Source organism: Weizmannia acidilactici (assembly GCF_008974225.1).
GTDB lineage: Bacteria > Bacillota > Bacilli > Bacillales > Bacillaceae_C > Weizmannia > Weizmannia acidilactici.
In genome coordinates, this window is the sequence record NZ_BKZR01000025.1 from 1 (window position 1) to 48,817 (window position 48,817).

At 47.2% G+C, this 48,817-nt stretch carries 49 protein-coding genes, 2 pseudogenes and 2 riboswitches; of the genes and pseudogenes, 36 read left to right on the forward strand and 15 right to left on the reverse strand.

What is annotated here, in order from left to right; genetic code table 11:
- Positions 1-33: 33 nt before the first annotated feature.
- From pepT to GBH70_RS10210, 3 genes are all read right to left on the reverse strand, one after another.
- Entirely contained in the window at positions 34-1,266 is a 1,233-nt protein-coding gene (gene pepT, locus GBH70_RS10200) for a peptidase T (RefSeq protein WP_151680945.1), read from the reverse strand.
- A 62-nt stretch (positions 1,267-1,328) separates the two neighbouring features.
- Positions 1,329-2,126 (reverse strand): glycosyltransferase family 8 protein, encoded by a 798-nt coding sequence (locus GBH70_RS10205; protein ID WP_151680946.1) that lies wholly within the window; start codon positions 2,124-2,126, stop codon positions 1,329-1,331.
- A 154-nt stretch (positions 2,127-2,280) separates the two neighbouring features.
- Positions 2,281-3,627 carry an MATE family efflux transporter gene (locus tag GBH70_RS10210; protein ID WP_151680947.1) on the reverse strand — a complete coding sequence of 449 codons (1,347 nt, stop codon included), beginning with the start codon at positions 3,625-3,627 and terminating at the stop codon, positions 2,281-2,283.
- Between the two features lie 412 nt (positions 3,628-4,039).
- On the opposite strand from GBH70_RS10210, the gene GBH70_RS10215 reads away from it, so the two are divergent.
- From GBH70_RS10215 to GBH70_RS10285, 15 genes are all read left to right on the forward strand, one after another.
- Positions 4,040-5,218 (forward strand): ParM/StbA family protein, encoded by a 1,179-nt coding sequence (locus GBH70_RS10215; protein ID WP_151680948.1) that lies wholly within the window; start codon positions 4,040-4,042, stop codon positions 5,216-5,218.
- Positions 5,219-5,229: 11 nt separating this feature from the next.
- Entirely contained in the window at positions 5,230-5,793 is a 564-nt protein-coding gene (locus GBH70_RS10220; RefSeq protein WP_151680949.1) for a hypothetical protein, read from the forward strand.
- Positions 5,794-5,920: 127 nt separating this feature from the next.
- Complete coding sequence (locus tag GBH70_RS10225) at positions 5,921-6,700, forward strand: ABC transporter ATP-binding protein (RefSeq protein WP_151680950.1); 780 nt, start codon at positions 5,921-5,923, stop codon at positions 6,698-6,700.
- A gap of 90 nt (positions 6,701-6,790) precedes the next feature.
- Positions 6,791-6,898: riboswitch (SAM riboswitch) on the forward strand.
- A 72-nt stretch (positions 6,899-6,970) separates the two neighbouring features.
- Positions 6,971-8,011 carry a methionine ABC transporter ATP-binding protein gene (locus tag GBH70_RS10230; RefSeq protein ID WP_151680951.1) on the forward strand — a complete coding sequence of 347 codons (1,041 nt, stop codon included), beginning with the start codon at positions 6,971-6,973 and terminating at the stop codon, positions 8,009-8,011.
- Positions 8,001-8,663: a methionine ABC transporter permease gene (locus GBH70_RS10235; RefSeq protein WP_151680952.1), complete on the forward strand. Its 663-nt coding sequence runs from the start codon at positions 8,001-8,003 to the stop codon at positions 8,661-8,663. Before GBH70_RS10230 ends, GBH70_RS10235 begins: the two co-directional genes overlap by 11 nt.
- 74 nt (positions 8,664-8,737) lie before the next feature.
- Positions 8,738-9,580 (forward strand): MetQ/NlpA family ABC transporter substrate-binding protein, encoded by an 843-nt coding sequence (locus GBH70_RS10240; protein ID WP_151680953.1) that lies wholly within the window; start codon positions 8,738-8,740, stop codon positions 9,578-9,580.
- Between the two features lie 185 nt (positions 9,581-9,765).
- Complete coding sequence (locus GBH70_RS10245; RefSeq protein ID WP_151680990.1) at positions 9,766-11,544, forward strand: sensor histidine kinase; 1,779 nt, start codon at positions 9,766-9,768, stop codon at positions 11,542-11,544.
- Positions 11,522-12,238 carry a LytR/AlgR family response regulator transcription factor gene (locus GBH70_RS10250; protein ID WP_151680954.1) on the forward strand — a complete coding sequence of 239 codons (717 nt, stop codon included), beginning with the start codon at positions 11,522-11,524 and terminating at the stop codon, positions 12,236-12,238. Before GBH70_RS10245 ends, GBH70_RS10250 begins: the two co-directional genes overlap by 23 nt.
- 130 nt (positions 12,239-12,368) lie before the next feature.
- The gene (gene cstA / locus GBH70_RS10255; RefSeq protein ID WP_151680955.1) at positions 12,369-14,171 is read left to right on the forward strand and encodes a carbon starvation protein CstA; all 1,803 of its coding nucleotides are present in this window, start codon (positions 12,369-12,371) and stop codon (positions 14,169-14,171) included.
- 222 nt (positions 14,172-14,393) lie between these two features.
- Positions 14,394-15,467, forward strand: a complete 1,074-nt coding sequence (locus GBH70_RS10260) for a branched-chain amino acid aminotransferase (protein ID WP_151680956.1) — start codon at positions 14,394-14,396, stop codon at positions 15,465-15,467.
- A 128-nt stretch (positions 15,468-15,595) separates the two neighbouring features.
- Positions 15,596-16,351 (forward strand): threonine/serine exporter family protein, encoded by a 756-nt coding sequence (locus tag GBH70_RS10265; protein ID WP_151680957.1) that lies wholly within the window; start codon positions 15,596-15,598, stop codon positions 16,349-16,351.
- A gap of 14 nt (positions 16,352-16,365) precedes the next feature.
- Positions 16,366-16,812, forward strand: a complete 447-nt coding sequence (locus GBH70_RS10270) for a threonine/serine exporter family protein (RefSeq protein ID WP_151680958.1) — start codon at positions 16,366-16,368, stop codon at positions 16,810-16,812.
- A gap of 260 nt (positions 16,813-17,072) precedes the next feature.
- Positions 17,073-17,516, forward strand: a complete 444-nt coding sequence (locus GBH70_RS10275) for a MarR family winged helix-turn-helix transcriptional regulator (RefSeq protein ID WP_151680959.1) — start codon at positions 17,073-17,075, stop codon at positions 17,514-17,516.
- Between the two features lie 19 nt (positions 17,517-17,535).
- Positions 17,536-19,266, forward strand: coding sequence for an ABC transporter ATP-binding protein (locus tag GBH70_RS10280; protein WP_151680960.1), 1,731 nt, complete (start codon positions 17,536-17,538; stop codon positions 19,264-19,266).
- Positions 19,263-21,128: an ABC transporter ATP-binding protein gene (locus GBH70_RS10285; protein ID WP_151680961.1), complete on the forward strand. Its 1,866-nt coding sequence runs from the start codon at positions 19,263-19,265 to the stop codon at positions 21,126-21,128. The genes GBH70_RS10280 and GBH70_RS10285 overlap by 4 nt, the downstream gene beginning before the upstream one ends.
- A gap of 332 nt (positions 21,129-21,460) precedes the next feature.
- Here GBH70_RS10285 and GBH70_RS17205 read toward each other — a convergent pair.
- Positions 21,461-21,569, reverse strand: a pseudogene (locus GBH70_RS17205) (universal stress protein); the annotation flags it as partial.
- A gap of 21 nt (positions 21,570-21,590) precedes the next feature.
- Between GBH70_RS17205 and GBH70_RS10295 the strand changes: the two are divergent.
- The 3 genes and pseudogenes from GBH70_RS10295 to GBH70_RS10305 form a co-directional block, all read left to right on the forward strand.
- Positions 21,591-21,965 (forward strand): annotated as a pseudogene (locus GBH70_RS10295) (LysR substrate-binding domain-containing protein); the annotation flags it as partial.
- 83 nt (positions 21,966-22,048) lie between these two features.
- Positions 22,049-22,154: riboswitch (SAM riboswitch) on the forward strand.
- 71 nt (positions 22,155-22,225) lie between these two features.
- Positions 22,226-23,251, forward strand: a complete 1,026-nt coding sequence (locus GBH70_RS10300; protein ID WP_151680963.1) for an LLM class flavin-dependent oxidoreductase — start codon at positions 22,226-22,228, stop codon at positions 23,249-23,251.
- A gap of 29 nt (positions 23,252-23,280) precedes the next feature.
- Positions 23,281-24,228 carry an ATP-grasp domain-containing protein gene (locus GBH70_RS10305; protein WP_151680964.1) on the forward strand — a complete coding sequence of 316 codons (948 nt, stop codon included), beginning with the start codon at positions 23,281-23,283 and terminating at the stop codon, positions 24,226-24,228.
- Between the two features lie 154 nt (positions 24,229-24,382).
- Here the strand turns inward: GBH70_RS10305 and GBH70_RS10310 are convergent, their stop codons facing one another.
- Positions 24,383-25,396 (reverse strand): DUF1646 family protein, encoded by a 1,014-nt coding sequence (locus GBH70_RS10310; protein ID WP_151680965.1) that lies wholly within the window; start codon positions 25,394-25,396, stop codon positions 24,383-24,385.
- Positions 25,397-25,613: 217 nt separating this feature from the next.
- On the opposite strand from GBH70_RS10310, the gene asnB reads away from it, so the two are divergent.
- Positions 25,614-27,461 (forward strand): asparagine synthase (glutamine-hydrolyzing), encoded by a 1,848-nt coding sequence (gene asnB / locus GBH70_RS10315; protein WP_151680966.1) that lies wholly within the window; start codon positions 25,614-25,616, stop codon positions 27,459-27,461.
- A 30-nt stretch (positions 27,462-27,491) separates the two neighbouring features.
- Here asnB and GBH70_RS10320 read toward each other — a convergent pair whose 3' ends face one another.
- Positions 27,492-28,373: a LysR family transcriptional regulator gene (locus GBH70_RS10320; protein WP_151680967.1), complete on the reverse strand. Its 882-nt coding sequence runs from the start codon at positions 28,371-28,373 to the stop codon at positions 27,492-27,494.
- A 103-nt stretch (positions 28,374-28,476) separates the two neighbouring features.
- On the opposite strand from GBH70_RS10320, the gene GBH70_RS10325 reads away from it, so the two are divergent.
- The 4 genes from GBH70_RS10325 (at position 28,477) to ybaK (ending at position 30,328) form a co-directional block, all read left to right on the forward strand.
- A complete protein-coding gene (locus tag GBH70_RS10325) occupies positions 28,477-28,854 on the forward strand; it encodes a CidA/LrgA family holin-like protein (protein WP_151680968.1) in 378 nt (125 codons plus the stop codon).
- Positions 28,844-29,527 carry an LrgB family protein gene (locus GBH70_RS10330; protein WP_151680969.1) on the forward strand — a complete coding sequence of 228 codons (684 nt, stop codon included), beginning with the start codon at positions 28,844-28,846 and terminating at the stop codon, positions 29,525-29,527. The genes GBH70_RS10325 and GBH70_RS10330 overlap by 11 nt, the downstream gene beginning before the upstream one ends.
- Before the next feature lie 66 nt (positions 29,528-29,593).
- Positions 29,594-29,740 (forward strand): hypothetical protein, encoded by a 147-nt coding sequence (locus GBH70_RS16775; RefSeq protein ID WP_172967449.1) that lies wholly within the window; start codon positions 29,594-29,596, stop codon positions 29,738-29,740.
- A gap of 108 nt (positions 29,741-29,848) precedes the next feature.
- Positions 29,849-30,328: a Cys-tRNA(Pro) deacylase gene (gene ybaK, locus GBH70_RS10335; RefSeq protein WP_151680970.1), complete on the forward strand. Its 480-nt coding sequence runs from the start codon at positions 29,849-29,851 to the stop codon at positions 30,326-30,328.
- A 38-nt stretch (positions 30,329-30,366) separates the two neighbouring features.
- On the opposite strand, the gene GBH70_RS10340 is transcribed toward ybaK, so the two are convergent.
- The gene (locus GBH70_RS10340; protein ID WP_151680971.1) at positions 30,367-30,810 is read right to left on the reverse strand and encodes a DUF2231 domain-containing protein; all 444 of its coding nucleotides are present in this window, start codon (positions 30,808-30,810) and stop codon (positions 30,367-30,369) included.
- Between the two features lie 173 nt (positions 30,811-30,983).
- Here GBH70_RS10340 and GBH70_RS10345 point away from each other — a divergent pair, with 173 nt between their 5' ends.
- The 3 genes from GBH70_RS10345 to GBH70_RS10355 are packed head-to-tail and all read left to right on the forward strand — an operon-like array spanning position 30,984 to position 33,095.
- Positions 30,984-31,664: a response regulator transcription factor gene (locus GBH70_RS10345; RefSeq protein ID WP_151680972.1), complete on the forward strand. Its 681-nt coding sequence runs from the start codon at positions 30,984-30,986 to the stop codon at positions 31,662-31,664.
- Positions 31,657-32,916, forward strand: coding sequence for a sensor histidine kinase (locus GBH70_RS10350; protein ID WP_172968304.1), 1,260 nt, complete (start codon positions 31,657-31,659; stop codon positions 32,914-32,916). The genes GBH70_RS10345 and GBH70_RS10350 overlap by 8 nt, the downstream gene beginning before the upstream one ends.
- Positions 32,913-33,095, forward strand: a complete 183-nt coding sequence (locus GBH70_RS10355) for an SE1832 family protein (protein WP_151680973.1) — start codon at positions 32,913-32,915, stop codon at positions 33,093-33,095. Before GBH70_RS10350 ends, GBH70_RS10355 begins: the two co-directional genes overlap by 4 nt.
- Before the next feature lie 56 nt (positions 33,096-33,151).
- Here the strand turns inward: GBH70_RS10355 and GBH70_RS10360 are convergent, their stop codons facing one another.
- Positions 33,152-34,021, reverse strand: a complete 870-nt coding sequence (locus GBH70_RS10360) for an alpha/beta fold hydrolase (RefSeq protein WP_151680974.1) — start codon at positions 34,019-34,021, stop codon at positions 33,152-33,154.
- A 252-nt stretch (positions 34,022-34,273) separates the two neighbouring features.
- Between GBH70_RS10360 and GBH70_RS10365 the strand changes: the two genes are divergently transcribed.
- The 3 genes from GBH70_RS10365 (at position 34,274) to GBH70_RS10375 (ending at position 37,530) form a co-directional block, all read left to right on the forward strand.
- A complete protein-coding gene (locus GBH70_RS10365) occupies positions 34,274-35,122 on the forward strand; it encodes a MurR/RpiR family transcriptional regulator (RefSeq protein ID WP_151680975.1) in 849 nt (282 codons plus the stop codon).
- A 156-nt stretch (positions 35,123-35,278) separates the two neighbouring features.
- Positions 35,279-36,517 (forward strand): alkaline phosphatase, encoded by a 1,239-nt coding sequence (locus GBH70_RS10370; protein WP_151680992.1) that lies wholly within the window; start codon positions 35,279-35,281, stop codon positions 36,515-36,517.
- Between the two features lie 146 nt (positions 36,518-36,663).
- Entirely contained in the window at positions 36,664-37,530 is an 867-nt protein-coding gene (locus GBH70_RS10375; protein ID WP_151680976.1) for a Cof-type HAD-IIB family hydrolase, read from the forward strand.
- Between the two features lie 73 nt (positions 37,531-37,603).
- Here GBH70_RS10375 and bshB2 read toward each other — a convergent pair whose 3' ends face one another.
- From bshB2 to pdxK, 3 genes are all read right to left on the reverse strand, one after another.
- Positions 37,604-38,287 (reverse strand): bacillithiol biosynthesis deacetylase BshB2, encoded by a 684-nt coding sequence (bshB2, locus tag GBH70_RS10380; RefSeq protein WP_151680977.1) that lies wholly within the window; start codon positions 38,285-38,287, stop codon positions 37,604-37,606.
- 13 nt (positions 38,288-38,300) lie between these two features.
- Positions 38,301-38,648, reverse strand: coding sequence for a YojF family protein (locus GBH70_RS10385; RefSeq protein ID WP_151680978.1), 348 nt, complete (start codon positions 38,646-38,648; stop codon positions 38,301-38,303).
- A gap of 128 nt (positions 38,649-38,776) precedes the next feature.
- Positions 38,777-39,595, reverse strand: coding sequence for a pyridoxine/pyridoxal/pyridoxamine kinase (gene pdxK, locus GBH70_RS10390; RefSeq protein WP_151680979.1), 819 nt, complete (start codon positions 39,593-39,595; stop codon positions 38,777-38,779).
- Positions 39,596-40,223: 628 nt separating this feature from the next.
- Between pdxK and GBH70_RS10400 the strand changes: the two genes are divergently transcribed.
- From GBH70_RS10400 to GBH70_RS10410, 3 genes are all read left to right on the forward strand, one after another.
- Complete coding sequence (locus GBH70_RS10400; protein WP_151680980.1) at positions 40,224-40,910, forward strand: uracil-DNA glycosylase; 687 nt, start codon at positions 40,224-40,226, stop codon at positions 40,908-40,910.
- Positions 40,911-41,066: 156 nt separating this feature from the next.
- Positions 41,067-41,315, forward strand: a complete 249-nt coding sequence (locus tag GBH70_RS10405) for a YwdI family protein (protein WP_151680981.1) — start codon at positions 41,067-41,069, stop codon at positions 41,313-41,315.
- 57 nt (positions 41,316-41,372) lie between these two features.
- On the forward strand, positions 41,373-41,744 hold the full coding sequence (locus GBH70_RS10410; protein ID WP_151680982.1) for a DUF423 domain-containing protein: 372 nt from the start codon (positions 41,373-41,375) through the stop codon (positions 41,742-41,744).
- A gap of 88 nt (positions 41,745-41,832) precedes the next feature.
- Here GBH70_RS10410 and gerQ read toward each other — a convergent pair whose 3' ends face one another.
- Together gerQ and hemQ are read right to left on the reverse strand one after the other, a co-directional pair.
- Positions 41,833-42,288: a spore coat protein GerQ gene (gene gerQ, locus GBH70_RS10415; RefSeq protein WP_151680983.1), complete on the reverse strand. Its 456-nt coding sequence runs from the start codon at positions 42,286-42,288 to the stop codon at positions 41,833-41,835.
- 159 nt (positions 42,289-42,447) lie between these two features.
- Entirely contained in the window at positions 42,448-43,203 is a 756-nt protein-coding gene (hemQ, locus tag GBH70_RS10420) for a hydrogen peroxide-dependent heme synthase (protein WP_151680984.1), read from the reverse strand.
- Between the two features lie 169 nt (positions 43,204-43,372).
- Between hemQ and pta the strand changes: the two genes are divergently transcribed.
- On the forward strand, positions 43,373-44,344 hold the full coding sequence (gene pta / locus GBH70_RS10425) for a phosphate acetyltransferase (RefSeq protein ID WP_151680985.1): 972 nt from the start codon (positions 43,373-43,375) through the stop codon (positions 44,342-44,344).
- A gap of 126 nt (positions 44,345-44,470) precedes the next feature.
- Positions 44,471-45,304, forward strand: coding sequence for an octanoyl-[GcvH]:protein N-octanoyltransferase (gene lipL / locus GBH70_RS10430; protein ID WP_151680993.1), 834 nt, complete (start codon positions 44,471-44,473; stop codon positions 45,302-45,304).
- Positions 45,305-45,791: 487 nt separating this feature from the next.
- Here lipL and GBH70_RS10435 read toward each other — a convergent pair whose 3' ends face one another.
- Positions 45,792-46,478, reverse strand: coding sequence for an RsfA family transcriptional regulator (locus GBH70_RS10435; protein ID WP_151680986.1), 687 nt, complete (start codon positions 46,476-46,478; stop codon positions 45,792-45,794).
- Between the two features lie 204 nt (positions 46,479-46,682).
- Between GBH70_RS10435 and GBH70_RS10440 the strand changes: the two genes are divergently transcribed.
- Positions 46,683-47,999, forward strand: coding sequence for an HD domain-containing protein (locus tag GBH70_RS10440; protein ID WP_151680987.1), 1,317 nt, complete (start codon positions 46,683-46,685; stop codon positions 47,997-47,999).
- 18 nt (positions 48,000-48,017) lie between these two features.
- Entirely contained in the window at positions 48,018-48,536 is a 519-nt protein-coding gene (locus tag GBH70_RS10445) for a YwgA family protein (RefSeq protein WP_151680988.1), read from the forward strand.
- 12 nt (positions 48,537-48,548) lie between these two features.
- Here the strand turns inward: GBH70_RS10445 and thmT are convergent, their stop codons facing one another.
- Complete coding sequence (gene thmT, locus GBH70_RS10450) at positions 48,549-48,734, reverse strand: 2-hydroxymuconate tautomerase (protein ID WP_151680989.1); 186 nt, start codon at positions 48,732-48,734, stop codon at positions 48,549-48,551.
- Positions 48,735-48,817: the final 83 nt, after the last annotated feature.

Consider the following 48,817-nt stretch of genomic DNA (forward strand, 5'->3'; position numbering starts at 1 on the left):
TTAAGAAGGGGCTTTTGGGACAGCCCCTTTTCGTTAGGCCCTTTCTTCAAACCGTTTGGCAATTTCAACAATTACCTGAACGGCTTTTCCCATCGTTTCAACTGAAACATATTCATATTTGCCGTGCATGTTTTCCCCGCCGGCAAAAATATTCGGTGTCGGCAGCCCCATGAAAGACAGCTGTGAGCCGTCCGTTCCGCCGCGTACAGGGGAAATTTTCGGCTCGATGCCGAGGCTCTTCATGGCGTCATATGCAATATCGACAATTTCCTTCACCGGTTCGATTTTTTCTTTCATGTTATAATATTGGTCGGCAAGTTCAATGGTAATTTTATCCTGTCCGTATTTTTCTTTTAAGCTGTTCACGATCGACTGGAGATTGGCTTTCTTTGCTTCAAACTTTTCCCGGTCATGGTCGCGGATAATGTAATACATTTTCGTTTCTTCGACATCGCCATGAATGGAGATGAGATGATAAAACCCTTCGTATCCTTCCGTCCGTTCCGGCACTTCATCTTCTGGGAGCAAGCTGTGCAGTTCCATGGCGATTTTTGCCGAATGGACCATTTTTCCTTTTGCGCTGCCCGGGTGGATATTGTTGCCGCGGATCGTAATTTTGGCGGAAGCGGCATTAAACGTTTCGTATTCCAGTTCACCGAGCGGGCCACCGTCCATTGTGTATGCAAAATCGGCCCCGAAAGCGCCGACATTAAATTTATGCGGACCCCTGCCGATTTCTTCATCCGGCGTAAAAGCAACCCTGATTTTTCCGTGTTTGATTTCCGGATGGTGCAGCAAATAATCCATAGCCGTCATGATCTCGGCCACGCCGGCTTTATCGTCGGCCCCGAGCAGTGTTGTACCGTCCGTCGTAATCAAAGTTTGCCCGATATAATTTTTTAAGTTCGGATATTCTTCAGGGGACAGGACAACACGCAGACTTTTGTTGAGGACAATTTCTTTTCCGTCATAATTTTCAATAATTTGTGGGTTGACATTTTTGCCGGTAAAATCTGTCGTGGTGTCGACATGGGCCAAAAATCCGATCGTTGGGACTTTTTTGTCAGTGTTGCTTGGCAATGTCGCAAAAAGATAACCGTTTTCATCAAGGGTGACTTCATCCATGCCGATGGCTTTACATTCATCAGCAAGCATGTGGAGGAGCGTCCATTGCCCCGGCGTGGAAGGGCAGGTTTCACTGTCTTCGTTGGACTGGGTATCAACTTTTACATATGTAGTAAATCTTTTAATCAGATCTTCTTTCACGGCAATCCCTCCTAAGGATAAATTATGTGTATATTTTACCAGAACAGGAAAGGCCGGGCAGCTTATTCGCAGTATTTTTGGTAAAAGGTTCCGAGCGTATATTTGTAATTCGGGTGCCACGGCTTGTCTTTTCCGCAGTAATGGATAAAAATCGTATAGTTTTTGATCCAGTTTAAGTCGTGCTTCTTGCTGAAATACTTGGAGAGTTCAAAAAAACGCGCATCATAGTTATATCGGCAGCTTTCGACAGGTTTTATTTTGTTCCAGAATAATGCGTTGAATACGTCCTGGTCGGGGAGGATCAGTTTCAGCTTGTTCTCCTCGATAAACTCGTAGATCTCTTCCATTTTCACATGCTGCCGGATTAAGGCCATATTCATCAGCAGCACACCGGTGTTAAAGTATCCTTTTGCATTCGGTGTTCGCAGGCGGAGCTTGTTGATCAGCCGGGCTTTTTTCGCCGAATGTTCATGTTCGGATGCGATAAAGAAATGGCCTTCAAAGTCTGTATAGTAAAAAGGAGCAATCGGATTAATACAGACGATATCCGGATCGAGATAGAGGATTCTTTCGACATGTTCTGGCAAAAATAAATGGGCGGCCAGCCGGTAATACATTTCTGAAGTGTAATGCCTGAGGACCGGGGCATCTTTGAACATATTGGGGTCAACCCGGATCGGAAAAAAATGGTGTCCTTTGTCTTGGATGTAGGTATCCAGCGGCGAAAGTTTCTCTTCCGGAATGGAGGAATGGAGCAAATAGATCGAAAATGCTTCTTTTTCGTTGTTTTGGAAAAGAGAATTTAATAACACTTTCAGGGGAGAAAGATAGTTTTCATTTAACGTGACGAGGATATTCATTGTATTTCCACCTTTAGACTGACAAGTTTCTGCTTACTTTTATGATACAAGTTTCGGTTTACATAAACAAATTTTTTCCGTATGCGGGTTTATATTCGCCGCTGGAATTTGAAATCAGGCATTTTTTAACAAAATAGCCCGGCCTATTAAAAGGTCAAGCTCTGAGAAGGGATAATCTTTCCCACGGTTTTGAAAGCCAGCGGCGGGTGGCAAATGTGCCGCGGAACCATTCATCGATTCCTTGGGCAATCCAAATGCCGAGTAGCCCAAGGCCGAAATGCACCCCGAGGAAATAACTTAGGCCGACAGCGAACAGCCACATCGAAAAAATCCCGATCAGAACGGGGAACCGTACATCGCCAGCCGATTTTAACGAGCTCATTAATACAATATTCATCGCCCTTCCCGGTTCAGTGAAGACAATCGCCCAAAGGATTGGAAGGCTGACGGCGAGGATGTCTCCGTTTTCCGTAAACAGGCGCATAACAGGCGATCCGGCCAGCGCGATCGCCAGTGATGTGAGGAACGACGCCGCCATGGCGAGCTTTAATGTTTTCATGCCGCGGTGCAGTGCCCGGTCGTAATCTTTCGCACCGATGTATCGGGCAACAAGCAGCTGTGTGCCGGATGCGATCGCCAGCGTAAATAAATAACAGATCATGGAAATGTTTGTTAAATAGACGCGAGCGGCAAGGGATGCATCGCCAAGCACTGCTATGAACCCTGTAATAACGAGCTGGGAAAATTGGTAAGAAAAGTTCTCGCCGGCAGACGGGACGCCGATCTCGAGCAGTGCACGGATATCCCCTTTCTTCAGAGTGACAATATCTTTGATCCCCATTTTGAGCTCCAACCTGTGGTACACAAGAAATAGAAGCGCAGAAACGGCAAATACGCGCGCGACGACGATGGCCCACGATACGCCCGCCACGCCGGTTACCGGAAGGCCGAAAATGCCCGAAATCGCCAAAATGTTGCCGATAATGCTGATGAAATCCATCAAAACCGTCACAAACATGGACTCCTTCGTATAACCGTGGCTTCTCAAGACGGCGCTCAATGCCAAGGAGATGGATTCCAGGAACAGTGATGCCCCGCATATTTTTACAAAAGTAAGGCCGTAATCATAAACCTTCCCGTGGATATCAAAAAACCCGAGAAGGTTCCGGCCAAAGAAAAAGACGATCAGCCCGACGGCAAGCCCGAACCAAAAATTCAACCCGAATGCGGAGTGTGCCACTTGGCGCGCTTCCCGGATTTTTCCGGCCCCTAGGTTTTGGCCAATTAAAATGACGGCGCCGATAGACGTCACATTAAAGATGAGAATGAACATATTTAACAACTGGTTGGCAACGCCCACCCCGGCAGCGGCATTGTCGGAATAGTGGCTGAGCATGAGCGTTGCAATGATCCCGATCCCCATATGCAGGGAAAGTTCAATAAAAAGCGGCCAGGAAATTTGGAACAAGGTTTGGTCCTTGTAGTGCTGTTGTTCTTCCAATGCTTTATCCCCTTTTATCAATGATATTTTTCTATATGTATACGCCGGGTTCCGTTGCCATCCGGCATGTATTTCTCTTCAATACTAGAAACATTGTAATCCTTATTAGAACGCTGTCAATCTACAGGTACTGAAATATCTTGACTTTTTTATAGATAGGATGTTTTTCGGGAAAAAGACTTAAAAAAGCTTTGTTTGCATGTTTACGAAAAGGCAAACAATTGCATGCAAAAATGCAAACATGTTTACAAACATGCAAACACCCCGGTATGATTGGATTTTTGAAAAGTTTACAAAATGCAAACATGTTTACAATTCTATTAAAAAAGTTCAGACTATTGATTATTTTCATAGACTCTTATATTCTATAGAGTAAGTAACAGAAGAAAGCGCTATAAGGGAGGAAAAATGAATGGGAAAGACCCGGATTGCAGCGGTTGATGTGGGCAACGATTCTTTAAAGGCGATTTTTGGAAAACTGGAATATGAACTCAATATTCCGAACGTAATTGCTAGAGATATTGAAGACCGGCCGGTGATCGGCATAGAGGAATTGGACAACAAAAATCCGCTCGAAGGCATCCATGTGAAAGTCCACTCCCCTGCCTTGAAAGAAAATAATGTAATTTACCGTGTCGGGGAGCTTGCGACAAAAAGTGATAATGCAACAGAACTTGACCCGGGCAGCAGCAAATCGGAAGAAGACCAGACGCTCGTCATGCTCTTTACAAGCCTGGCGCTTGATGCTGTAAGGGAAGAAAATGCAAAAGTTTTTACAAAAAACAAAAATGTCATTGATGCCAGTTATACCCTCGGGACAGGCCTGCCGCTCCGCGAAGTGAAAGAAGGGAAAGATGCGGGCTACCGGTCGCAGCTGCTCGGATCTGTCCATCAGGTGGAGTTTCTCGTGACGCCAAAGTACCAGGGATTAAAAGTAAATCTTAAATTTGATGAAGTAAAAGTCTACCCGGAAGGTTTTGCGGCATTCATCAACCTTGTCATGGATAATGATTTAAATATTATCAACCGGGATCTCATTGATAAACGGATCTTAATCCAGGATATCGGCGGATTGTCGACAGATATTGCCGTGATCAAAAACAGGACGGTCGATGATGACCGGGCGCAGGGATTTAACCTCGGCGTTTCGGAAGCGCTTGAGCAAATCCGCGAAGAAATCCGGGTGAAATACGGGGTTGAATTGGACAGCCGGCGTGATGTGGTGGACATTATCACGAAAAAGCATGACCGCAATCATATCATGGTAAAAGGCAGCCGGACAAGCGTCCATGATATTACCGACCGCGTCCTGTTTGACCTTGCCAAAAAACAGTACCGCTTGCTCCGGAATGTCTGGCAGAAAAACTCGCAAACGGAAATTTGCTATTTTGTCGGTGGCGGTTCCGTTGTCCTTAAAGATTATTTAAAAACGTTAAACAACAATTTGGATGGGTACAACATCGATTTCTTTGAAGACGAAAAAGAAAGCATTTGGATGATGGCGAATGCCTACTACAAATTAATTTCGGATTATGTGAGGAAAAACATTAAACCGGAAGACAAAGGAAAGAAACCTGTCGAATCCAAATAAGGTGAAAAGGCATGGAAAAACAAAGTGAGATGAAGAGGGGACAGACGATTGCTTTCCGGATCCCCTCGGACACACCCGACCATATTTTAAGGGAACTCCAAAAGCTGAAAGAAAAAGAAAGAAGGAATTTTTCAAGAAAAATTGCCGAATACGTGGTACAAGGCATCAACCAATCGCTGGTAAAAGAAAAAGAAACGATCACGATCCCGCTTCCCCGGAAGCTGTCGAAAGCCCAGCATGACTGGCTCAAGCATGAACACTCGGAAGCGATGTTGGGCAGCATCGTCTACCAGCTGATCCAGGATCCACTACGGGTGACGTCGCTGTTTGCCGCGTTGGCAAGCAAATCGACAAATATTGACGAAGCCCTGTATTTGCAGGAAGACCTCCCGGAAATAGGGGCGCCGGATAAGACGGAAACAGCGAACGCTGCTGCCCCCGGCACGGTACAGGATGATCTCGATGCTTTCGACTGGAGGACGGCGGTGCAGGAACAGGCTGCCGCGGAAGAACCGGAAAAAGAAGAGGACCTGGAAGATCTGCTTGGAGACTTTCTGGCCAGCATGAATAAATGAAAAGGGTTTTCCACGCTGTCTTGTATGAAAAAGGGCGCCCCAGAGTCAATGATTGACTTTAAGGGTAGCCCCTTTTCATTTTAAGAAATAGTACTATAATGAAAATTAAAAAAAGGGGATGGCAAAGATGGAAAACATCATTGAACTTTCTGGGGTAAGTTTTATGCGGGACGGCAAAAAACTGCTTTCGGATATTAACTGGACCATCCAAAAAGGGGAACACTGGGCTGTCCTTGGTTTAAACGGTTCCGGAAAAACGACTTTGCTCAATATGATCAACGGATATATCTGGCCGACAACCGGCAGCATCCGGGTGCTCGGGCAGACATTCGGAAAAACAAGCCTGCCGGAGCTAAGAAAATCGATCGGCTGGGTGAGTTCGTCGATTCAGGAAAGGATTCCGCGCACCCAGCTTGCCCGCCATGTCGTCATCAGCGGGAAGTATGCCTCAATTGGATTGTATGAGGAATTTACCAAAGAAGACGAAGACAAGGCCATCCACCTGATGGAAAAATTAAATTGCGTTGGTCTTGCGGACAGCCCGTATGAACAATGCTCGCAGGGGGAAAGGCAGAAACTGCTGATTGCACGCGCGTTAATGGCGGAGCCGCGCATCCTGATTTTGGACGAGCCTTGCAACGGGCTGGATCTGTTTGCCCGGGAAATCCTGCTGAAAAGCGTTGAAGAGCTGGCTGGTGATCCAAACGGGCCGGCATTGATTTACGTAACGCACCATCCGGAGGAAATTTCGCCGGTATTCCAAAAGACTTTGCTGCTCAGGCGCGGGGAAGTGTTTCAACAGGGGGACACTTCCGATATGATTGAAAAAACATCGCTCTCCCGCTTCTTTGAACATGAAATCCATGTGGAATGGCGGGGGAACCGGGCTTCATTTCAACTCGTTTGATTTTTGGAAAAATGATGTAAAGAAAAAATATAAAATATGAATTGACAAATCCCTAGTCGTCCACTAATATTTAAAGTATAACAAATGAATAACTTATCAAGAGAGACTGAGGGACAGGCCCAATGACGTCCAGCAACCTTCAAAGCTGCTTTGAAAGGTGCTAATTCCTGCAGAATGTTTCATTCTGAAAGATAAGTCACTTTTACGGCAAACCTCTTTCGAATGAAAGTGGTTTTTTTTTGCCTGAAGCTTACAAAAGGAGATTTTCACATGCTGGTATTAGATGATATTCATAAAGTGTATGGCAAAGGAAAGGAGAAAAAGGTCGAGGCTTTAAAGGGTATCAACCTGCGCGTTGAAAAAGGGGAAATTTTCGGCGTAGTCGGATACAGCGGTGCCGGAAAAAGTACGCTCATCAGATGCGTGAACCTTTTGGAACGGCCGACATCAGGAAAAGTCCTGATTAACGGGGTTGACCTTCTCGCCCTTTCACCGAAAGAACTGCGGAATCAGCGAAAAAAAATCGGGATGATTTTCCAGCAGTTTAACTTGCTCCAATCGAAGACGATTTTCCAAAACGTGGCCATGCCGCTTGTGCTTGAACACCGCCCGAAGGAAGAAATCAAAGCGAAAGTGACCGAGTTATTATCTTTTGTCGGTTTGGAAGACAGAATGAACCATTATCCGGAACAATTATCGGGCGGCCAAAAGCAAAGGGTTGGTATCGCGCGCGCATTGGCAACCGATCCGGACATCCTGCTCTGCGATGAAGCAACGTCGGCCCTTGACCCGAACACAACCGAAGCAGTGCTCGATCTTTTGCGGAAAGTCCGCGACGAGCTCGGCATCACCATTTTAATGATCACGCATGAGATGAATGTCATCCGCGATGTTTGCGATAAAGTAGCGGTGCTGGATGGTGGGAAAATTGTCGAGCAGGGTCCTGTCATCGATATTTTTACAGAACCGAAAACACAGATTGCGAGAAGCTTCGTCAAAACGGTTCTCAATGACTCGATCCCGAAGTCGGTGCAAAAACTGATTGATGAGAGCAGCAAGGAAAACCCGCACGGCATCTATCGGATTCTGTTTAAAGGGGCATCCACCAATGTGCCGCTTTTGTCAAATACCGCGAAACATTTTTCCGTTGATTTGAATGTGCTCCACGGCATGATCACCGAACTCCAGGGCATTCCTTTCGGAAATCTGCTTGTTGAGCTGAAAGGCGATCGTGAAGAGATAGAGCGTGCCATCCAGTACATTCGGGAACATGACGCGATCATCAGGGAGGTGGAACAAAATGGCATTTGATTGGTCATGGTTTTGGCCGGAATTTTTCACGGCAATTAACCAAACACTATACATGGTCATTGTATCCTTAATCATTTCTATTATCATCGGGATTCCAGTCGGCGTCATTCTCGTTATTACCCGGGAAAACGGGATTTTGGAAAATAAATGGATTTTCAATATTTTAAACGTCATTATCAATATTTTCAGATCTATTCCTTTTATCATTTTAGTTGTCGCGATCATCCCGTTTACCCGCCTTATTGTCGGAACGGCGATCGGAACAACGGCAGCAATCGTCCCGCTTGTCCTGTATACGGCTTTTTATATCGGGCGGCTTGTTGAAAGCTCCCTCCTGGAGGTCGATAAAGGCACAATTGAACTCGCCCAGTCCATGGGGGCAACGCCTTGGCAGATCATTTGGAGGTTTTTGCTTCCGGAAGCTTTGGCATCCATTGTCCTGAATTTAACGATTGCGACAATCGGACTGATCGGTGCATCCGCGATGGCAGGGGCTGTCGGGGCTGGCGGGGTCGGCGATTTGGCGATTACGTACGGCTACAACCAGTTCCAAACAGGGGTCATGATTATTACGGTTGTTACACTGATCGTCCTGGTACAGCTTGTTCAGACATTAGGGAATTTCTTATCCAGGAAGATTAGGAGAAAATAAGCTTGCATGGCATTGACCACTGTGAATAAGGTTTACACCTTTCAATAAAAATATTTTCAGGGGGATTTATCACTATGAAAAAATTTGCCATTATTTTATTGGGCCTCATTCTTGTTTTGGCAGGATGCGGAACCAAGAACAATTCAAGTAGCAGCACCACCACCAAGACGATCAAAGTGGGGACAACCACTTCTGAAGTGCCGACTTGGACATTGATCCAAAAACTTGCGAAAAAGAAAAACATCAATATTAAGATTGTCCGTTTTGATGATTACGTACAGCCGAACCTCGCTTTAAACGACGGGGAAATTGACATTAACGCATTCCAAACGGTTGTTTATTTCGATGATTTTATTAAACAGCGCAACTTGAAGCTTTCTGCAATCGGTACAACAAATATTTGGCCGATGGGCATTTACTCGAAAAAATATAAAAAGGTAAGCCAAATCAAAGACGGAGACCAAATCGTCATTCCGAAAGACCCGACAAACCTGGGCAGGGCATTATTGCTGTTGCAAAAAGCCGGTTTGATCACGGTGAAAAAAGGATTTACAGGCAAAGGCGGCCTGGAAAACATTGCTTCAAATCCGAAACATTTGAAAATCACTGCGGTTGACGCTGCCCAAACGCCGCGTGGCATGGATGATGCGGCAGCTGCCGTCATCAACTGCGACATGGCGATCAACGCAGGCTTGAGCCCGGTAAATGACTCTATCTTCCGTGAAGATGCAAGCAATAAAGCATACATTAATATCATTGCTGCCCGTACAAAAGATAAAAACGACAAAACTTTGCAGGAAATCGTAAAAATCTACCATTCCAAAGAAGTGACAGATTTTATTAAAAAACATTATAAAGGTGCAGCCGTACCGGTCGTTAAACCAGTATCATACTTAAAAGACTATAAACAAAACTAATCCGCTGAAAAGCCCGGCATAGAAAAGCCGGGCTTTTCCCATTTTGGTCAATCTACCGACTTTTGGACAGTCCCTTCCCATTTTACTCTGCTATTTGCAACTTTCTAAAAATCAAGGAATCTCTTATAATGGAAGTAAGGGTTTTCGACATGTGCGGAGTAAAAATGAAAAGGGGGAAATCTTTTATGGCGGCGCTTTTGCCGATCATGCTGGAACGTGCCGGCATTCTTGTCATTGCTGCTTTTTTGTTGTCACGCCTAAAAACTTTCCGGCAAATCATCCATCAGGAATACGGGCGGAAAGAAAAGCTCGTGCTTATCCTTATTTTTGGCATCTTCGGCATGATCAGCAATTACACCGGGATTGTGATTGAACACGGAAAAATTTCGGAAGCTTTCGGGCATAGCCATTTGTCGGTCGAAAGCGCCATTGCCAACACGAGGATCATGGGCGTCGGCATCGCCGGGTTAATGGGCGGCCCTGTTGTCGGCATCGGTGCAGGAGTTTTCGCGGGCATCCACCGGTTAACATTGGGCGGCTATACAAATATTGCGTGCAGCCTGTCCACCATCATTGCGGGCATTTTCATGGGTCTGCTCGGCAAACGGTACAATGTGCGGGGAAAATATGCCGCTTTGCAGGCGGTTTGTGCCGGAATGCTGATGGAAATGCTGCAAATGGCAATTATTTTGTCGGTTGCAAAACCGTACGAAGATGCGCTTGAACTCGTCCGGTTGATTGCGGTGCCGATGATTACGATTAACGGGTTCGGGACGTTCGTTTTCATTTTGATTATCCAAACGATTTTGCTTGAAGAAGAGCGGACAAGGGCGTGGCAGACGCACAGGGCGCTGCAGATTGCCCAGGAAACGCTTGCCCATTTCAGGAAGGGGCTGAACACCGAATCGTGCAAAAAGGCGGCGGAGATCATCCTAAAACGTACATCAGCCGATGCGGTGGCGATTACGGACCGCGAGAAGGTGCTGGCACATGTCGGGGCAGCGTCTGACCACCATATTCCGCTGCAGAGCATGTCGACGAAATTGACGGAAAAAGTGCTTGAACAGGGAAAAATCATGGTTGCAACATCGAACCGGGAAATCCAGTGCACGCATGAAGGGTGTCCGCTCCAGGCGGCCATTGTTCTGCCGCTTTTAGTCCGTGAGCAAGTGGTGGGCACATTAAAGCTGTACTTTAAAACAGCTGGACAGTTAAGTTCGGTTGAACAGGAGCTTGCCGAGGGCTTAAGCAAGCTTTTTTCAAACCAGCTTGAACTGGCGGAGGCGGAACTGCAGAGAAAGTTGTTAAAAGATGCGGAAATTAAGGCGCTCCAGGCCCAGGTCCATCCGCATTTCTTTTTCAATGCGATCAACACCATTACCTGCCTTGTCCGGACGGATACCGATAAAGCAAGGGCTTTGCTTATCCAGCTCGCCGCTTTTTTCCGTAGCAATTTGCAGGGGTCAAGAAAAATGCTGATTCCGCTCGAAAAAGAGCTGGAGCATGTGAAAGCGTATCTAGCCATCGAGCAGGCGCGGTTTCCGGGCCGGTATGATGTTGTTTTTGACATCGATCCGTTTTTAAAAACAGCGATGGTGCCGCCCTTTACTCTCCAGCCATTGGTGGAGAATGCAATTCACCATGCATTTTCCCGGCCGGGTGCCCAAAAACCTTCCGTCGCGATCCGCGCTTTTGTCAAAAACGGGAATTTTTACATGGTTACGGAAGACAACGGTAAGGGGATCCCGGAGGAATTGGCGCGGTCTCTCGGAAATGTAGCAGTTGACTCATCCGATGGAACGGGAACAGCGCTATGGAACATAAAGAAAAGGATGGAGGAAATTTACGGCCGGGGGGCAATGTTTCACATTGAAAGCAGGGAGAATGCGGGGACAAAAGTGACCATTTCCATACCGCTTGATGAGATGTGGGGGGAAGAATATGCTAAAAGCATTTGTAGTTGACGACGAGCTGCCGGCCAGGGATGAACTGATTTATTTGCTGGAAAAAACCGGAAAAGTGGAAATAGCGGGGGAAGCGGAGTCGGTAAAAGAAGCGCTCCGGAAGCTTGAAGAAACGGAAGCGGATGTATTATTTGTGGATATGATGCTGACTAATGAACATGGAATGGATCTGGTTGAGGAAATCAACCGGCGGCCGCGGCATCCGTATATTGTATTTGCAACGGCATACGATGAATATGCCGTAAAAGCGTTTGAACTCAATGCAGTGGACTATATATTAAAACCTTTTGAAGAGAAAAGGGTGGCGCAAACGGTTGATAAGATGGAAAAATTGCTGGAGAACGGCCGCTCCGCCCCGCCTAAAAATACGGGCAAATTGGCCGTTACAGTGGATGAACGGATCGTGATTATCCCGATTGAAAAACTGTTGTACGCAGAATCGGTTGAAGGTCGCACGATGATTGCCACCGACAATGAAAAATATACGGTAACAGAACCGCTTGTAAATGTAGAAAAGAAACTGCAATCTACATCCATTGTCCGTGTCCACCGCGCCTATCTCGTCAATCTGGATGCGATCGTGGAAATCCGGCCATGGTTCCATTCCACTTATAATTTCATCATGCGGGACGGGGCAAAGATCCCGGTCAGCCGCACATACAAGCATGTGTTAAAGCAGTTTATCCGGATTTAGCTTGCAGCTCATCCTGCTTTTTTTCCCTCCTACCTTTAAATTCTTGCATTTTATACAAAAAACAACTTATCCACTGTCATAAACTTATAAAATATAAGCGATGAGGAGAATAAAAGGAGGCTTCAAGGAAATGAATGCGATTACAATCGTAATCGGCGCCATCTGTATTTTAATCATTGCTTATCGTTTATATGGCACGTTTATGGCAGTAAAAGTTTTAAAGCTGAATAATGATACGCTGACACCAGCACATGAATTCAACGATGGGAAAGACTACGTGCCGACCAACAAGTGGGTGACGTTCGGGCACCATTTTGCGGCGATTGCGGCAGCTGGCCCGCTTGTCGGCCCGATTTTGGCGGCACAGTTCGGCTATTTGCCGGGCCTTTTATGGCTGTTGATCGGTGCAGTCATCGGAGGTGCCGTGCATGACGCTGTTGTGCTGTTTGCTTCGATGCGACGGAAAGGGAAGTCGCTTTCCGAGGTGGCAAAAGAAGAAATGGGCCCGGTTGCCGGCTTCTGTACGGGCCTTGCAATGCTGTTTATTATCGTAATTACGATGGCGGGTTTGTCCATGGTCGTTTTGAACGCGCTGCAAAATAACCCATGGGGCACGTTTGCCGTGGGCATTACGATTCCGATTGCCATGGGGGTCGGTTTGCTGTACAAAAAAACCGGCAATTTGAAACTGTCTTCCACGATTGGTTTCCTGCTGATTATGGCTGGCGTTTTTTCCGGGCCGTGGATCCAGCATTCCGTCATTGGGGAGTGGCTTACCTTTGATGCGAAAACTTTGGCTATTATTCTTCCTGCTTATGCATTTTTTGCTGCGGCGCTCCCGGTATGGCTGCTTTTGGCCCCACGCGATTATTTGAGCAGTTTTATGAAAATCGGCGTGTTCGTTGCCCTGATTATCGGTGTATTTATCATTAATCCGCCGATCCATATGCCCGCGCTGTCGCAATTTATTCATGGTGGCGGCCCGACGATGACAGGTCCGGTTTGGCCGTTTATTTCAATTACCATCGCTTGCGGCGCAATTTCGGGATTCCACGCTTTTATCGGATCCGGGACAACACCGAAAATGCTGGATAAATGGACGGATATTAAGCCTGTTGCATTCGGCGCCATGCTTGTTGAGTCCCTGGTCGGGGTGATGGCGCTGGTGGCCGCGACTGCCCTTCAGCCTGCCGACTATTTCGCGATCAACTCGACGCCTGAAGTCTTCAAGACGCTCGGCATGCATGTTGTTAATCTCCCGCATTTGAGCAGTGAAATCGGGATGGATTTGGCGGGCAGAACAGGCGGCGCTGTCACGCTGGCTGTCGGCATGACATATATTTTCACGAAGATCCACTGGTTCAGCAACCTGGCGCCGTTCTTCTATCAATTTGTCATCTTGTTTGAAGCGGTGTTTATCCTGACGGCGATTGACTCGGGTACCCGCGTGGCGCGCTATTTGCTGCAGGACTTTTTGGGTGAGCTGTACAAACCGCTGAAAAAGACGGATTGGCAGCCGGGCACCATTTTTACAAGCGCTTTGGCCTGCTTCATGTGGGGTTATTTGCTCTACTCCGGCGACATCGGATCGGTTTGGGCGCTGTTCGGCGTGTCGAATCAGCTGATGGCTTCAATCGGACTGATTGTGGGGGCGACGGTGATTTTAAAAATTGCCGACAAAAAGCGGTATGTGTTGACCTGCCTTATTCCGCTCGCTTATCTATATGTCACGGTCAACTATGCCGGTTATTGGATGATAAAAAATGTTTACCTGAACCATGCGGCACCGGGGTACAACGTGCTGAACGGCATATTGTCCATCATTATGCTGATCCTCGGGCTTGTCATTATGGTTGCCGCTTTGAAAAACTGGTACAATTTGATCAAAGCCCCCGCCATTCCGGATTTGGAAACTTCGGCAAGGAAAGCTTAACCACTGAAAAAATCGTACCGCTCTTTTAATGGAGCGGTTTTTTTGTATGGGGAAAAGGAATTTCGTGTTACCGGCAATAGAAATTTAGTACAGACATTGATCCTGATAGCGGCTAATCAAAAAATTTTTAAAATTTAATTAACCCTCTGGTAATTCGGAGGTAAAATTGTTATAATAAATCGAAAATAATAACTTTATACATTGGAAAGGGATGCTTTCGGTTTGAATCAGGTTATCGAATTAATTAAAGCAGATGTGAAAAAAGAAAAACCGGCTGTAGAATCATTGGGATTTGGCAAACACTTTACGGATTACATGTTTGTCATGGACTATAATGATGAAGATGGCTGGCATCATCCACGAATTACACCTTACGCTCCGCTTGTATTGGAACCTTCGGCGATGGTGCTGCATTACGGCCAGGCTGTTTTCGAAGGATTGAAAGCCTACCGCGCAAAGGATGGAAGGGTTCTGCTGTTCAGGCCTGAAAAAAATGTTGCCAGGCTGAATATGTCTTGCGCGAGATTGAGCATCCCGCAAATAGACGAAGATGTTGTACTAGATGCGATTAAACAGCTTGTCGAACTCGAAAAAGATTGGATCCCGAATGAAGAAGGGACTTCGCTTTATATCCGTCCGTTTATCATTGCGACGGAATCAAGCCTTGGCGTGCATCCGGCACATGAATATAAACTAATGATCATTCTTTCTCCGGTAGGGTCCTACTACGGAGATCAATTGAAACCTGTCAGGATTTACGTTGAAGACGAATATGTCCGCGCCGTTCCGGGAGGCGTCGGTTTTACGAAGACTGCCGGAAACTATGCGGCAAGCCTGAAAGCGCAGGAAAAAGCGGAACAGATGGGCTATGACCAGGTGCTTTGGCTGGACGGCGTTGAAAGAAAATATATTGAAGAAGTCGGAAGCATGAACATCTTCTTTAAAATCAACGGGGAAGTTGTCACGCCGAAGCTGAACGGCAGCATCCTCGGCGGCGTCACAAGGGATTCGGTCATCCAGCTGCTGCAATATTGGAATGTTCCTGTCAGAGAAGTTCGGATTTCGATCGATGAAATTTATGAAGCTTACCAAAAAGGCCAGTTGGAAGAAGTATTCGGAACAGGGACAGCCGCTGTCATTTCCCCTGTCGGCGAGCTCGGCTGGAAAGACATTATAATGGAACTCCCGAATGCGGAAGATCCGGATACGATTGCCAAGCGGCTTTACGATGCATTAACCGGCATCCAGCTTGGGAAAACGGAAGATCCGCTGAACTGGACGCTAGAAATTAAATAATTTTAAGATTGAGAGGGCCGGTCCCCAGCATAAAGGGGCCGGCTTTCCTAATGATGGCGGGCTGTACTGGAATTTACCGGTCCAACTGTGGTTTAATTAATGCAGAAATGTAACATGGGGAGAAACAAATGAAACTTAGCCAGGAAGAAGCTCACCAAGTGATGCAAGTATGTTTATTGGCTGGAAAAATTATGCTGATGGGTGGAGCGGAAACTTACCGCGTGGAGGATACAATGTCTAGAATCGCAGCCGCTTGCGGAATCAGCGGGTCGCACAGCTTTGTCACGCCGACCGCCATTATTTTTTCGCTTGATGGCGCTGAACTGACAAAACTGATCCGCATTTCCAACAGGTCAACAGACTTAAGGAAAGTCGACCAGGTGAACAGCATCTCAAGGAAGATCAGCAATCGCACGCTCACGCTCCGGGAAGCATATGACCAGTTAAAAAAAATTGAAAAAGAGGAAGAAGCCTACCCTCTATGGCTGCAGTTGCTTGCCGCTTCCATTGCGAGCGGCTGCTTTGTGATCATATTTTTAGGCGGCTGGGCGGATTTTCTGCCGGCATGTATTGTTGGCGGGCTCGGTTTCCTCAGCACACTTTATGTGCACCATTTCGTAAAGGTGCGGTTTTTTGCGGAATTTGTCGCTTCACTCGTAATCGGCATCACGGCATACGGCCTTGTCCAGGTCGGAATCGGCCGGGAATTGGATAAAATCATCATCGGTTCGGTCATGCCGCTTGTACCAGGGCTTGCCATCACAAACGCGCTGCGCGACCTTATGGCGGGCCATTTATTCTCCGGCGTCTCAAAAGGCGCTGAAGCATTTTTGACCTCTTTTGCGATCGGCGCCGGCATTGCCATCATATTAACGATTTTTTAAAAGGGTGATGTATGTTGTTCCAGCAATTGTTGACCAGCTTTTTTGCCTCGGCAGGATTTGGGATTATTTTTAACGCACCGAAAAAGTCGCTTGTCCAGTGCGGGATTGTCGGCATGATCGGCTGGGGGATTTATTTTTTGTTTTATATGTTCCAATTGAACGTGGTTTACGGCACGTTTATTGCGGCTTTTTTCGTCGGGGTCATCAGCCAGGTTTTTGCCCGCCTTTATAAAACGCCGATCCTGATTTTTACGGTCGGCGGGATTATTCCCCTTGTGCCGGGCGGTTTGGCTTATGATGCGATGCGGCATTTTGTGCAAAACGATTATAACGGCGCGGTATCGCTTGCCGCGAAAGTGCTGCTTTTATCGGTTGCGATCGCCATTGGTCTTGTGGCATCAGAAGTCACGAACCAGTTCATTAAAAAGATGCCGGATAGGCGGTCAAAATTTGTAAAATAAGCCGGATCCTGCTGTAAGGCGGGACGACTTTTTCTTTTTTTAGGCTGAAATTCATTTCAGTCCTCCCCGCCCGGCTACCCTTTACTGCTCTCGCCTATCCCGCAAATTTTGTGATCATCGGCTACAAAGACCTTGAACGTGAGCCATTCTAAAAATGTCCGACACAATTTGTACATTGACACGGGCAATGCCGGTTTTTATAATTAGTTTACTTAATTAATTAATTAATAAACAAATTAAATGTGAAAGGAGCGGCAGCCTTGGCAGATCAGGAGGATTTGTCGCAGGAGTTGATGCATACATTGTGGCAATTAAGAAAAGTGAAGCCGCATGCCTTTTTTTATTCCGGAGAGATGAAACCGAGTGAAATGCGCCTGCTATTGGCCGTCCATTCCGGTCCCCAGGATACCGGAATCAGCGTCTCGGAATTGGGCAGGCGGCTTCACGTCACTTCTTCGACCGTGACGCAACTGATCAATGAAATGGAAGAAAGCGGTTTAATTGTAAGAAAAACAGATAGGCGTGACCGCCGGATGGTGCGGGTCTTTTTAACAGAGAAAAGTAATCATGCTATCCGCCAGGTTGAAGAAGCGGCAAATCGTTTTTTTCGGGGATTGGTCAACCATTTGGGGGAAGAAGAAACAAGAAGATTTATTGCTTATTTAAAAAAGGCTTACCATTATTTGGATACGTTAAGCTGTTAAAGGAAGTGTCTACTCGCCTATGATAAAGTTATTTCGTTATCTAAAACCGTTTTGGATGCAGGTGGCGCTTGTCATCGTGCTTGTTTTTCTGCAGACGATGTCGGAACTGTACTTGCCGACATTGATGTCCGATATTGTCGACAAAGGCGTTGTAAACGGCGATGTGTCGTATATTTGGAAAATAGGCGGCTATATGCTCGCAGTGGCGGCAGCCGGCATGCTCTGCTCGATCGGGGCAAGTTTTTTTACGGCAAAATCGGCCACCGGATTTGGGCGTGTGCTGCGCAGTAAAGTTTTTTCCCATGTCGAAACGTTTTTCCAGGAAGAAATCAACCAAATCGGCACTGCTTCTTTGATTACGAGAACAACGAATGATATTTTCCAAGTTCAGCAGGTGCTGACGATTATGCTGCGGATGATGGTCATGGCGCCTTTAATGTGCATCGGCGGTATCATCATGGCCCTTACGCGGGATGTAAAACTTTCAGGCGTTTTGGCGGTGGCGATCCCTGTGATTGCAATTGTCATCCTTTTCGTACAGTCAAAAGCGATCCCGCTGTTTCAATTGATGCAAAAAAAATTGGATGCGTTAAACCGCGTCATGCGCGAAAATCTGACCGGCATCCGCGTTATCCGGGCGTTCAGCCGCACGGATTTCGAGAAAGAACGTTTTGACCATGCAAACGTGGATTTGACAAATACGGCAATCCGCGTCAATAAAATAATGGCCGTAATGATGCCGATGATGATGCTGATCTTAAATTTTTCCACAATTGCGATTGTCTGGTTCGGCGGGCACCGTATTGACAGCGGGGCGATGGAAGTCGGCGATTTGATGGCGTTTATCCAATATGCAATGCAAATCATGTTTTCATTCATTATGCTGTCGGTAATGTTTATTATGATTCCTCGTGCGTCCGTATCGGCGGGGCGGATCCGGGAAGTGCTCGATTTGAATACAAAAATCATCGATCCTAAAGAGCCAAAGCAGGCAAATGAAAACTTGTCCAGAACGATTGTGTTTGACAATGTGGCGTTCCGTTATGAAAATGCCGAACAGCCGGTGCTATCCAATATTTCGTTTCAGGCCGGTCCGGGTGAGGTAACGGCTATAATCGGCGGGACAGGATCGGGGAAGTCCACTTTACTGAACTTGATTCCAAGGTTTTATGACGTAACAGAAGGCAGGATTTTAATCGACGGGACAGATATCCGCGAGATGAAGCAGGAAGATTTGCGTAAAAAAATCGGGTTTGTTCCGCAAAAAGCGGTTCTGTTCTCGGGCACGATCGCGGAAAATATTCGCTACGGCAATCAGCAGGCAACAGATGCCGAAGTGGAGCACGCCGCAGAAGTTGCGCAGGCCGCCTCTTTTATAAAAGAAATGCCGGACGGGTTCCAATCAGTGATTTCCCAGGGTGGCACGAACGTTTCCGGCGGGCAGAAGCAGCGCCTGTCGATTGCCAGAGCGCTCGTGAGAAAAGCGGAATTTTATTTGTTTGATGACAGCTTTTCGGCGCTCGATTTTAAAACGGATGCCGCTTTGCGCAGGGCGCTCAAAAAGGAGACGGGAGAATCTTGCGTTTTGATCGTGGCACAACGGGTGAGTACGGTAATGGATGCGGATCGGATTATTGTGCTTGATGAAGGGAAAATTGCCGGGATCGGGACGCACCGCGAACTGCTGGAAACTTGCGGCGTTTACCGCGAAATTGTTTCATCCCAACTGGCAGAGGAGGAATATGCATGAGCGGGGAAACGAAACAAACGCCTCCTGTAAGAAGGGGCCCGGGCGGCCACATGATGGCAGGCATGCCTGCGGAAAAGGCGAAAGATTTTAAAGGTACGCTCAAACGGCTTTTAACGTATTTAAAACCGCAATGGCTGCGGCTTGTGACGGTGCTTTTTACGGCAATTTTAAGCGTCATTTTTACGATTGTCGGGCCGAAAATTATGGGGAAGGCGACAACAAAACTGTTTGAGGGTATGGTCATGAAAATGAAAGGCGTTCCGGGTGCCTATATTGATTTTGATTATATCGGCAAAATTCTTATTTGGCTGGTCGGGTTTTATGTGATCAGCTCGGTCTTTAGTTTTATTCAGCAATATGTGATGGCTGGTGTTGCGCAAAAAACGGTGTACCAGCTGCGTAAAGATGTCGAAGAAAAGCTGGCGCGGCTGCCGCTGAAATATTATGACGCCCGTCAGCACGGGGAAATTTTAAGCCGCGTCATCAATGATGTTGATAATATCAGTTCGACGCTGCAGCAAAGTTTGACGCAGCTGATCACATCGCTTGTGACGATTATCGGTGTCATTGTAATGATGCTATCGATCAGCCCGCTCATGACGCTGATTGTGTTGCTGACGATCCCGCTCAGCATCTTGGCGACGGCGTTTGTGGCGAAGCAATCGCAAAAACATTTTATCAGGCAGCAGCGGGCGCTCGGAGCGGTCAACGGCCATGTTGAGGAAATGTACACGGGCCACCAAATTATCCGCGCTTTCGGCCATGAAGAAAAAACGATTCGCAAATTTGAAGAACTGAATGATAAGCTGTATGAATCAGGCTGGAAGGCGCAATTTATTTCCGGGACAATGATGCCGCTAATGAATTTTGTCAACAATATCGGCTATATGTTTGTCGCTGTTGCCGGTGGCATTCTTGTCACAAAAAACAAGATTGAAGTCGGCGATGTGCAGGCGTTTATCCAGTATTCGCGGCAGTTCTCACAGCCGATTACACAAACGGCCAACATTGCGAATATCATCCAGTCGACGATTGCTTCTGCAGAACGCGTATTTGAAATTTTGGACGAATCGGAAGAAGTGCCGGATGCAAAAGATGCGAAAATACTTGCCCGTCCAAAAGGCGATGTCGTTTTCGACCATGTCCGCTTCGGCTATAAAAACGGCGAGCCGGTCATCGGCAATATGAATATTAATGTCAAGGCCGGCCAGATGGTGGCAATCGTCGGGCCGACCGGTGCAGGGAAAACGACACTGATCAATCTGCTGATGCGGTTTTATGAACTGGACGGCGGCAAAATTACCATTGATGGGATCGATATCCGCGATCTTAAGCGGGATAATTTGCGGACGACATTCGGGATGGTGCTTCAGGATACGTGGCTGTTTAACGGCACGATCCGCGACAATATCGCTTACGGCCGTGAAAATGCTACGGAAGAGGAAATCATCCGGGCAGCAAAAGCGGCGCATGCCGACCATTTTATCCGCGTGCTGCCGGACGGCTATGATACGGTGCTCAATGAAGAAGCAACAAATATTTCCCAAGGGCAGAAGCAGCTTTTGACTATTGCCCGCGCGATTCTCGCCGACCCTGCAATTTTGGTTTTGGATGAAGCAACAAGCAGCGTTGATACGAGAACGGAAGCCGCAATCCAAAAGGCGATGGCCCACCTGATGAAAGGGCGCACGAGTTTTGTTATCGCCCACAGGCTGTCGACGATCCGCGATGCCGATTTGATACTTGTGATGAACCACGGCGATGTGATCGAACAGGGTACCCACCAGTCCCTGCTTGAAAAAGGCGGCTTTTACGCTGATCTTTATTACAGCCAGTTTGCGGCAGGAAGGCAGATTGGTTAAAAAGTTACTTCAGGATATAATGAAAACGGGGCTGTCCCAAAAGTTGGTTAACTGACTTAGGGACATCCCTTTTTCATGCAATGTAAAAATTATCAGAGATTGTTGATGATCGCGAAATTCACTCGCTTTCCTCACGCGTCGTGAGCCTCCTCGCTCGTCCCTCAAGCGCACTGGGTCTCTTCTTGCTCGCTTTTCCCGCAGGAGTCTCGTGAATTTTGCGATCATTATCAAACTACTTTTCAGTGCTTTGGGACAGCCCCTTTTAGTCTGAAAAACAGCATAAACGAACATGCATCGCCGGGCTGTCTTTCTTTAAAATCAGAATCTGATGATTTAATCATCAATACAGGAATGTCTGAATGTTGGACAACGTAATGGCTGACGCTGCCAAGGAATTCCTTAATGCCGCTTCATCCCCTGCTTCCCATGGATGATCAGGTCGCATTATAGGAAGAATTATATTTAATCGTACCGGCAAACCACCGTCTGGCCGGGATCGAGGAAATAGATTTAATAGAGGTGGCAGACGAACCGTTTATTCTTTTTAAGGATGACACTGCACTTCGAGAGGTCATTGATAAACTATGCGTTGAGGCGGGTTTCGAACCAAAGGTGGCCTTTGAAGGATTGGAGGAACGAACTGTCGCAGATCTTGTTGGAGCTGGTTTAGGTGTAGCGCTTATTCCGTTTATCCCCGATGTGAATGAAAGTAAAATCTCAGTCATACGGGTACGAAATCTCCAATGCTCCCGCAGAATTTACATGGTGTGGAAAGCGGAAGGCTATATGTCCCCGGCAGTTACATCTTTTAAGAACTTTATCATTAAAAATCTGTAAATCGTTTTAAGCTGACGGATCATAAAGCGGTGTAGGATGACAAATTCAAAGTTTTGTAGTATGATTAATATGACAATTGAAAATTCTTATCAAGAGTGGCGGAGGGAATGGCCCAATGAAGCCCGGCAACCGCAGATGTCTATCTGAAAGGTGCTAATTCCAGCAGGATTGATTCCTGAAAGATAAGAGGCGTTTGATTGAAAACTTCTTCTTATCGGGGAAGTTTTTTTTCATACATACACAAAGGAGAGGAACAACAGATGAAATACGGCTTTTGGCTGCCGATTTTTGGCGGATGGCTGCGGAATGTTGAGGATGAAAACATGCTGCCGACGTTTGATTACGCGAAAACAGTGACCCAGTCTGCTGAAAAATGGGGATATGACACGACTTTAATCGCAGAACTCTACTTAAATGACATAAAGGGACCTGAAAGCGATTCGCTCGAAGCATGGTCGACGGCTGCTGCACTCGCAGCTGTTACGGAAAAAATCGAAATTATGGCAGCAGTCCGCCCCGGTTTCCACAATCCGGCCGTTACCGCAAAAATGGCGGCAAACATTGACCGCATCAGCAACGGCCGCTTTACCTTAAATGTTGTTTCAGCATGGTGGGAAGGCGAAGCGAAGCAGTACGGCGGCATTTTCACCGCCCATGATGAGCGCTATGACATGACGGAAGAATTTGTGGATGTGCTGAAAGGAATGTGGACAGAAGAGACGTTTTCGTATGACGGCCGTTTTTACAAAATTGAAAATGCGCATCTTGCGCCAAAACCGGTGCAAAAGCCGTATCCGCGTCTTTATGCGGGTGGGGAAAGCGAGCGTGGCAAGCAGGCAATTGTGAACGGTTGTGATGCTTACGTGATGCACGGCGGCACGGTGGAAGAACTGCGCGCCAAAATTGCGGACATGAAAAAGCGACGTGAAGCGGCAGGCAAAAAACCGTTTGAATCGTTCGGCATGGCGGCTTATGTGATTTGCCGCGATACGGAAGAAGAAGCGCAGGCGGAACTGGCCCGGATTACGGATGTAAAGGAAACGAGCGGGTATGCCGGCTACAAAGATTTTGTCAGCAAATCGCAACTTGAGCAGCAAGTAAAATTGTATGATTATTCCGTCTCCAACCGCGGGTTGCGGCCGAATTTAATTGGCACGCCCGAGCAGATTGCTTCCCGCATCAAGGAATTTGAAGATGCCGGTGTTGATTTGCTGTTGTTGCAGTTTTCCCCGCAACTGGAAGAGATGGAACGTTTTTCAAAACAAGTCATGCCGTTATTGGAATAAACAAAAACTGGAAAATAGGAGGAAACTGCGTGGCTAAGATTTATGTTTTGCATGAAAATCAGGAATGGACGGACCATTTGGTAAAGAGGTTCGAAGAATTGGGCCTGCCTTATGAGCTTTGGTTCTTGGATGAAGGGACGGTGGATCTGACTTCGGAGCCGCCGGAAGGGATTTTTTTCAGCCGGATGAGCGCTTCCTCACACACGAGGGAACATACCTATGCCCCTGAACTGACATCGGCCGTTTTGGCTTGGCTCGAGCGACACGGGCGCCGGGTCATCAACGGTAGCAGCGCGCTCCGGCTTGAAGTGAGCAAAGTGAACCAGTATATGGAACTGGAGAAATACGGGATCCGCACGCCGAAAACGATTGCCGCGGTCGGAAAGAAACAAATGATCAAAGCCGCAGAAAAACTTGGGGCCTCTGCTTTTATCACGAAACATAACCGCGCGGGCAAAGGACTCGGCGTCCAGCTTTTTCATTCGGTTGATGCGCTCAAGGAGTATGTTGAAAGTGATGTGTTTGAAGAACCGCGGGACGGCGTGACACTTGTGCAGGAATACATTGAATCACCGGAGCATTACATTACCCGCTGCGAATTCATCGGCGGAAAATTTGTGTACGCGGTCCGGGTGGATACGTCGGGAGGTTTTGAACTCTGCCCTGCCGATGCCTGCCAAATCGGCGGCCTGTTCTGCCCTGCCGGCGAGGAAACGGAACAAAAACCGAAGTTCCAAATTATTGACGATTTTAACGAGCCGATTATTCAAAAATACGAAGAACTACTGCGCGGCAACGGGATCAAGGTTGCGGGCATTGAGTTTATCCGCAATGCGGACGGCGAAATTTTTACGTACGACATCAATACGAATACAAATTATAATTCCGATGCCGAAGCGGCTGCGGGAAAATACGGCATGCTTGAATTGGCCAAGTTTTTGCGGGCGGAACTGGAAAATGTTTATGTGCAAAACTAAAAGAAAGGTCCCCCGAAAACTGGGCACATGGCTTTTGGGGAACCCTTTGTGTCTATAAAGGATTCAATGTAGTTTTAAAATTGGTGTATTGTTTTTCCTTAGTCGGTTGAAGGACAAAACTAACGATGCCGTCCCATAAATTGTCCTTCATACCTTACACCAACAAAATCACTACAAAATAAACCGCCATGGCAACAAGGCCGATCGGGAGCCCGAATCTGGCCCATTCCCGGCTTGTGATCCGCAGTTTTCCGGCGGAGATGATATTCGGGATATTGCCCGGCACGAGCATCCCGCCGCTGATCAGCAGTCCGAGTAAAATGGCCTGGACGGTTCTATTCGCCATTTTCGAACTGATCTCGGCAGCTGCCAATGTTGCATTGTCGAGCACAGCCGAAATCATATTGATCCAGTACAAAATAAACGGGCTTGAATCAAGCAGGAAACGGTTGATGAGCGGTTCAAACCCCGCCCCGAGCAGCGTCAGCCCCATGACAAACAAGTAAATTTTCACCGTCCGCAAAACGATATCCACATACGATTCACGGTTGTGCGCACTTTGAAGCCCCAATTCCGAGCTTTCCGGTTTAATCACCACCGCAGCCAAGATGCCGAAAATTAAAATAGCTGAAATCACTTCCGGCCCGATCAGGCGGATTAGATAAAAAAAGTCCTCGTTTAACTTGCTGATCGCAAGGGTCGAAAGTGGCTCGCCAATCGGGGTAAGCGCGGCGCCGAGCCCGATGGAAAAGCAGGAATACACCACCAGCTGTGTTTCCGATTTCCGGTCGAGCCGCAGGACGCTGACGATGACCACTAAAATCAAAGCAGAAATAATGGCGGTCACCACACTTGAAAGCAGGCCTAAAATGATCACAATCAGTGCAGCCAAAAGCGGAAACGGCATTACACGGTTAATGGCGGAAATGATTTTTTCAAGTGGCTTTTCCAGCCAGCGGAACAATAAGCCGGCAATGAACACCGCAATTGTAATTTTAACGGGATCCTCCAAAGCTTTTATGATCAGCGGCTTGTCCAGCACACCGCCGGCAATGGCCGCGACCCATCCCATAATAAATAAAAAAACTTCCAAATTGCGCTCGACAAGCGGCGCGAAAAAAGGCAAAAACAATACGAGCACCAATATGACGATTAATGCGGCAATCATCAGCTCATCCCTTTCTATAACCCAAAACATATGTTAATTGTACCATAAAAAATTTGGGCACGATTTTGCCCCCATTCCATGTTCCATCATAGGACAACTCACATTCCGGGGTATTTGCCTATATACTAATACAGCCGAAAAGAAAAAATTGCACGGTATAGCGGCTTATAAGCATCAATGCCGCAAAACCGGAGAAATTCAGGAAGGGTGAGCCGGAATGTGCGGAATAACCGGATGGGTCGATTTTCAAAAAGATTTGCGGAGTGAAATCGAAACGGTAAAAAAAATGACGGAAACATTAAGCAAACGGGGTCCGGATGACACCAATATATGGCTTTCACCGCATGCGGCATTCGGCCATAAGCGGCTTGTCGTCGTTGATCCTTTATGCGGCGTCCAGCCGATGACGCGCCAAAAGGGCGGAAACACGTATACGATTTGTTATAACGGCGAATTGTATAATACGGAAGATTTGCGTGCGGAGCTTTTGAAAAAAGGTTACACCTACCGGGGGCATTCTGATACGGAAGTACTTTTGACTGCTTATATCGAATGGGGAGAAGCATGTGTTGAACGCCTGAACGGGATTTTTGCCTTTACAGTCTGGGACAGGAACAAAGAACAATTATTTGCCGCGCGCGACCGCCTCGGAGTAAAGCCGTTCTTTTATAAAGAACATGAAAGCGGCTTTTTGTTTGGCTCGGAATTAAAAGCGATGCTCGCACATCCGAACGTCAAAGCAGAAGTTGACTACGCAGGGCTCGCTGAAGTTTGGGGGCTCGGGCCATCCCGGACGCCGGGGACGGGTGTTTTCCGCGGCATGGAAGAACTGCGCCCGGCCCATGCGCTTACTTTCTCCAGGGACGGGTTGAAAGTTTGGCGTTATTGGAATGTGAAAAGCGCGCCGCATACGGATACGGTGGAAGAAACGGCTGAAAACATCCGCGCGCTTATTCAGGATGCTGTTGTCAGGCAACTGGTTTCAGATGTCCCCGTTTGCACGTTCCTGTCGGGCGGCGTCGATTCGAGCGCCATTACCGCTATTAGTGCCAATCATTTTAAACAAGAGGGAAAGGGCAGGCTGCACACTTTTTCCATCGATTATGAAGAAAATGAGCGCTATTTTAAGGTGAGCGATTTCCAGCCGAATGCCGACGGGCTGTGGATCCGGAAAATGTCGGAAGCGTTTGATACGGTTCACCACAATTGCGTGATCAGGCAGGAAGACCTTGCCGAGTACTTAAAAGAAGCCGTCATTGTCCGCGATGTGCCGGGGATGGCGGATGTGGACTCCTCGCTTCTCTGGTTCTGCCGCGAAATCAAAAAAGATTTTACCGTCAGCCTTTCCGGTGAGTGCGCGGATGAGATTTTCGGCGGCTACCCGTGGTTCCGGCGTGAAGATGATTTGAACCGTGAAGGCTTCCCGTGGATGCGGTCTTTGGATGAGCGCGTCAGCCTGTTAAAAGAAGGCTGGCAGGAAAAATTGCAATTGAAAGATTATGTGATGTCAAAATACGAAGCATCTGTTGCGGAAACCCCGCTCCTGAACGGGGAAACGCCGCTGGAGGCAAAGCGCCGGAAGCTGTTTTACATCAATATGCTTTGGTTTATGACGACGCTCCTTGACCGGAAAGACCGGATGAGCATGGGGGCAAGCCTTGAGGTGCGCGTGCCGTTTGCCGACCACCGGATTGTCGAATATGTATGGAATATTCCTTGGGACATGAAAATGTACGGCGGCAGGGAAAAAGGCATTTTGCGGAAAGCGTTGGAGGGCATTTTGCCGGAAGAAATTTTATACCGGAAAAAAAGCCCGTACCCGAAAACGCACCACCCGGCTTACACGGCGGCGGTAAAACAATGGCTCAGTGAAATTTTGGAGAAGAAGGATTCCATTTTGTATGAGTTTCTGCTCCGCGATCAATTAATGGAATTGGTGAACACAAACGGGGAAGCGTTCCAGACGCCGTGGTTCGGCCAGCTCATGACCGGCCCACAGCTGCTTGCGTATCTTGCCCAGATCCATTACTGGTTTGAGGCATACAGGATTGATATCAAACCATAACCGGCCCTGTCAGCCGGTTTTTCTGCATCATCAGCCGAATAAAGTTTTTGTAAACCGGATCCATTCTTTTACAGCAAAAGAAAGGTATTGGTGCTTCGGCCAAATGATCGCCAAATTCCATGGAATGACCGGGTCGACCAAGCTGATGATTTTTACGCGTTCCGGGTTGAATGCATGGCAGATTGTATTCGGCAGCAGGGCAATCCCAAGGTTGGATGCAACGAGTTCACAGATCAGGTCCCACTGGGTGCTTTCGTAAATGATTTTCGGCATAAACCCGAGTTTCAGGCATTCCTGGATAATCTGGTCATGCAGGGCAAAATCTTTATGGAAAAAAATGAACTCCTCATCTTTTAACTGCGCAAGCCCTACACGGTTCTGGTCCGCAAGCGGATGGGACGGGTGCACAAGAAGAACAAGCTGGTCATGGACAAAAGAAAAATAGCTGAGCAATTCATGATTGACCGGCATGACGACGGCGCCAAGATCCAATGTACCGTTCTCGACATCATGGATTACTTTTCTTGTGACATCCTCCACAAGCTGGATTTTGATGTTCGGGTATGTATGGTGGAACTCATCAATCACCCGGGGAAAATAGCGCGATCCGATCATCGGCGGGAGCCCGATCCGGATCGTGCCTTTTTTCAGGTTGGCGACATCATTGATTTCTTCCGTCAGCTGCCGGAAAGCTTTTAATGTTTTTTGCGCCTGATAAAAAACAGCTCGTCCGGTATCGGTCAAAACGACTTTTTTCCCTGAGCGGTCAAACAGCTGGACCCCGAGTTCATCTTCAATGCTTTTAATCATTTTGCTGATCGTAGGCTGCGACACATAAAGTTCCTGGGCGGCCTTTGTGAAGCTGCCGTGGATGGCAACGGAAACAAAGTACTGCAGATGCTGGATGTCCAACTTTATCCCTCCCTGTGATAGATAAAATGCATGCTCAGCATACTATATATTCATTTTACCTATAAATGTTTGCGCGGTAAACTGGTTTTAGAAGGTGAAAATATTGAAAAAGATTGGGATAGGCATTTTGCAGGTTGCAGGACTTTATTTGTTCGCTGAGGTCATGGGCTTTGCGGCAAAGCTTCTGCACATTCCGCTGCCGGGAAGCATGCTTGCGATGATTGCACTCTTTCTCCTTTTGCAATTCGGTATTGTCAAAATGAGTTGGATCGAAATCGGGGTAAATTTTTTATTGGCGGAGCTGCTGCTTTTTTTTATTCCGTCCGCTGTCGGGATGATCAAGTATAAAAGCCTGCTTTTGAAAAACGGCCCGGAAATCATCATTGTGATCATCATCAGTTTGGTCACCGCCATGGCCTGTTCAGGGTGGATCGCGGATAAAATTGCTAACCGGAGGAGCGTGAAGATGCGTGGCCATTAAAGTAGTATGCCTGATGTTTACTGTTGTAAGCTATTGGGTTTTTAAGAAACTGTATGCGAAATACAAAAAAGTGTTTATGTCCCCGCTGCTCGTGACGCCAGCTTTATTAAGCGCGTTTTTGCTCGGAGAAAATATTCCGTACAAAGATTACCAAAAAGGCACAGCGGTTTTGACGGATCTGCTGCAGCCGGCCATTGTTGCATTTGCCGTGCCGCTCTACCGCAACTTCAACGTTATCCGGAAAAATGCGGCGGAAATTTTGATCGGGATTGCGGCCGGCTGGATGATGGCGATTTTTGTTTCGTCCAGTATCGCAGCGCTTTTTCATTTTAATAAAAGCCTTGTGCACAGCTTAATTCCGTTTACGATCACAACGCCGATTGCAATGGGGGTTTCTGAAAAAATCGGCGGCGTACCGTCCGTTACGGCCGTTTTCGTGATCATTAACGCGATCATCGGTTCAACCGTTGCGCCGTGGATCATTAAGAGCCTTCGCATCAAGAATGAAATTGCCCATGGCGTCCTGCTTGGAACGCATGCGAACGGAATAGGCACCTCAAAAGCGTTTGAATTAAGTTCTAAATCCGGCGCGATCTCAAGCGTCAGCATGATTATCGTCGCTGCTATCTCCATTTTTGCCACGCCGTGGATGGTTTCCCACATCATTCATTAACCGTCTCTGCATATTCCTTTCTTTTTAACAGCAAAATATAGCTGTAAATAGGAAAGGAGCATGCAGATGGGAAGGCAAAAATACGGCAACCAGAATGCCGAAAGAAATAAAAATGCGAAACTCGGTAATGAAATCGCGGAAGAACTGGTGGAGTTTTCAACCGGCAGCCGTGGTGATATGAACCAAAAAAAGAAAAAGGGAGTACGTAAATAGATGTGATCCGACTGACCTGCCTGTGCGGGTCGGCTTTTTGCTTTTTATGGAAAATTCCATCCAAAACCGTTACACTTTTATTAGAAGCGTTTTAAAGGATGTGGTCAAATGGCGAAAATCGCGAAAACGAATGCAATGCGGCTGCTGGATGCCCAAAATATTCCATATGGCATGCTGTCGTATGAGGCAAAGGACGGGAAGATAGACGGCGTTTCCGTTGCGGAGAAAATCGGGAAGCCGCTTGAAAAAGTATTTAAAACATTGGTCACGCAGGGGCACAGCCGGAACCTTTATGTGTTTGTCATCCCGGTTGCAGCGGAACTCGATTTGAAAAAAGCGGCCAAAGCGGCCGGCGAGAAAAAGATCGAAATGATCCATGTAAAAGATATTCAAAAATATACCGGTTATATCCGCGGCGGCTGTTCACCCATCGGCATGAAAAAAAACTATCCGACATTCGTGGATGAAAGTGCCGCTCCACTTGACGAAATCATTGTGAGTGCAGGCAGAATAGGGACACAAATCGTTCTGTCCCCGCATCATCTCTTAAAAGCCTCAAATGCAAAATTAGCCGCTTTAACGCATTAAGGTGAGTTCCCTTTTTGCGCCAAAGCGGCCGGCCGCAATTATTTTGCTGAAGTCTGTGCAGATGTTTTCGCCGGGCTGTTATAGACCATCTTGCCGCCGTAATGGCCGGTCAAAGTTAAAGTTGTGGTGCCGGCTGTGCACAGAACAATGATGAGCGGCATCATCCATTTAAACGGTTTAAAGTACATAAGCAGTTTTAAAAATAAGATTGCCCCGAAAATGATCATCGTGATCAAGGCATAATGTTCATGCGTTTCGACCATTGAACGTGTGGCTTGTCCCCATTTTTCCCGTGCATCCGGGATGGCGGAATCCCCTGTCATATAACTTACAATTCCCATCACAAAACCGCTGCCAAATAAGTACAGCGCCATTTTATTAAAAAAATCTTTTTTCCAGAGCGCAATAAATTGGAAGATTACCCCGAATATCAGTAGGGCAATTGGAAAGTGCACCAACAGCGGGTGGATTGGTGTATTCATCATGTCCATTCCTTTCTTTTTTACTTCAAGCTTAGTATAGCGGCTGTATCTGAAATGAATCTGAAAAATCACCGGCAAATTGAATTTACTTCACATCATTTGTTTTGCGTCCATGGTATGATAAAAATGTGAATGTTTTTACCTCCTTATCAAACACCTGTGAGGGGATAAGCGTGAAAATTTTACTGGCAGAAGATGACAAGAGATTCGGTAATCTGCTTTGCCATATGCTGGAGAAAGAAAAACACCAGGTAGCTTGGGAACAGGACGGCGTGCGCGCTTACGATGAGGCGTTATTTGTGCCTTATGACATGCTTATACTGGACTGGATGATGCCCAGGCTGGACGGGCTAGAAATCTGCCGGAAGCTGAGGGAACAAGGTTTTCAGGGCGGCATTATCATGGTTACGGCGAGGGATGCTGTGAACGATGTTGTGGCGGGCCTTCGGGCGGGGGCGGATGATTATATTGTTAAACCGTTTGCGTTTGAGGAGCTGCTGGCAAGGATTTATGCACTGCAGCGGAGAGAATGGAAAACTTATAAAGAGACGTTGTCATGCGGATACTTGACGCTGCATTTGGAATCCAAACAGGCCGAAGCACACGGTGAAATGATCCCATTGACGAGAAAAGAATATCAGCTTTGCGAGTACTTAATGAGGAATAAAAATCTCGTGGTTCCGCGCGAAAAAATAGTGGAGCAAATTTGGGGCCCGGAAGAGGATGTTTCCGATAATGCGCTCGATGCGCTCGTTAAGCTTTTGAGAAAGAAAATCGACAGGAAAGGGGATAGTTCCTTGATTGAAACAGTACGGGGTATCGGGTATAGGATGAATGATGGTCGCCATGTTTAAGCCGATCCGCAGAAATTTAACGATACTGTATATCCTTACATTTTTCCTGTTTCTAGTATTTATATTGGTGATTATGTATTTTACCGTCCAAAAAGTGGCGGAAAGGGAACAAATGAAAGAAATCAGCCAGTATATGAAACAGGAAAAAGCCATCAGCAAAGCCGGCCTGGCGCGTTTGAAGGAAAATGCATCCGGAAGTAAAGTGCAGGAAGCCGGCCACCCTTATTTTTATTATATTTTAAAACCGGGCGGCAAGCTGCTTGAAGGGGAGGAATTGATCCCGGGGCTGCATTCGGAAATGAGGAAACTGGCAGCGGAGGGCAATCTCCGTTCTGGTTACCATGAAATTGAATATAATGAGCGCAACGCCATGTATCATGTTGAAGCGGTACATGCGGAAACTTCCGGAACCGTGTATGTTGTGTTTGGGATTGAGACGACAGGCGCACATCATGTGATGCAAAAGCTTCTCGTGTTGTTTCTGCTCCTCTCGGCCGTTTTTACGGCAATCCTGGCGCTCTTAAGTTATTTTCTCGCCGGAAAAGCCATTGTCCCGATCCATGTGGCTTTAGAGAAACAGCGAAAATTCGTTTCGGATGCTTCCCATGAACTCCGGACGCCGATCAGCGTGTTTTACAGTTCGATCGAGTTGCTGGAAAAAGAAGAGGGGGAACATTTAAGCACGTTTGGAAAAGAAGTCGTGGCCGATTTAAAAACGGAAGCAAAATTAATGGCAGAGATGCTGGAAGATTTGCTGTTTTTAGCAAGAAGCGACCAGAAAGTCCAGCAGTACCGTTTTGAAGAGGTGCAGTTGTATGATTTGTGTGCCTCCATTGCACGGCGATTTCAAGCCGGGCTGCCGAAAAATATCCTGCTCATCAATAATTTGCTGGAACGCCCTGTTGTTTGGGGGGATCCGACAAGGTTGCAGGAGCTCATTTATATTTTTCTTGAGAATGCCAAGCAGTACACGGAAAATGGGTTTATAAAACTGTCATTGTACCGGAAGGACAATTTTGCCGTCATTGAAATTGAAGACAGCGGAAGCGGCATTGATGAGCATGACTTGCCCCATATTTTCGAACGGTTTTACCGCGGCGATAAAGCAAGGGTACGGGACGGGACCGGGCTCGGTTTGTCGATCGCCGAGGCCATTACCGAAAAGCACCGCGGCAGGATTGAAGTCAAAAGCAAAGTGGGGGAAGGCACTGTTTTTAAGGTCTTTATTCCATTAAAGGGGGAAGAAACATGAATAAACGGGATGTGGAGTACCAAATTGCCGATTTAAAAGCGGATTATGTCCGTTTACAGCATGATCTTGAAAAGCTGGAGTATGTAAAAGGGAACCTCCATCCGCTTGAAAAACAGCTGGCCGACATTGAACAGGAGCTCCGGAAATTGTACGAAAAGTTTGACCAGTTTGATGAATAGGGAACGCAAAAAGCGGCGGATACTGCCTGTTGCTGTGCCCGCCGCTTTAAAAAGTCTTATTTCTCTTTCCAGAGGAAGTTCCCAACCATATGGTCCACCTTTTTGTTTTCATGTAGGCGGCTGTGCTGCGCATTTTTGCCGTAAACAATTTTGGAAGTGTACCGGCCGGCCGGAACAATTGATTTGCCGCCGAGCGCGCTGTCAAGGGAAACAAGCGTGTCCCCGGAAGCCGGATTTTTTACCACACCTGCAATCGCAAGGACTTCGATCTTTCCGCCGAACCGGTTTTTATTGGCAAAAAGAGCTTTCAACGCGTTTGAGCCCGGAAGCAGATCGCGGGCGGCGGCGCCGGTATTGTTTGGATTTTGCTTAAACCTTTGGACAAGGACGCCGTGATATGGGCTGCCGATCGTCACCAGTTTGCGGATCACCGGATAGTTTGGCTGATGGGACGTTTCCTCAATATATTTTGTACAAATCAAACCGCCCATCGAATGCCCGACAAGATATGCCTCTTTCACATCGTATTTGGTGTAAAGAATATGCATGACTTTTTCAAGCCATTCCGCTGTTTGCCGGAAGCTGGACCGGTTTTGCGACAAAATCACCTGGATCATCGGATGCCGGTCTTGCTTTGATACTTGCCCATTGGCAACGATCAGCCCGTCTGCGGTCACATGAATGACCATTGCTTTTTCAGCCACCCCGCTTTCCTCTAAACGGTTGAGCATGCCGCCCAGCGAATTGGCTGTACCCTTATAGCCATGCACGAAAACGGTCGGAATCGGATCGGCTGCAGGGCGGGCTGCAGCGGCATTTCCTTTTGCTGTAAGGTGGTTCTGGAAAAACCATACGGCGGACAGGCTCATGGCGAGGAAAAAGCAAATGCTGATAAGGATCGCATGCCGATGTTGTGAATAAGGCATCTTAACACTCCTTGATGAAATACCTGATGTGAAATTCCAGCGAAATGATGTTTATTTTACCATATAAAACGGCCGCTGTGAATAGAAGAACACGCAAATCCGACTGATTTATGTGGCATGGCGTTGACGGCTTGCCGCAACCATTCTATGATTAAAGAAAACGCTGCACTGGGGCTGGAATAACTGTAATGGAGGGGAATCCGTCCCCAGTATACCTGTTTTTACTATGATGGTTGTAATGGAGGAAAATGTGTGGATTCATTATTGGATAGAATTCAGAAGGAGCTGCATCATTTGACCTGTGCCGAAAAGAAAGTCGGCGCTTATATTGTGCAACATCCGGAAATGGTTCCGAATATGACCACCAAAGATTTGTCGGAAAAAACCGGGGTAAGCGAGTCGACTGTTGTGAGATTTTGCAAATCCATTGGTGTGGCAAGCTTTAAGGCGTTTAAACTGGAACTCGTGAAGAACTTAACGTTGTCGGAAATCAATATGACCGATTTTTCCATTTTACAGCAAAAAGATTCCCCGTATGATTTATTCCAGAAAGTTACTTACGGCAATAAAAAAGCCATTGAATCGTGCATTTCGACACTTGACAGGAGGGAGCTGGAAAAAGCCGCGGATGTAATGGAGAAGGCGGGAAAAGTGGTGTTTTGTGGCGTCGGTGGGTCCGTGACGGCCGCAGTGGATGCCCATTATAAATTTTCCAGGATGGGTTACCATACGATATTTTCACAAGATTTCCATTATTTGCTATCCATCATTCCATATTTAAATGAAAAGGATGTGCTTGTTGCGATCAGCATTTCCGGCAGAACAAAAGATGTGCTGGAATTGTCCGGTTTTGCAAAAAGGAAAGGGGCAAAAATCATTGCGATTACGAATATGGAAAAATCCCCCCTCTATAAAGAAGCCGATATTAAGCTGTGCACGCCGGTCGCTGAGCAGGATTTCCGGATTGGGACGACTTCTTCCAGAATGGCGCAGCTGAATATTATAGATGCCCTTTATTTAAGTGTTTTTCAGCGGAGGGGCGAAAAAATTCTGGAATACTATTATGAAGCGAGAAACGAATATATCAAACTGCGCAGGTGAACATTGCTTTGTAAACCTAATATTTATATTTCTTTTACAATTCCAACATACTTCCTTTAAACTCTTTTTTTACAATCATTCGTGTAATGAGAAATCAAGGGAAGGGGAGGAAGCGAGTTGGAAAAGGGCAAAAGAAACGGTTTGGTGAAAGCGGCAATGGCATTGACGACTATTGCGGCATTGGGGGTGTCCGGCATCGCAAGTGCAAAATCTTATCAGCCTTCACAACACATGCACACCCCATCGCACGAAAAGGCGAAAAGCGTCATCCTGTTTGTCGGGGACGGCATGGGGGCCGTGCAGCGGGATGCCATCCGGCTGGCAACGGTCGGCTTAAACGGGGACCTTGAAATGAATAAAATGCCGTATGCGGGGATTGTACATACAAGCTCAACGTCAACTGTGACCGATTCGGCAGCCGCCGCAACAGCCATGGCATCGGGTGTCAAAACGTATAACGGGGCCATCGGGATGGATGCCAATAAAGTAAGCAAAAAGACAGTTTTGGAAGAAGCGGAAGAAGCCGGCAAGTCAACCGGCCTTGTAACGACCAGCCAGATTACGGACGCAACGCCGGCAGCATTCGGCGCCCATGTTGCAAACCGCTCCGAGCAGAGCAAAATCGCGAAGCAGTATTTGGAAAACAGCAAGGTGGACGTCCTGCTTGGGGGCGGGGAAGATTACTGGTATCCTGCCGGCAATGCAGGCGCATACGAAGACCATCCGGCAAAAGATCCGTCAGAGGCAAGTAAGGGGACGGAAGGTAATCTAGTGGAGGAAGCAAAAAAACGCGGCTACCAATATGTAATGAACGCTTCCGGGCTGCAAAAAGCAAACGGGAATAAGCTTTTGGGCCTGTTTGCCAATGAAGAAATGTTTGAGCAGCGCCCTGAAGGGGACGGCGACCAGTATGACCCGGTTGTTTCGCTTCCAACGATGGTCGAAAAAGCGATCGGCACACTGTCGAAAAATAAAAAAGGTTTCTTTCTGATGGTGGAAGAAGAAGCGATCGATGAAATGGCCCATGAAAACAACGCAACCCAGCTGATCAAAGCGGGGCAGCAATTGGATAACGCGGTAGATGTGGCAAAAGATTACGCGAAAAAACACCCTGACACTTTAGTGCTTGTGCTGGCCGACCATGATTGCGGCGGGATGGCGATTGAGGGCGTAGATAACAGCGATGAATCCGGTGACGGCATTTCAAAAGAAGATGGCCCGTTCCAGGTAGCCGGTTCCGACCAGCAATTTATGGTGGACTGGACAACATCCGGCCATACGGCAGCCGACATTCCTTTGACGGCTATGGGCCGCGGGGCTTCCTTGTTTGAAGGGACCTATGAGAATACGTATATCCATGATGCTTTGTTAAAAGCAATGGGTTTGGGAAAATAAATTCTAAAAAAATGTGCCGGGCCGTGCAAGTTTTGAAGGCCCGGTTTCCGTTTTCGGACATGCCCGCCGTTACTGCGCCCAAAAAATCTGATATAATAAAGGCAAGTTTTGCTTGAGGACTGGTGCTATTGGAGGGGGAAGGCAGCATGATCGAATGCATCGCATCCGATATGGATGGAACGTTGTTAAATTCTAAACAGGAAGTCAGCCCGGCAAATGCCGAAGCGATCAAACTGGCGCAAAAAAAGGGCATCCATTTTGTCGTTACGACCGGGCGTTCTTATGAAGAAGCAAGGCTGGTGCTGGATCCGGCCGGCATTGATTGTACAGTGATCGGATTAAACGGGGCGGAAGTAAGGGATGAGGAAGGAAGACTGCTCAAAACAAGTGTCCTCAATCCAAAAACGGCTGCCCGGATTGCAACCGTATTCGACAATCTCGGCATTTATTATGAATTTTTTACAAATGAAGGCACTTTTACCGAAGATTACGAGGAAAACATGGATATGCTTGTCGATCTGTTCCATTCCGCCAATCCGGAAGTGCCGGTCGAAGAAGTGCGCGCCCATATCCAACAGCGCGGCATTCGGCGCTACATCCATAATAAGGGCGAAACAAGGGATATTTTCCACAACCCGTCCATTCTCTTTTATAAAATCTTGGCGTTTAATGAAGACGAACACCGGCTGCGGAAAATCGGAAAAAGCCTGGAAAAGGACTTCCCGGATATTAAAGTCACTTCGTCGGGTTTCCGGAATATAGAAGTGAACCATGTTTCAGCCCAAAAAGGAATTGCGTTGGAGGAGTATGTGAAAAAACACGGGCTGTCCATGAAAAAAACAATGGCGATCGGCGATAATTTAAATGATATCTCGATGCTAGAACGGGTCGGATATCCTTTTGCAATGGGAAATGCCGAAAAAGAAGTGCTGGAACTTTGCCGCTACCGGACGGAAAGGAATGATGACGACGGCGTGGCAAAGGCCATATACAGGGTGCTCGAGATGCCGTGAATTTCGCGACCATCAGAGCAACAAAAACCCCGCCGGGAAAAATGAATTTCTCAACGGGGTTTTTTATTGACCTTTATTCGACCCGGTCATTGTCCCAGTCATACGTCCAAAAGTGTTCGTAATGGAGCCAGCGGAGCGTTTCCGGGTCTTTTCGTTTCAGTTTTTCTTCCCGTTCCCTCATCATCCAGCCGGTTTGGGAGAGGTGGGCTTTCATGGCTCCAAGTTTTTGCTCGGATGCACCGCTTACATCATTGACGATATCCGGTTTTCCGATTTCTGCCTCATGGTTTTTCGAAAATGCGACGCAGTGGAGTTTCGGGCGTTTTTCGTCCGGGATCTGCCTGAGTGCGCGGACAACGGCCCTTCCTGTTGCTTCATGGTCGGGATGGACGGAGTAGCCGGGATAGAATGTAATCACAAGTGATGGATTCAATTCATTGACGAGGTTCAGCACCATTTTTACCATTTTCTCATCATCTTCAAATTCCACCGTTTTATCGCGCAGCCCCATCATGCGTAAGTCCTTGATCCCCATGATTTCCGCCGCTTTTTGCAATTCTTTTTTGCGGATATGCGGGAGCGATTCTCTTGTGGCAAAAGGGGGGTACCCAAGGTTTCTCGCCATTTCCCCGAGCGTCAGGCAGGCATACGTGACCGGCGTGCCGTTTTTGACATGGGTTGCAATCGTTCCAGAAACGCCGAATGCCTCGTCATCCGGGTGTGGGAAAATCACCAGAACATGGCGCTCTTTTTCCATTTCTTTCATCTCCTTATTCAAAAGGTGTTTTGCTCAATTCAAGTGCAACCGCAAGTTTTCCGTCATAACCATGGCCGGCAAACAGCAGGCGGCCGAACTCGTCTTTTTCAAAATGCGTCAAGCCTTCAGCGTAGACCCAGCCGATTTTCATTTTCAATCCGATCCGGTAAGGGCCATCTCCGGCAATTTTTCCGTGTTCGTATGAAATTTGCGCATTGCGGATGTAGGCGCCGGCGGAAAAAAAAGACTCATTGACATGGGAGGCATAGGCGCCGTTTGTCGTTTCCAAATGGATATACAGCGGCTGATTGGCAAATTCATTGAGCCATTTTTGTGCTTCATGCGTACGTATCGGTTCCATCGTCTTCCTCCTTTTTTCTGTCCGCCAATCGTTTCTTTTCAATTATAGCAAATCGGCGGGGCGTCCGGTCAAAATAAAAACCGGCTCCTCCGTGAAGATTTTTGCCGGAGGGGCCGGTTATTAGAGGTTTATGCATTGGAATGCGAAAAACGGGTGTACGCGCCGTGCATGACAGGGCCGACATATTCGTTCAGCTTAAAGCCGTGCTCGATTGCCATGTGGACGAATTCTTTCGCCACTTTTACAGCACCCGGAACAGTATTGCCTTTTGCCAATTCAGCCGTAATGGCCGCGGCAAACGTGCAGCCTGCGCCATGGTTGTAAGTCGTGTCCACTTTCGGCGATTCAAGGATTTCGAAATCTTTTCCGTCATAGAACAAATCGACGGCATTTTCCGTATCAAGCCCTTTTCCGCCTTTAATGACAACATTTTTTGCGCCCAGTTCATGGATTTTTACCGCTGCTTCTTTCATATCGTCAACGGTTTTAATCGGGCCCGTTTTTGCCAACTGCCAGGCCTCGAACAAGTTCGGGGTTGTGATCGTTGCACGTGGCAAAAGCAATTCGCGTATCGCTTCCGTATTTTCCGGCTGCAGAACCTCGTCTTCGCCTTTACAAACCATGACAGGGTCAATGACCACTTTTTCCAAATGGTATTCATCTATTTTACGGGCTGCCAGTTCAATAATGTCTACAGAACCGAGCATGCCGGTTTTCATTGCGTCAATTCCGACAGAAAGGATCGTTTCGAGCTGCGGTTCGACAATTTTCACATCGATTGGGAACACATTATGGTGCCATCCGTTTTTCGGATCCATCGTGACGATGGAAGTAATGGCGGACATGCCGTAAACGCCCAGTTCCTGGAATGTTTTTAAATCCGCCTGAAGCCCGGCACCACCGCTGGAATCAGAACCGGCGAGCGTAAAAGTTTTCTTTAAACCCATCACGCACCCATCTCCTTTTTTCAATATAGCTTCACACTATTTTAGGATATAATACTGCCCGGAAAAAAACAAATATGGGGGACGGGGGGATGAATAGGTAAAAAATGTGCCTGCTGCTAAACTTCAGCCGGCCTGCGCTGGTTAACAGAAGGCGCCCGATATCTCCCGGGTCTTCGTTTTTGTCCGCAGCAATGACGGCAACGGGACCTGGCCCAATCCTTTTTCGTACTGTTCCATATCCGTCAGCCCGGGCACCTGCATTTTCGATCTTAATTTATCGCCGCGCTGCGGAATACATTTCCGGCCATATCGATGACGCCTTGCTCCCCCATGCCGGCCGATCCGGTTTCTGTTACATCTGCCAAATCTTTCGACCCGTTTTGTCGTGCGCGAAAATATAAAGATGATCTTTCGAAAATCCTTCATTTTCAAACTTGGTCACAACATTCTTCCAAGCCGTTATCAACCACTTCCACTTTATACATGAACAGCCCCCTTTTATCAGGCTGTTGCAAGACTTTGTGTACTATATATCCGCTTCCGGGTGTCCCTAAACAAAAAAGTTTTTCGTCCGCCCACGGGGGAAACTGGTAGAATAATAGTATGGAAAGAAAGGGGCTGTTAACGAGTGAAAGCTATTTTGAAAAATGACTGGGGCCCGCTTTTAAACGAAGAGTTCCAAAAACCGTATTATTTAAAATTGAGGGAATTCCTGAAAAAAGAATATGCGACAAAGCGGATCCATCCGGATATGTATGATATTTACAACGCGTTCCATTATACGCCTTACCGCGATGTCAAAGTCGTACTGCTCGGGCAGGACCCGTATCACGGCCCGAACCAGGCGCACGGGCTCAGTTTTTCCGTCAAGCCGGGCGTGGATATCCCGCCATCGCTCCAGAATATTTTTAAAGAACTGCATGATGATTTAGGGTGTCCGATCCCGAACCATGGCTGTCTTGTCAGCTGGGCGAAGCAGGGCGTCATGCTGCTAAACACAGTGCTGACAGTGCGGGAAGGGCAGGCCCACTCACATCAGGGAATGGGCTGGGAAATCTTTACGGATGAAGTTATTAAAAAAATCAATGCAAAGGAAAAACCGGTTATTTTTCTTTTATGGGGCAGGCCGGCACAAAGCAAAAAAGCTTTAATCGACACGAACAAACATTATGTTTTGACCGCTGCCCATCCGAGCCCATTGTCCGCAAACCGCGGTTTTTTCGGGAGCCGCCATTTTTCAAAAGTAAACCGGATTTTGCGGGATTTAGGGGAAAAAGAAATCCAATGGCAGCTGCCGGAACAGGAAAAGGCATAAAATACGCCGCTCCGATCAAAACCGACAATGTTTCACGTGGAACATTGTCGGTTTTTTGAAATGTTTGTACGTACGGATATATCAGATCATCAACATTGTTCGATATTATTGCCTTTGCTACAATAATCCTAAAGAAAATGCGATTGAGGTGCGGAAATGGCTATCACAACGAAAACGCTTTTAGCAAAAATCGAGCAGGAACTGGCAAAGGCAAAACAGGGGGAGTCGACGAAGAAAATCAGGGAGCATGTCTATGCAATAAAAGCGTTGTGCGAAATTCTTCTGGAAAGCGGGGAGGAGGAAAAGGCCATTTCTTCTTCCGTATCCATGCCTCAAACAGCGCTGAAGACGGAGCCGCTGAAAATGGAAGATGGTGCAAATGGCGACTCTATTTTTGATTTTTAGCAGGCCGTTCCGATAGAATAAGAATAAAAGATTATATATGAGCGGGAGTGCGTGAAGATGAAAATATTTGTTTTGCTCGGCGCCATCAATGCGTTTTTGTCCGTAGCATTAGGGGCATTCGGCGCCCACGGGCTTCAGGGCAGAATGGAGCAGAAATATTTGGACATTTGGGAAACCGGCGTGCGCTATGAGATGTACCATGCGCTAGGTTTAATGGCAATCGGTATTTTGTCGGGTATGATCAAATCATCGGCATTGCTGAATTGGTCCGGATGGCTGATGTTTATCGGTATTGTCCTTTTCTCCGGCAGCCTGTATGTTTTATGTTTAACGAAAATCAATGTACTCGGTGCAATTACACCGATCGGGGGCATCGCGTTCCTCGCCGCTTGGGTACTGCTCGGGACGGCAGCGGTGAAATGGATGTAAAAGAAAGAGGCTGCCCGTAAACAAGAAAACCCGCCGGAATAACATCATTTTTCCGGCGGGTTTTCCGAGTTATGGAATTTTTGTAAAGTTATCCCCGTGGCGGATAGGTGGCCAATTGCTGGCCTGCCTGCGGTGTCCCGAAAGGATATTCGTACTCGATTTCCTCAGAGAATGTAATGTAATCGACATACACCATCGGAATTAAATAACGTTGTCCGGTTTGCGGATCGCTGAGGATGACATGGTCGCGCCCGGCCGCTTCGATAATCCCGTTGAATACTTTTGCGTTCCATTCGCGGTTGTTTTCAAATGTGGCGTACAGCGTGATCATTTTTCCTTTATTCAGCCGCAAAATATTTTCAATATAAGACTGTTCGAGCGGCAGCTGTCCAGGCAAATTTTGCGTAGGCGAAATTTGGGTTTGCGGCCCCATCGGAACTTGGTACTGCGGAAAATAAGTCCCGTAGTAAGGCTGGGTGGACTGCCGGTAGTAATAGTAATAAGGATACCCGTAAACAGGCGGTGTGTAATTCCCGTTTTCCAATTGATTTCCCCCTCCATTTTTACATATCTGAAGCCTGAACGCGGCTCCTGCCGTGCTTTCGCGCGGCAGTATAAGTAGGGCCCTCACTACATTCATGTGTATGCCGCCGGAAAACGGGATATGCTAAAAAATCCTTCCAGCATTCTGGAAGGATTTTGGTTACCCGATATGTAACAATGATTTTAATTTCTCTTCATCAAGCAGGCTTCCGACATAGAAAGAGCCGAATTCGCCATATCTGGCGCTTGCTTCATCAAAACGCATTTCGTAGACGATTTTTTTGAACTGCAGGGCATCATCGGATAATAAAGTGACACCCCATTCATAGTCGTCAAGCCCTGTAGAGCCGAGAATATACTGTTTCACTTTTCCGGCGTATTTGCGCCCGATCATGCCGTGGCTTTTCATCAATTCACGGCGTTTTTCCATCGGCAGCATATACCAGTTGTCATCGCCTTGGCGCCGTTTATCCATCGGGTAGAAGCAGAAATATTTGGATTTTGGCAGGGTCGGATACAGGCGCTCTCTGACCTGCGGATTTTCATATGCGTTTTCATCCGCCTTGCCGCCGCGCACATAGTTGCTTAACTCGACAACGGCGACATAAGAGTAAGCCGGGATGGTATAGTCAGCAATTTTTAATTTATTAAAGGCCGTTTCAATTTTCTCAAGGTCTTCTAAAGCCGGCCGCAGCGTCCATAAGACAAAATCGGCTTTTTGGCCTGTGATCGTGTATAAAGCATAAGCTCCTTCATGTTCGTTTTGAATGGCTTCTAATTTTTTAAGGAACTGCTGGAACTCTTCAATTGCAGCTTCCCTTTCCGCGCCCGGCAGTGCCCTCCAGCCCGCCCAGTCGATAGAACGAAAATTATGCAACGAGTACCAGCCATCCAATGTTTCTGCTGCTTCGCTCATCTTTTTCCCTCCAAGCTTTTTTTCTTACCTTACTATAACATAGGTTGGATAAAGGAAAAAATAATACGCGCTGTGTGAAATGTTCAGAACAATTTCATCTTTTGCCTTTGATTTTTGGGGAGAATGGATTATCCTAAAAAAGGACATAGTCATAAAAGGAGTGATCGACATGAGCGAGTTTTTCGACACCGTTAAACAAAAAGTGCGGGGGCACAATAAAACCATTGTTTTTCCTGAAGGCCTGGATGAAAGGATTTTAACCGCTGCTTCCCGGCTTGCCTCTGAAGAAGTCATCCGCCCGGTGTTAATCGGGAACCGGAATGAAATCGAAGCAAAAGCACGGGAAATCAGCGTTTCGGTTGAAGGAATCCCTACATATGATCCGGAAAACTATGAGGGTTTTGAAGAGATGGTGCAGGCTTTTGTTGAACGGAGAAAAGGAAAAGCGACGGAAGAAGATGCGCGCAAGATTTTAAAAGATGTTAATTATTTCGGCACAATGCTTGTCTATTTGAAGAAAGCGGACGGACTTGTAAGCGGCGCCATCCATTCCACGGCGGACACGGTACGGCCTGCACTGCAGATCATTAAAACAAAACCGGGGATCAAAAAAACGTCGGGTATCTTCATTATGGTAAGGGATAAAGAGAAATATGTATTTGCCGACTGCGCCATTAATATCGCGCCGGACAGCCAGGATTTGGCGGAAACGGCTGTGGAAAGCGCCAAGACGGCAAGAACGTTTGATATCGAGCCGAGAGTCGCCATGCTGAGCTTTTCAACAAAAGGTTCGGCCCATTCTGATGAGACGGAAAAAGTGGTGCAGGCTGTAAAAATGGCAAAAGAACTCGATCCGGATATTGTGCTGGACGGTGAGCTCCAGTTTGATGCAGCATATGTTCCGGCTGTCGCGCAAAGGAAAGCGCCGGATTCCGTCATCCAGGGGAATGCGACTGTGTTTATTTTTCCGAGCCTTGAAGCCGGCAATATCGGCTATAAAATGGCGCAGCGGCTCGGCGGCTTCGAAGCGGTCGGCCCGATCCTGCAGGGGCTGAATGCGCCTGTCAACGACTTATCGCGGGGCTGCAATGCTGAGGATGTTTACAATTTGGCCTTGATTTCAGCGGCGCAAAGTTTGTAATGTCCCTATTCCTGAATGCCGGGATTTACCGTTGGAATTTAGTTCCGGTTTGGCTTGGCTGCATCCTGCACAATGGCCAAATCCTTTTTATGTTTTTGGAAAAAGCAAATGGAGGAATGGACGGATATGGAAGAAGCGCTGCAATTGCTGAAGCAGCCGGAGTGGAGGATAATCGACCAGTCCTGCCTCGGCCCGCAGTTTGAAGCGGCCCAGTCTTTTGCAATGGACGATACATTATGCACATCGGTTGGGTCACACCTGTCTCCGGCGGTTGTGCGGACATGGGTGCACCACCAAACAATCAGCCTCGGCATTCAGGATACGAAGCTGCCTTTTCTGGAACAGGGGCTTAAATTTCTTGAAAGCATGGGTTACCGGTATCTTGTCCGCAATTCAGGCGGTCTTGCGGTTGTTTTGGATGATGGTGTGCTGAACGTTTCGCTTGTTGTGCCGGACACGGAAAAAGGGATGGACATCAACCGCGGATATGAGGCGATGTGGAAGCTTATCCAAATGATGTTTGCCGATTTCCCCGTGCAGATTGAGGCAGGCGAAATTGCCGGCTCGTACTGCCCAGGTAGCTATGACTTAAGCATTGAAGGGAAAAAATTTGCCGGCATCTCGCAGCGGCGTGTCCGAAAAGGGGTGGCTGTCCAGATTTATTTATGCATCACAGGCAGTGGTGCGGGCAGGGCGCGGCTCGTCCGGGGATTTTACGAACAGGCAAAGCAGGGTGCTGCGACAAAATTTCAATACCCGATGATACAGCCTGAAGTGATGGCGTCGCTGTCAGAGCTCCTGCAGGAAAATTTGGCGGTACAGGACGTTTTTATGCGGCTGCTGCAAACGCTGCAGGAGCTCGGAAGCCGGCTTGTGTCCCGGCCGCTGACGGAGCAGGAAACGGAATGGTACGGCCAATATTATGAACGCATGCTCGAACGCAATGCGCGATTTTTATAAGGTTTGCAGGTATGATTGGGTAGGAAAGCATGGTTTGGCACTTGCTTTACCAAACTTGGATTATAAAGACAAAACTTTGATCTGCAAGCAGAGAAAAGACTTTTAGCAGCCTTATAAAGTACAAAATGGTGTCCTTGGGGCGGCAAAAAGTCTTTTAGGAGCGTTATAAAGGACAGAAGCAGGTTCGTGGAGTATCGAAATGTCCCTTAGAAGCATTATTGAAGGACAGAGCGCCGGCCCTATAATGGGAAAAGTCTTTTAGGAGTGTTGTAAGGGACAAAAGCATAGCCTTGGGACAGCGAAAAGTCTTTCATAAGCATCATGGAGGACAAATGCCGTTCGCAACTCAGATAAACGTTCTTCAAGGGAAGAATTGAAGCATCTATCCCCAAAGTCACTAAACAGGCGGAAACCCATCGAGATCATGTTTCTCAATGGGTTTCCTTGTTTAAAAGAGCTTTTGGGATCGCGTTTTGCAATGGCAATGTCACTCCGCCATTTTCTCCAGGTTCCCGTTCCGGTCCATTTTGAATTTGGTTGTGCCGGTGTCGTCTTCTTCAAAGAGGACATATTTTCTGGCGCGATTCATGATTTTCATCAATGTTTCGTAATCTTCCTGCATCGTGACGGAGCCTTCTTCCAGCTCTTTGATGCGTTTTTTCAGCTCTTCCGTTTCTTTTTTTAGTTCCTGGTTTTCATGTTTCAATCTTGCATTCTCGCTTTTTAAAACCGTTGTCTGGAATTGCGTATTGTTTAAGTATTGCAGATAGCTGATGACTTTGACCAAGTTCATTTCCCCATTGTCCGTGCCTTGTGCACCTTCTCCGGCCTGCCCTTCCGCCTCCGCTTGGTCCGTAACCAACGGTATTTCACCAAGTTCTTCAAGCGTCGGTACTGGCGGCTGGTAAAGTAGTTTCTTTTTCCCACCCTGTTCTTTTCCAAGCAGGCGCTGGCGCTGCTTTCGCTGTTTTTTGGCAAGTTGCAAAGCTTGTTCGTAGTTGTGGCGGACGACCGCATTCCAGCGGAAACCACAGGCGGCCGAAGTGCGGTTCAGCTTATCGCCGACTTCCTCAAAAGCATTCAGCTGTGTGCTGCCTTCGCGCACATGGCGCAGCACCGTTTCGGCAAGCAACAAATCATCTTCTTCGCTCCACGCGTCTTGACGTGATTTCATTCTCATTACCCCCAATTTGAATTTTTGTTTTGATACTAAGAGAATGGACAAAAAATGCATTTTTTATACCAATATGGTAAAAAAATAATAGAGTTTTAGTGCGCGGCGGTGGAAAAATCCCTTTTTTCGGTTTGCGTACAGGCGCTTTTTTTCTTCTTTTGATCCCGGTATAATAGAATTACGACAGTAGGAAGAGGGTAAATCATGGAATACGCCAAACTTAAACTCAGCGAGGAAAAGGTATTTAAAGACCCTGTCCACCGTTATGTTCATGTGCGCGACCAGGTGATATGGGACTTGATCGGGACAAAAGAGTTCCAAAGGCTGCGCAGGATCCGGCAGCTCGGCACGACTTTCCTGACCTTTCACGGGGCAGAACACAGCCGGTTCAGCCATTCGCTCGGCGTATATGAAATTGTCAGGAGAATTACGGATGATGTATTTAAAAACAGGCCGAACTGGAACGGGAAGGACAGGCTTTTATCGCTTTGCGCCGCGCTTTTGCATGATCTTGGCCACGGGCCATTTTCCCACTCGTTCGAAAAAGTCTTCGGCATGGACCATGAAGAATTTACAAAGCAAATCATTTTAGGAAAAACGGAAGTAAACGAGGTGTTGCGGCGGGTCGGCAGGAACTTTCCGAAAAAAGTGGCGGAAGTCATAGCCAAAACTTCCGAAAATAAGCTTGTTGTCAGCCTGATCTCGAGCCAGCTCGATGCGGACCGGATGGATTACTTGCTGCGCGATGCCTATTATACCGGGGTCAGCTACGGCCATTTCGACATTGAACGGCTGCTCCGCGTCATGCGCCCTCATGAGGACCAGGCCGTTTTTAAATACAGCGGCATGCACGCGGTGGAAGACTATATTATGAGCCGCTACCAAATGTATTGGCAGGTGTATTTCCACCCGGTCACAAGGAGCGCGGAAGTCATCTTAACGAAAATTTTGCAGCGGGCAAAAGCCTTGTATGATGCGTCGTATGATTTCAAACACGAGCCCAGGCATTTCCGCTCGCTTTTTGAAGATCACCTTTCCCTTGAAGATTATTTGAAGATGGATGAACATGTGATGCTGTATTATATTGAAGTGTGGCAGGAAGAAGACGATTCGATTTTGCGGGATCTTTGCTCACGCTTTGTGAACCGGAATTTGTTTAAGTATGTTGAATTTGATCCAGCAAAAGAGTTTAAAGTACATAGCCGGTTGGAGAAACTTTTCCAGGAAGCCGGGATCGATCCGAATTATTATTTGGTGATTGATTCGTCGTCTGATCTTCCTTATGATTTTTACCGGCCAGGCGAGGAGGGGGAACGGCTTCCGATCAATTTGCTGATGCGGAACGGGGACTTGAAAGAATTGTCTAGGGAATCCGATATTGTAGATGCGATTTCGGGGAAAAGAAGAACCGACCATAAATTGTATTTTCCGCTTGATTTGATCAAAGACGAGACGGAATACGGCGAAAAGAAAAGGGAAATTGCCGCTTTGTTAAAGCTGTCCCAGAATCCGGAAATTTAATCAGGAGATGAATGGTTTGTGTTAGAAGATCATGTGAAATTAATGGGTGCGCTTGCCGTTTCGGGGGAGATTGTCGGGCGCAAAAAACTGCAAAAAATGATTTACATTGCGAAAAAATTGTCGTTTCCGTTCCAGGAAAAGTTTGAATTCCATTTTTACGGCCCGTACTCGGAAGAACTGACGCTGAGGATAGAAGAACTGACCAATCTCGGCTTTGTGAAAGAAGTCAAGGAGAAAAAAGGCGGATATGTCCAATACCGTTATACGGTTACTGATGAAGGCCATGAATTTTTAAATATGTACGAGCAGGAGCTGCCCGGGCTTGATGCCTGCCTGATAGAAATGAACGGGCAAAACGCGCGTTTTCTCGAACTCGTTTCAACGGTCATGTACTTTGATGCGCTCCCGAAGGACGAAGTGAAAGAAAAAATCTTTACGTTAAAAGCAAAGCAGCACTATACGGAGGAAGAAATCAGCCAGGCGTATGACTACATCGAAAAATTAAAAAAAATCGCTAAGCCTGTGCAAAGGGCTTAGCGATTTCCCTCTTTATTCGTCGCTTTTACGGACGCCGCCTACGGCATAGTGGTTTTTCGACATTTCTTCAATGAAAACCGTGATGTTTTCTTTCGGGGCGTTCACCGTTTCGCTGACAGCGGCGGTCACTTTTTCAACCAATGCTTTCTTTTGCTCGTCAGTACGGCCTTCCAGCATTTTTACCGTTACATATGGCATATGGCTGCATCTCCTTTTTGTTGATCGTTTCCGTTTAAAATTGTAAAGATTTTTTTGCCCGCCCGCAAGTGCCTACCGGTGGC

Coding starts and splice junctions, on each gene's coding strand:
- GBH70_RS10205 (WP_151680946.1), bottom strand. CDS start 2,126: ATGAATATCCTCGTCACGTTAAATGAAAACTATCTTTCTCCCCTGAAA.
- GBH70_RS10215 (WP_151680948.1), top strand. CDS start 4,040: ATGGGAAAGACCCGGATTGCAGCGGTTGATGTGGGCAACGATTCTTTA.
- GBH70_RS10220 (WP_151680949.1), top strand. CDS start 5,230: ATGGAAAAACAAAGTGAGATGAAGAGGGGACAGACGATTGCTTTCCGG.
- GBH70_RS10225 (WP_151680950.1), top strand. CDS start 5,921: ATGGAAAACATCATTGAACTTTCTGGGGTAAGTTTTATGCGGGACGGC.
- GBH70_RS10230 (WP_151680951.1), top strand. CDS start 6,971: ATGCTGGTATTAGATGATATTCATAAAGTGTATGGCAAAGGAAAGGAG.
- GBH70_RS10235 (WP_151680952.1), top strand. CDS start 8,001: ATGGCATTTGATTGGTCATGGTTTTGGCCGGAATTTTTCACGGCAATT.
- GBH70_RS10240 (WP_151680953.1), top strand. CDS start 8,738: ATGAAAAAATTTGCCATTATTTTATTGGGCCTCATTCTTGTTTTGGCA.
- GBH70_RS10245 (WP_151680990.1), top strand. CDS start 9,766: ATGGCGGCGCTTTTGCCGATCATGCTGGAACGTGCCGGCATTCTTGTC.
- GBH70_RS10250 (WP_151680954.1), top strand. CDS start 11,522: ATGCTAAAAGCATTTGTAGTTGACGACGAGCTGCCGGCCAGGGATGAA.
- cstA (WP_151680955.1), top strand. CDS start 12,369: ATGAATGCGATTACAATCGTAATCGGCGCCATCTGTATTTTAATCATT.
- GBH70_RS10265 (WP_151680957.1), top strand. CDS start 15,596: ATGAAACTTAGCCAGGAAGAAGCTCACCAAGTGATGCAAGTATGTTTA.
- GBH70_RS10280 (WP_151680960.1), top strand. CDS start 17,536: ATGATAAAGTTATTTCGTTATCTAAAACCGTTTTGGATGCAGGTGGCG.
- GBH70_RS10285 (WP_151680961.1), top strand. CDS start 19,263: ATGAGCGGGGAAACGAAACAAACGCCTCCTGTAAGAAGGGGCCCGGGC.
- GBH70_RS10300 (WP_151680963.1), top strand. CDS start 22,226: ATGAAATACGGCTTTTGGCTGCCGATTTTTGGCGGATGGCTGCGGAAT.
- GBH70_RS10310 (WP_151680965.1), bottom strand. CDS start 25,396: ATGATTGCCGCATTAATCGTCATATTGGTGCTCGTATTGTTTTTGCCT.
- asnB (WP_151680966.1), top strand. CDS start 25,614: ATGTGCGGAATAACCGGATGGGTCGATTTTCAAAAAGATTTGCGGAGT.
- GBH70_RS16775 (WP_172967449.1), top strand. CDS start 29,594: ATGGGAAGGCAAAAATACGGCAACCAGAATGCCGAAAGAAATAAAAAT.
- ybaK (WP_151680970.1), top strand. CDS start 29,849: ATGGCGAAAATCGCGAAAACGAATGCAATGCGGCTGCTGGATGCCCAA.
- GBH70_RS10340 (WP_151680971.1), bottom strand. CDS start 30,810: ATGAATACACCAATCCACCCGCTGTTGGTGCACTTTCCAATTGCCCTA.
- GBH70_RS10350 (WP_172968304.1), top strand. CDS start 31,657: ATGTTTAAGCCGATCCGCAGAAATTTAACGATACTGTATATCCTTACA.
- GBH70_RS10355 (WP_151680973.1), top strand. CDS start 32,913: ATGAATAAACGGGATGTGGAGTACCAAATTGCCGATTTAAAAGCGGAT.
- GBH70_RS10360 (WP_151680974.1), bottom strand. CDS start 34,021: ATGCCTTATTCACAACATCGGCATGCGATCCTTATCAGCATTTGCTTT.
- GBH70_RS10370 (WP_151680992.1), top strand. CDS start 35,279: ATGGCATTGACGACTATTGCGGCATTGGGGGTGTCCGGCATCGCAAGT.
- GBH70_RS10375 (WP_151680976.1), top strand. CDS start 36,664: ATGATCGAATGCATCGCATCCGATATGGATGGAACGTTGTTAAATTCT.
- bshB2 (WP_151680977.1), bottom strand. CDS start 38,287: ATGGAAAAAGAGCGCCATGTTCTGGTGATTTTCCCACACCCGGATGAC.
- GBH70_RS10385 (WP_151680978.1), bottom strand. CDS start 38,648: ATGGAACCGATACGTACGCATGAAGCACAAAAATGGCTCAATGAATTT.
- pdxK (WP_151680979.1), bottom strand. CDS start 39,595: ATGGGTTTAAAGAAAACTTTTACGCTCGCCGGTTCTGATTCCAGCGGT.
- GBH70_RS10405 (WP_151680981.1), top strand. CDS start 41,067: ATGGCTATCACAACGAAAACGCTTTTAGCAAAAATCGAGCAGGAACTG.
- GBH70_RS10410 (WP_151680982.1), top strand. CDS start 41,373: ATGAAAATATTTGTTTTGCTCGGCGCCATCAATGCGTTTTTGTCCGTA.
- hemQ (WP_151680984.1), bottom strand. CDS start 43,203: ATGAGCGAAGCAGCAGAAACATTGGATGGCTGGTACTCGTTGCATAAT.
- pta (WP_151680985.1), top strand. CDS start 43,373: ATGAGCGAGTTTTTCGACACCGTTAAACAAAAAGTGCGGGGGCACAAT.
- lipL (WP_151680993.1), top strand. CDS start 44,471: ATGGAAGAAGCGCTGCAATTGCTGAAGCAGCCGGAGTGGAGGATAATC.
- GBH70_RS10435 (WP_151680986.1), bottom strand. CDS start 46,478: ATGAAATCACGTCAAGACGCGTGGAGCGAAGAAGATGATTTGTTGCTT.
- GBH70_RS10440 (WP_151680987.1), top strand. CDS start 46,683: ATGGAATACGCCAAACTTAAACTCAGCGAGGAAAAGGTATTTAAAGAC.
- thmT (WP_151680989.1), bottom strand. CDS start 48,734: ATGCCATATGTAACGGTAAAAATGCTGGAAGGCCGTACTGACGAGCAA.